The sequence below is a fragment of the Planctomycetaceae bacterium genome (assembly GCA_041398785.1).
Lineage (GTDB): Bacteria > Planctomycetota > Planctomycetia > Planctomycetales > Planctomycetaceae > JAWKUA01.
This window is the reverse complement of the sequence record JAWKUA010000010.1, coordinates 173,015-230,685: the sequence shown is the minus strand read 5'-3', so window position 1 is coordinate 230,685 and position 57,671 is coordinate 173,015. Positions and strand designations below refer to the sequence as shown.

The 57,671-nt window shown below is 60.3% G+C and carries 49 protein-coding genes (1 of these 49 cut by a window edge); 21 read left to right on the top strand and 28 right to left on the bottom strand.

Annotation, left to right across the window (positions count from 1 at the left end; translation table 11 throughout):
* Positions 1-379: 379 nt before the first annotated feature.
* The 3 genes from R3C19_13980 to R3C19_13970 all read left to right on the top strand — a co-directional run bounded on the left by R3C19_13980 (position 380) and on the right by R3C19_13970 (position 4,426).
* Entirely contained in the window at positions 380-1,552 is a 1,173-nt protein-coding gene (locus R3C19_13980) for a methyltransferase domain-containing protein (GenBank protein MEZ6061449.1), read from the top strand.
* Between the two features lie 43 nt (positions 1,553-1,595).
* A complete protein-coding gene (gene arsS, locus R3C19_13975; protein MEZ6061448.1) occupies positions 1,596-2,627 on the top strand; it encodes an arsenosugar biosynthesis radical SAM protein ArsS in 1,032 nt (343 codons plus the stop codon).
* A gap of 203 nt (positions 2,628-2,830) precedes the next feature.
* Positions 2,831-4,426, top strand: a complete 1,596-nt coding sequence (locus tag R3C19_13970) for an amidohydrolase family protein (protein MEZ6061447.1) — start codon at positions 2,831-2,833, stop codon at positions 4,424-4,426.
* Positions 4,427-4,728: 302 nt separating this feature from the next.
* Here the strand turns inward: R3C19_13970 and R3C19_13965 are convergent, their stop codons facing one another.
* The 4 genes from R3C19_13965 to modA form a co-directional block, all read right to left on the bottom strand.
* On the bottom strand, positions 4,729-5,358 hold the full coding sequence (locus R3C19_13965; GenBank protein MEZ6061446.1) for a carboxymuconolactone decarboxylase family protein: 630 nt from the start codon (positions 5,356-5,358) through the stop codon (positions 4,729-4,731).
* Between the two features lie 44 nt (positions 5,359-5,402).
* Positions 5,403-6,314, bottom strand: a complete 912-nt coding sequence (locus R3C19_13960) for an SDR family NAD(P)-dependent oxidoreductase (GenBank protein ID MEZ6061445.1) — start codon at positions 6,312-6,314, stop codon at positions 5,403-5,405.
* A gap of 779 nt (positions 6,315-7,093) precedes the next feature.
* Positions 7,094-8,044, bottom strand: coding sequence for an ABC transporter permease (locus R3C19_13955; GenBank protein ID MEZ6061444.1), 951 nt, complete (start codon positions 8,042-8,044; stop codon positions 7,094-7,096).
* A complete protein-coding gene (modA, locus tag R3C19_13950) occupies positions 8,041-8,922 on the bottom strand; it encodes a molybdate ABC transporter substrate-binding protein (protein MEZ6061443.1) in 882 nt (293 codons plus the stop codon). The genes R3C19_13955 and modA overlap by 4 nt, the downstream gene beginning before the upstream one ends.
* Before the next feature lie 412 nt (positions 8,923-9,334).
* Between modA and R3C19_13945 the strand changes: the two genes are divergently transcribed.
* Together R3C19_13945 and R3C19_13940 are read left to right on the top strand one after the other, a co-directional pair.
* Entirely contained in the window at positions 9,335-10,975 is a 1,641-nt protein-coding gene (locus R3C19_13945) for a pyridoxal-dependent decarboxylase (protein MEZ6061442.1), read from the top strand.
* 135 nt (positions 10,976-11,110) lie between these two features.
* Positions 11,111-11,569, top strand: a complete 459-nt coding sequence (locus R3C19_13940; protein ID MEZ6061441.1) for a ferritin-like domain-containing protein — start codon at positions 11,111-11,113, stop codon at positions 11,567-11,569.
* Positions 11,570-11,619: 50 nt separating this feature from the next.
* Here the strand turns inward: R3C19_13940 and dusB are convergent, their stop codons facing one another.
* The 4 genes from dusB to xylB form a co-directional block, all read right to left on the bottom strand.
* Positions 11,620-12,822 carry a tRNA dihydrouridine synthase DusB gene (gene dusB / locus R3C19_13935; protein ID MEZ6061440.1) on the bottom strand — a complete coding sequence of 401 codons (1,203 nt, stop codon included), beginning with the start codon at positions 12,820-12,822 and terminating at the stop codon, positions 11,620-11,622.
* A gap of 125 nt (positions 12,823-12,947) precedes the next feature.
* Positions 12,948-13,841 (bottom strand): phosphatidate cytidylyltransferase, encoded by an 894-nt coding sequence (locus R3C19_13930; GenBank protein ID MEZ6061439.1) that lies wholly within the window; start codon positions 13,839-13,841, stop codon positions 12,948-12,950.
* A 15-nt stretch (positions 13,842-13,856) separates the two neighbouring features.
* Positions 13,857-14,642: an isoprenyl transferase gene (locus tag R3C19_13925; protein MEZ6061438.1), complete on the bottom strand. Its 786-nt coding sequence runs from the start codon at positions 14,640-14,642 to the stop codon at positions 13,857-13,859.
* A 526-nt stretch (positions 14,643-15,168) separates the two neighbouring features.
* Positions 15,169-16,698 carry a xylulokinase gene (gene xylB, locus R3C19_13920; GenBank protein MEZ6061437.1) on the bottom strand — a complete coding sequence of 510 codons (1,530 nt, stop codon included), beginning with the start codon at positions 16,696-16,698 and terminating at the stop codon, positions 15,169-15,171.
* 415 nt (positions 16,699-17,113) lie between these two features.
* Between xylB and R3C19_13915 the strand changes: the two genes are divergently transcribed.
* The 7 genes from R3C19_13915 to R3C19_13885 all read left to right on the top strand — a co-directional run bounded on the left by R3C19_13915 (position 17,114) and on the right by R3C19_13885 (position 24,626).
* Positions 17,114-17,458 carry a hypothetical protein gene (locus tag R3C19_13915; GenBank protein ID MEZ6061436.1) on the top strand — a complete coding sequence of 115 codons (345 nt, stop codon included), beginning with the start codon at positions 17,114-17,116 and terminating at the stop codon, positions 17,456-17,458.
* A gap of 131 nt (positions 17,459-17,589) precedes the next feature.
* Entirely contained in the window at positions 17,590-19,188 is a 1,599-nt protein-coding gene (locus tag R3C19_13910) for a hypothetical protein (GenBank protein ID MEZ6061435.1), read from the top strand.
* Positions 19,182-20,660 carry a DUF4350 domain-containing protein gene (locus R3C19_13905; protein MEZ6061434.1) on the top strand — a complete coding sequence of 493 codons (1,479 nt, stop codon included), beginning with the start codon at positions 19,182-19,184 and terminating at the stop codon, positions 20,658-20,660. The genes R3C19_13910 and R3C19_13905 overlap by 7 nt, the downstream gene beginning before the upstream one ends.
* A gap of 214 nt (positions 20,661-20,874) precedes the next feature.
* On the top strand, positions 20,875-21,867 hold the full coding sequence (locus R3C19_13900; GenBank protein ID MEZ6061433.1) for a MoxR family ATPase: 993 nt from the start codon (positions 20,875-20,877) through the stop codon (positions 21,865-21,867).
* The gene (locus R3C19_13895) at positions 21,864-23,570 is read left to right on the top strand and encodes a DUF58 domain-containing protein (protein MEZ6061432.1); all 1,707 of its coding nucleotides are present in this window, start codon (positions 21,864-21,866) and stop codon (positions 23,568-23,570) included. Before R3C19_13900 ends, R3C19_13895 begins: the two co-directional genes overlap by 4 nt.
* Positions 23,570-24,400 (top strand): hypothetical protein, encoded by an 831-nt coding sequence (locus R3C19_13890; GenBank protein MEZ6061431.1) that lies wholly within the window; start codon positions 23,570-23,572, stop codon positions 24,398-24,400. Before R3C19_13895 ends, R3C19_13890 begins: the two co-directional genes overlap by 1 nt.
* Positions 24,381-24,626 carry a hypothetical protein gene (locus R3C19_13885; protein ID MEZ6061430.1) on the top strand — a complete coding sequence of 82 codons (246 nt, stop codon included), beginning with the start codon at positions 24,381-24,383 and terminating at the stop codon, positions 24,624-24,626. The genes R3C19_13890 and R3C19_13885 overlap by 20 nt, the downstream gene beginning before the upstream one ends.
* A 283-nt stretch (positions 24,627-24,909) precedes the next feature.
* Here the strand turns inward: R3C19_13885 and R3C19_13880 are convergent, their stop codons facing one another.
* On the bottom strand, positions 24,910-26,538 hold the full coding sequence (locus tag R3C19_13880; GenBank protein MEZ6061429.1) for a glycerol-3-phosphate dehydrogenase/oxidase: 1,629 nt from the start codon (positions 26,536-26,538) through the stop codon (positions 24,910-24,912).
* The gene (locus R3C19_13875) at positions 26,528-27,271 is read right to left on the bottom strand and encodes a glycerophosphodiester phosphodiesterase family protein (protein ID MEZ6061428.1); all 744 of its coding nucleotides are present in this window, start codon (positions 27,269-27,271) and stop codon (positions 26,528-26,530) included. The genes R3C19_13880 and R3C19_13875 overlap by 11 nt, the downstream gene beginning before the upstream one ends.
* Before the next feature lie 316 nt (positions 27,272-27,587).
* On the opposite strand from R3C19_13875, the gene R3C19_13870 reads away from it, so the two are divergent.
* Both R3C19_13870 and trpA read left to right on the top strand, forming a co-directional pair.
* Entirely contained in the window at positions 27,588-29,780 is a 2,193-nt protein-coding gene (locus R3C19_13870; GenBank protein ID MEZ6061427.1) for a hypothetical protein, read from the top strand.
* 290 nt (positions 29,781-30,070) lie between these two features.
* Positions 30,071-30,883, top strand: coding sequence for a tryptophan synthase subunit alpha (gene trpA / locus R3C19_13865; GenBank protein MEZ6061426.1), 813 nt, complete (start codon positions 30,071-30,073; stop codon positions 30,881-30,883).
* Between the two features lie 20 nt (positions 30,884-30,903).
* Here trpA and R3C19_13860 read toward each other — a convergent pair whose 3' ends face one another.
* The 5 genes from R3C19_13860 to R3C19_13840 all read right to left on the bottom strand — a co-directional run bounded on the left by R3C19_13860 (position 30,904) and on the right by R3C19_13840 (position 34,991).
* Positions 30,904-32,061: a hypothetical protein gene (locus tag R3C19_13860; GenBank protein ID MEZ6061425.1), complete on the bottom strand. Its 1,158-nt coding sequence runs from the start codon at positions 32,059-32,061 to the stop codon at positions 30,904-30,906.
* A 362-nt stretch (positions 32,062-32,423) separates the two neighbouring features.
* Positions 32,424-32,903, bottom strand: coding sequence for a hypothetical protein (locus tag R3C19_13855; GenBank protein ID MEZ6061424.1), 480 nt, complete (start codon positions 32,901-32,903; stop codon positions 32,424-32,426).
* A gap of 113 nt (positions 32,904-33,016) precedes the next feature.
* Positions 33,017-33,772, bottom strand: a complete 756-nt coding sequence (gene ubiE, locus R3C19_13850) for a bifunctional demethylmenaquinone methyltransferase/2-methoxy-6-polyprenyl-1,4-benzoquinol methylase UbiE (protein MEZ6061423.1) — start codon at positions 33,770-33,772, stop codon at positions 33,017-33,019.
* A gap of 113 nt (positions 33,773-33,885) precedes the next feature.
* Complete coding sequence (locus R3C19_13845; GenBank protein MEZ6061422.1) at positions 33,886-34,506, bottom strand: hypothetical protein; 621 nt, start codon at positions 34,504-34,506, stop codon at positions 33,886-33,888.
* Positions 34,473-34,991 (bottom strand): hypothetical protein, encoded by a 519-nt coding sequence (locus R3C19_13840; protein ID MEZ6061421.1) that lies wholly within the window; start codon positions 34,989-34,991, stop codon positions 34,473-34,475. The genes R3C19_13845 and R3C19_13840 overlap by 34 nt, the downstream gene beginning before the upstream one ends.
* A gap of 255 nt (positions 34,992-35,246) precedes the next feature.
* On the opposite strand from R3C19_13840, the gene R3C19_13835 reads away from it, so the two are divergent.
* The 3 genes from R3C19_13835 (at position 35,247) to R3C19_13825 (ending at position 38,244) form a co-directional block, all read left to right on the top strand.
* Positions 35,247-35,552 (top strand): hypothetical protein, encoded by a 306-nt coding sequence (locus tag R3C19_13835; protein MEZ6061420.1) that lies wholly within the window; start codon positions 35,247-35,249, stop codon positions 35,550-35,552.
* Positions 35,553-35,596: 44 nt separating this feature from the next.
* Positions 35,597-37,069: a pyruvate kinase gene (gene pyk / locus R3C19_13830; protein MEZ6061419.1), complete on the top strand. Its 1,473-nt coding sequence runs from the start codon at positions 35,597-35,599 to the stop codon at positions 37,067-37,069.
* A gap of 737 nt (positions 37,070-37,806) precedes the next feature.
* Complete coding sequence (locus R3C19_13825) at positions 37,807-38,244, top strand: response regulator (protein MEZ6061418.1); 438 nt, start codon at positions 37,807-37,809, stop codon at positions 38,242-38,244.
* A 75-nt stretch (positions 38,245-38,319) separates the two neighbouring features.
* Here the strand turns inward: R3C19_13825 and R3C19_13820 are convergent, their stop codons facing one another.
* From R3C19_13820 to R3C19_13810, 3 genes are all read right to left on the bottom strand, one after another.
* On the bottom strand, positions 38,320-38,739 hold the full coding sequence (locus R3C19_13820) for a universal stress protein (GenBank protein MEZ6061417.1): 420 nt from the start codon (positions 38,737-38,739) through the stop codon (positions 38,320-38,322).
* Positions 38,740-38,821: 82 nt separating this feature from the next.
* Positions 38,822-39,274, bottom strand: a complete 453-nt coding sequence (locus tag R3C19_13815) for a hypothetical protein (GenBank protein ID MEZ6061416.1) — start codon at positions 39,272-39,274, stop codon at positions 38,822-38,824.
* A 42-nt stretch (positions 39,275-39,316) separates the two neighbouring features.
* Complete coding sequence (locus tag R3C19_13810) at positions 39,317-40,075, bottom strand: host attachment protein (GenBank protein ID MEZ6061415.1); 759 nt, start codon at positions 40,073-40,075, stop codon at positions 39,317-39,319.
* Between the two features lie 460 nt (positions 40,076-40,535).
* On the opposite strand from R3C19_13810, the gene R3C19_13805 reads away from it, so the two are divergent.
* Positions 40,536-41,084 carry a hypothetical protein gene (locus tag R3C19_13805; GenBank protein ID MEZ6061414.1) on the top strand — a complete coding sequence of 183 codons (549 nt, stop codon included), beginning with the start codon at positions 40,536-40,538 and terminating at the stop codon, positions 41,082-41,084.
* A 135-nt stretch (positions 41,085-41,219) separates the two neighbouring features.
* Positions 41,220-42,029 carry a hypothetical protein gene (locus R3C19_13800; protein ID MEZ6061413.1) on the top strand — a complete coding sequence of 270 codons (810 nt, stop codon included), beginning with the start codon at positions 41,220-41,222 and terminating at the stop codon, positions 42,027-42,029.
* Between the two features lie 260 nt (positions 42,030-42,289).
* Here R3C19_13800 and R3C19_13795 read toward each other — a convergent pair whose 3' ends face one another.
* Genes R3C19_13795 through R3C19_13780 form a run of 4 tightly spaced genes read right to left on the bottom strand, consistent with a single transcriptional unit; the run spans position 42,290 to position 44,414 of the window.
* Positions 42,290-42,547 (bottom strand): hypothetical protein, encoded by a 258-nt coding sequence (locus tag R3C19_13795; GenBank protein ID MEZ6061412.1) that lies wholly within the window; start codon positions 42,545-42,547, stop codon positions 42,290-42,292.
* A 32-nt stretch (positions 42,548-42,579) separates the two neighbouring features.
* Positions 42,580-42,816 carry a hypothetical protein gene (locus tag R3C19_13790; GenBank protein MEZ6061411.1) on the bottom strand — a complete coding sequence of 79 codons (237 nt, stop codon included), beginning with the start codon at positions 42,814-42,816 and terminating at the stop codon, positions 42,580-42,582.
* A gap of 3 nt (positions 42,817-42,819) precedes the next feature.
* Positions 42,820-43,644, bottom strand: coding sequence for a hypothetical protein (locus R3C19_13785; protein MEZ6061410.1), 825 nt, complete (start codon positions 43,642-43,644; stop codon positions 42,820-42,822).
* A complete protein-coding gene (locus R3C19_13780) occupies positions 43,644-44,414 on the bottom strand; it encodes a MotA/TolQ/ExbB proton channel family protein (protein MEZ6061409.1) in 771 nt (256 codons plus the stop codon). The genes R3C19_13785 and R3C19_13780 overlap by 1 nt, the downstream gene beginning before the upstream one ends.
* A gap of 155 nt (positions 44,415-44,569) precedes the next feature.
* Here R3C19_13780 and aroC point away from each other — a divergent pair, with 155 nt between their 5' ends.
* On the top strand, positions 44,570-45,697 hold the full coding sequence (gene aroC / locus R3C19_13775) for a chorismate synthase (protein MEZ6061408.1): 1,128 nt from the start codon (positions 44,570-44,572) through the stop codon (positions 45,695-45,697).
* Between the two features lie 69 nt (positions 45,698-45,766).
* On the opposite strand, the gene R3C19_13770 is transcribed toward aroC, so the two are convergent.
* The 6 genes from R3C19_13770 to R3C19_13745 all read right to left on the bottom strand — a co-directional run bounded on the left by R3C19_13770 (position 45,767) and on the right by R3C19_13745 (position 56,154).
* Entirely contained in the window at positions 45,767-47,140 is a 1,374-nt protein-coding gene (locus tag R3C19_13770) for a serine/threonine-protein kinase (protein ID MEZ6061407.1), read from the bottom strand.
* A 9-nt stretch (positions 47,141-47,149) separates the two neighbouring features.
* A complete protein-coding gene (locus R3C19_13765; GenBank protein ID MEZ6061406.1) occupies positions 47,150-49,507 on the bottom strand; it encodes a c-type cytochrome domain-containing protein in 2,358 nt (785 codons plus the stop codon).
* A 176-nt stretch (positions 49,508-49,683) separates the two neighbouring features.
* On the bottom strand, positions 49,684-52,803 hold the full coding sequence (locus R3C19_13760) for a hypothetical protein (protein ID MEZ6061405.1): 3,120 nt from the start codon (positions 52,801-52,803) through the stop codon (positions 49,684-49,686).
* 174 nt (positions 52,804-52,977) lie between these two features.
* On the bottom strand, positions 52,978-53,307 hold the full coding sequence (locus R3C19_13755) for a helix-turn-helix transcriptional regulator (protein ID MEZ6061404.1): 330 nt from the start codon (positions 53,305-53,307) through the stop codon (positions 52,978-52,980).
* A gap of 12 nt (positions 53,308-53,319) precedes the next feature.
* The gene (locus R3C19_13750; GenBank protein MEZ6061403.1) at positions 53,320-53,565 is read right to left on the bottom strand and encodes a hypothetical protein; all 246 of its coding nucleotides are present in this window, start codon (positions 53,563-53,565) and stop codon (positions 53,320-53,322) included.
* Between the two features lie 132 nt (positions 53,566-53,697).
* Complete coding sequence (locus tag R3C19_13745; protein MEZ6061402.1) at positions 53,698-56,154, bottom strand: DUF1553 domain-containing protein; 2,457 nt, start codon at positions 56,152-56,154, stop codon at positions 53,698-53,700.
* Between the two features lie 353 nt (positions 56,155-56,507).
* Here R3C19_13745 and ribA point away from each other — a divergent pair, with 353 nt between their 5' ends.
* Positions 56,508-57,671, top strand: the 5' portion of a protein-coding gene (ribA, locus tag R3C19_13740; protein MEZ6061401.1) for a GTP cyclohydrolase II. It continues 84 nt past the right edge of the window; the window shows 1,164 of its 1,248 coding nt (coding positions 1-1,164); it begins with the start codon at positions 56,508-56,510; its stop codon lies off the right edge, out of view.

Sequence of the window (57,671 nt, the reverse complement as noted above, 5' to 3'; positions counted from 1 at the left end):
CGCTGAAGAAACAACTTCGCGCGGTGGAGCGATCGCCAGCCGTCGTGCTGCTGCCGGCTCAGTTCAAACGACTCAGGGAGATTTCTCAGGCATCGCCGCAGGAACAACACACGTCCGTCGCAACATTCGTGACCTCGTGCAGGACCCGGACTTGCCTGATATTCTGCCGACGTCATTTCATCCCGCGAGTCTAAGAACGAAGCCGGTCACCGCGAACGAAGCCGGTCACCGCGAACGAAACACGCTTCGAACGATGCGGCGAATCAATCGAATCGGTACTGTGCGTTGTCCCTGCACCGAACGAACCCACCGGTCGGTTGAACCGGGGCGGCGTGTTCGCTCACTTCCTTCTGTCAGTTTTCGAAAGCAACCAGCGCTCATGACGTCAGCTCCTCAGACCATGGACCCGGAAGTCTCGGTCCGTCTTCGATATTCCGCGGGAGCCCAGGCGGTGCAGCCCGCGTTGTGCTGTCCGGTGCGTTACAACGCGGAATATCTGGAAGTGATTCCGTCGGAGATTCTGGAACGCGACTACGGCTGCGGCGACCCGACTCAATGGGTGCGTCCCGGCGACACGGTTCTGGATCTCGGCTCCGGCGGCGGCAAGGTCTGCTACATCGCGGCGCAGGTCGTCGGCGCGCAGGGAAAGGTCATCGGCGTCGACTGCAATTCGGAAATGCTGGCTCTGGCGCGACGTTATCAGGACGAGGTCGCGTCGAAGCTGGGTTATTCCAACGTGGAGTTCCGCTGCGGTTTGATTCAGGACCTTCGCCTGGATCTCGACCTGCTGACTCGCGAACTTCAGGGAACCTCCATTCGCGACCGGGATGACTGGCTGCGGCAGCGAGCTCTGGAAGACCAGCTGCGCCGCGATCAGCCGCTGGTTTCCGATGATTCGATTGACTGTGTGGTTTCCAACTGCGTGCTGAATCTTGTCCGCACCGAAGATCGTCGTCAGTTGTTTGCGGAAATCTTCCGCGTGCTGAAACGCGGCGGACGTGCCGTTATCAGCGATATCGTCAGCGATGAAGATGTGCCGGTTCATCTGCAGCAGCAGCCGGAACTGTGGTCGGGATGCATATCAGGGGCGTTTCGGGAAGACCGGTTTCTGCAGGCTTTCGAAGAAGCGGGCTTTCACGGCATCAGCATCGTCAGCCGGACTTCGGAACCGTGGCAGACCGTGGAAGGGATCGAGTTTCGTTCCGTCACGGTGCAGGCCTTCAAGGGCAAACAGGGGCCGTGCATGGAACACAATCAGGCCGTGATCTACCGCGGCCCGTTTCGGAAAGTCGAGGATGACGACGGACACGTCTATCCTCGCGGAGAACGGATGGCGGTCTGCGAGAAAACGTTTCGCCTGCTGCAGTCAGAACCGTACACCGGCATGTTCGACGCGATCGAACCGCTGGAACGTGTGCCCGCAGAACAGGCCGAAGCCTTCGATTGCCGCCGCTCCAAACGGCGCGATCCGAAAGAAACAAAAGGTGCCGGTTATCGAGTGACATCGGAAGCGGCAGGCGACTGCTGTGGCTCCGACACGCCCTGCTGCTGATCCGGTCCCAGCCTACACCGCCATCCGATCCCGGAACCCATCGATGCTGACGCTGCTCCGTCAAGACAATCCACTGGCCGACACCGCTCGGCAGCGTGAGATCCTGCAATCCGGCGATCAAAAGCCGTTCGAACACAGCGTGCTCGAATCCGGTCACGGTCCGCTGCGAGCGTCCGGGATTGAGGTTCTGCAGATCGACGTCGGCAAGCTGTGCAACCAGACGTGCCGCCACTGTCATGTCGACGCCGGGCCGGATCGCCGCGAAATCATGAATCGCGAAACCGCCGAACTATGCCTGCGCGTGCTTGAAGAACACGACATTCCCACGCTGGACATCACCGGCGGCGCTCCCGAAATGAACCCGCACTTCCGCTGGATCGTCGCCGAAGCGTCGCGCCTGAAGCGACGCATCATTGACCGGTGCAACCTGACCATACTGCTCGCTCCGGGCTTTGACGATCTGCCGGAATTCCTGGCCGAACATCGCGTTGACATCGTTGCATCGCTGCCCTGCTATCTGGCGGAAAACACCAACGCTCAGCGCGGCGACGGCGTCTTCGAAAAATCGATCGATGCTCTGCGGCGGCTGAATGAACTTGGCTACGGCCGACCGGACAGCGGACTGGACCTGACGCTGGTCTACAACCCGCAGGGGCCCGCACTTCCTCCGCCGCAGGCAACTCTCGAAGAAGCATACCGCCGCGAACTGCACGAACGATACGGCATCACGTTCAGCCGTCTGTTCACCATCACCAACATGCCCATCAGCCGGTTTCTGGACGACCTGATTTCCCGCGGTCAATACGACAATTATCTGCAGAAACTGATCGGTGCATGGAACCCGCAGACAGTCCCCGGATTGATGTGCCGCACAACGCTGTCCGTTTCGTGGGACGGCTATCTGTTTGACTGTGACTTCAATCAGATGCTGGACATGAAACTGCTTTCCGGTCTGCCGACACACATCCGGGACTTCAACGCGACAGCTCTGCGTTCGCGGCCAATCGCGACCGGCCAGCATTGCTACGGCTGCACCGCCGGAGCGGGTTCGGGTTGCCAGGGAGCAATTTCCTGAACGACGCCTCGTTCCAGGGCTCCTGCCCTGGAACGCCGTGCCTTGCAGGCTCAGCCTGCACTTTCAGGCGGCGAGCCATAGCAGCGATCCGAAAGGCGGAGCCTTCCTGGCAGTGGGTTCCAGGAGCAGGATAGGGTGTCTCCGGGTCGGCAGCGCGGTTCGCAATCTGCTGCGTTGCCAGGATAGCATCCGGCTTTCGTGACATGTCGTTTGTTCTTACCGGGATCGTTATGTTCGACATCATCCTTCGTTCGGGAACGGTCATCGACGGCAGCCGCGCGCCGCGGGTCGTGTCAGACGTTGGCATCGTCGGTGATCGGATTACTGCTGTGGGAAATCTTGCGGACGCTGCGGCCACGATCACGATTGACGCTGCCGGCAAAATTGTCGCGCCGGGGTTTGTCGACGTTCACAACCATTCGGACGGCTGGATGCTGAAGCAGCCGCTGCAGGCCGCGAAGATTCTGCAGGGATTCACTTCGGAAGTGCTGCTGCTGGACGGCATCGGATATGCCCCCGTCGACGAAAACACGTGGCGGGAATGGTTCTTCTATCTGAGAGCACTCGACGGCCTGCGGCTGGACGAATACGAAGGCTGGCGGTCACTGGAAGAATTCATGCAGTGCGTTGAAGGCCGCACGACTCAGAATGCGCTGATGCATGTGCCGTACGCCAACGTTCGTTCGCTGATCTGCGGATTCGGTTCGCAGCCGCCGAGCCGGGAACAGATGGCGTCGATCCGGACGGAGATCCGCCGCGGCATGGAAGCCGGAGCCGTCGGTCTGTCGACGGGGCTGGATTACATCGTGCAGTGTTTTTCGACAACGGACGAACTGATCGAGGCCTGCAGAGTCGTCGCGGAATTCGGAGGACTGTACGCGACTCACATTCGTTACAAGCTGGGAATGGTGCCCGCTCTGGACGAAGCTCTGCGGATCGCTGTCGAATCCGGCGCGAGTCTGCACATTTCGCACCTGAAGGCTCGCGCCGGCCAGCCGACGGATGAGGTGATGGCGTGGCTGGAGAAAGCTCGCCAACAGGTGCCGCTGAGTTTCGACGTTTACCCGTATCTGCCCGGTTCCACGATGCTGAACTATCTGCTGCCGTATGACGTCTGGGAAGACGGGCCTCTGGCCGCGATGGGAAAGCTGAATCATCCTGACACACGCGAACGATTTCGCGACTGCCTGCGAACATACAAGCTGGATCTGGACAACATCCGCATCGCCTGGCTGCCCGGACGCGAAAATTCCTGTCATCAGGGAAAGCTGCTGAGCGACTACGTTGAAGAAACCGGGCTGCCTGCCGAAGAAGCGCTGCTGAACCTGCTGATCGAAGAACGCATGGCTGTGCTGTGCGTTTATCTGGAAGGCGATGACCGGCAGATCGATCCATTTCTGCAGCACGATCTGTACATGATGGGCAGCGACGGAATTCACGCTGACTCAGGCCTGATACATCCCCGGCAGTTCGGTTCCGCGGCCCGGCTGCTGGGTTCGTGTGTTCGTGAGCGAGGCTTGTTTTCACTGGAAGACGCCATCCACAAACTCAGCGGTCACGCCGCCGAAAAGTTCGGACTGAAGGATCGCGGCCGGATTCGCGAAGCAGCGTTCGCAGACGTAGTTGTGTTTGACCCGGCCACGATCCGCGATCAGGCAACCTACGACAATCCGCAGACTCCGGCCGGCGGCGTCAGTGATGTGCTGGTCAACGGAATCCCGGTCGTTTGCGACGGACATCCGGTGGACCTTCCCGACTCGGCACCGCGTCCTGGACGCTTTGTGAAATTCCACCGGTAGTGTCGAGACGCTGTTGCGGAACGAAGCAGTCTGATGTCGAGAGCAATCGGCTCGCCCAACCCCACCGGCGTTCAATTTCTCCGCGAGCCCCGTCCATTCTCCTCGCCCGCAAAGTGGAGGAAATTCTTCGGCGTTTATAGCAGAAAATCGGTGCGGCCACGCGCGCGGACGCGCGATACTTTCAAGCGGTTCTTCGTGGACGCCCTGCCGGCGTCAAGGCGCAGGAACTGCTTCGACGCCGCTTGTTGACGGATCGACGCTGAAATCGAACAACAGGTGGCAAACGCGGAACGGCATTGCTGTCAGGCCACACCGATCGATCGCAGGAACTGACTTCCCGCAACCATCGTGGCGGCGCATTGAATGGCTTCGTAGATCGCTTCGTCAGCGATTTTCAACTGGCTGGCTTTGGCGACGTGAGACGACGTGCAGGGTTTGCAGGAATTGATGTCGCTGAGTGCCAGGTTGATAAGTTCCACTGTTTCCTCCGGCAGGGACGTGCCGTGAAACGTGTGAGCCCGCAGGCCCACGGGCATGCCTTCGAAGACTGCGCTGCCGCTGATGTCGCGGAACTTGAACAGCACGTTGTACATCGAATTCGTGGCCCCGACGGCAAGCGCGTCGGTGATTTGCTGAACGCTGATGTCTCGGGCTTCGGCCAGTTCGCGGATATATTGCAGCAGCGTCTGGCAGCCGCATTGTCCCGCGACGGCGACCGCGATCAGCAGCCTGGATTTTTCGTCAAGCTTGCCGTCCGACAGCACGAACTTGCGGAAGTTCATGAAGAAGTCATGGACGAAAGTCGGCACGCTGGCCATGTAACGGAAGATCTCGGGAATCTCTTCGACTCCCAGGACTTCTCGGATGCGGGTAAACGCCTGAGCGGCTTTGTCGACAGCGTCAGCGTCGGCTACGGGATTAACCAGGGGCATCGATTCAAGTGGCTTTCCGGATTCAGGGAGAACAGGGGTATCATCTATCGCGAACGAGCGTGACGATTCGTCAGATCGGTGACTGTCGAATTCGGGACGGCGACGGCGAGAGGACCAGTGGGGCACGCGTCAGGCGGTCGAGTGTCGGGTGCGGGTGACTGGACCGTCAATCCAGCGGAATCGGCCAGCTCCAGCCGCTGCTGAATCCGCCGTCGACGTACAGCGTCTGACCGGTCATGAACGCCGACGCCTTTGAAGCCAGAAAGATGGCAGTACCGACCATGTCGTCGGGAACTCCCAGACGTCCCAGCGGAGCATTGCGCTCGATTCCAATCCTGCATTGTCGGGTCTGACCACAGCTTTTCGGTCAGGTCCGTCAGGATAAAGCCGGGAGCCAGGCTGTTGACCCGAATGCCGTGCTGCCCCCATTCCAGAGCCAGTCCGCGAGTCATTCCCAGCATTCCGAACTTGCTGATGGCGTACGGCAACACGCCCTTCAGCGGCATGTACGTGTTTAGCGACTCAACGTTGATCTGCACGCCCGACTTTCGTTCGATCATGTGACGCCCGACTTCCTGGCACATTTCGAACGCGCCTTTCAGGTTGGTGTCCATGATGAACCGGTAGTCATCGGCGGTCACCTGTTCGGCTCGCTTGCGGCGGTTGACTCCGGCGACGTTGAGCAGAGTGTCAATGCGGCCGTGCTGCTGAAGCGTTTTCTGAACGGTGGACGTGACGTCTTCCGAGTTCGCGACGTCGCAGGCCAGTCCGGAGATGCTGCCGCCGTCGCGACTGAGTTCGCGGACAGTTGCGTCAACGGATTCCAGGTTGCGGCTGCAGATCACGACCGTTGCGCCGCGACTGACGAAGCCGCCGGCGATCGCTTTTCCGATGCCCCGGCTGCCTCCCGTGACCAGCACGATCTGACCGGCGACTGAGAACAGTTCATCGCTCATGGAAATCGTTCCATCCTGTCGTGCTTTGTCAGCACTGAATTGATCATCAGTTGTGTGGCAATGGCTGTGCCAGTGGTTTTCGCGACGCCAGCGCACCGGCGCAGTCAGTGCCACACATCAAGACACGTTGGCCAGGGCAAATGTCAGGTGCCGTCAGCTGTGGAAGCACAGTCACCGGCACTCCACTGCGGCGCGCCGGCGAGCGACCATGGAACCCTGCGGCTGCAGCATCCGGCACGCGGTACGGCTGTCCCGACCGCAGTCGCAGAATCTGATTCGCACAGTGTGCATTTTTCAAAGTTTGTCCCGAAATTGTCTCGAATCTGCCTCGGCAGAAGTTGCCGGAAATCGGCAGCACTGCTTGTAAGACGTTATCTGACAATGCGTTAGAAGACTGGTCGCGGGAGCATGCGGCAGCGGTGACAGCCTGAACACGTATTGACCCGTTTTTCGAATCGTCGTACCGTTCGGCCAGACACAGCACGACGTCAAACGACGAAATGAATTGTGTCAAACTGGCAACAACTTGCCAATCGCCCCCGGAAGCAGCTTGAGTCCTCCGCCCCCCTGGGATTCGCTGCTTCCGGGATTTTTTTTGCGCGACCGAAGGTTCACGGCGGACGGTTCCCCGGTGGCCAAAAAGCACCAGTCGTGCGGCAGATGAATTGACACCCGCTCGCGAGCCGCACGGCGCTAGCCGCGGTTGCGTATGCGGGGAACCGGGCCTTGCGCCCTGCGGCTGGCAAGGCTGGCAAGTCGACTCTCATCTTCTTCACGCCTTACGACCGGTGTCGCGCGTCGGCGGTTGTTTCCGCTTCTTCCAGATGCGCTCCGAATCGTCGAGCGACGATCAGCACGGTGACGGCCGCGACCACCATAATCAGAGACACCGCCACCGCGGCTTCGATGTTGCCGACGGAAAGTTCCAGGTAAACGGTCATTGACAGCACTTCCGTCTTCATGCGTGTCATGCCGGCGAAGACCAGCAGCGGACCGAATTCACCCAGCGACCGCGCCCAGGCCAGCGTCAGCGCGGTCAGCATGCCTCGGGACGCGTCCGGCAACACCACCATTCCGAACGCCTGAGCCCGTGTGCATCCCAGTGAGATCGCGACGTGTTCGCAGCGGGGAGTAATGTGGTCGAAGGTGGATTTCATCGTCCTGACCGCAAACGCACAGGCCACCGAAAACTGAGCCAGCACGACCGCGGGAATTTGATGCACGACGCGGCCGGCAACGAATGCAAGCGGCGCGAACTGAAACAGGATCAGCAGACTCAGGCCAACCACGAGCGGCGGCAGGACGATGGGAATGTCCAGCACCGCATCCAGCAGTCTCTTTCCAAAAAAGTTGTGCCGCGAAAGCAGGTATCCCATCGGAACTGCCACAACCAGCGACAGCACCGCCGACAGACTGCAGGAAATCAGACTCAGCCAGATCGAATAGCGAATCCGGCGATCCGCCAGTGCTTCCGCAATCGGATTTTCCAGAAACAGAGCTGACAGCGAGTGACCTTTGCCGGCAGCGGCATCGATCGTTTTTTCCGCGACGTACCAGGCGTCGGCGGCCAGCATCGCCACAATCAGCAGAACGTAGGTTCCGCTGATGATCGACAGGCAGACAAAGAACGCTCGGTCCGACAGCGACACGCGTCGAGAACTGCGGTCGGTGGAACGGTGTGTCTGCGAATTTGGATCGGCCGACGCTTCCGGCTGGACTGGCGGGCTCATTGCGATGAGCTTTCCGGGACCTTGTCGGCGGCAACATAAGGCCGAACGCCATAGTCTTCAAAGACTTTCCGACCATGGTTCGGATCGGCCAGGAACCGTGCAAAATCGACAGCGGCACCGGGATCCGCTGACGTATTCAAAACGGCGACACTGATCAGGCTCTGCCCGGCAGCCAGTTCGGGAACATCCACCGCCTGCAGTTCGTCGCGATAGTCGGGCATGGCGACCGTCGAATCCCAGACAATGGCGGCGTCCACGGCTCCCAGCTTCACGTCGTTGGCGACATCGCTGACCGTGGGTTTGAACGCTCCGGTCCGCGTCACGTGAGCTTCCAGTTGCTGCCACAGTGTGCCGTCGGCCGTGGTGATGCCCTGCAGTTGTTTCCGCGTGACTCGGCCAATCGCCGCCTGATTGGCGTAGGCGAGCGACACGCGCACATCATCACGCAGCAAGTCTGCCATCGCGCGAATCTGCCGGCGAGAATCCTTCCTGACGGCAATCACAGGTCGCTGAACGGCAATCGGCAGAGTTTCCGACGCCAGTCCCAGCTCAATGGCCCGGTCGATGTAGAACTCATCCGCCGCCAGAAACAAGTCCGGTGACGAACCGCCGGCGACCTGAAGCTGATTCAACAGCGTGTTCGAACCGCCGAAGTGCAGTTGGATGGGAACTCCGAATTCGTCCTCATAGCGATCAGCGATTTCCTCCACGGGAGCCCGCATTCCGGCCGCGACAAAAACCAGCAGCGGCGGACGAAGTTTCGCCGAATCCGGCGGCCCCAGCCGAAGCAGCGAAACCAGCACCAGTATCGCCGATCCCGCCGCCAGGGGCATTGTCCAGACAGCGTTGACGCTGCCCGATCTTGGTTCGTTCTTCATCAATTGCAGGGTTGGTCAGAATGGAAGCCCGGCGGGATGCGAGTTGGTGGCAGTGGCGAAACGTGACAAAGTTCGGACTGCGCGTCTTCTGTCGTCACGTGTTGCGCGCCGCCAGTTGCAGACTATAAAGCCGAAAGCGACAGCGTTCACGTGAGCGTGCGGCAAATGTCCAAAACTCGCCTTCCACTCGTTCCTTTGACTTGTTCCAGGGCTGGAGCCCTGGAACGCTCTGCCTTGCAGGCTCTGCCTGCGGCTGGCGGGTAGATTCTCATCTGCCCCACGCATTACCGTTCGCGAAGGCGGAGCCTTCCTGGCAGCGCGTTCCGAGGCTGGAGCCTCGGAACGAGAGGAACGGCGGACCCTCGAAACGAGATGTGACTCACGACACTCAACAACAGGACCGGAAACACACGTGGGAACTCCCGCTTATCACAGCATTCTGAATCAGCTTCGTTCTGCATTTCCGGCTCCCGTTTCGGACAGAATGCACGATTCATATTTCGTCTTTTCGATTCTGCGAGCTCTGGATCACGTTGACGGGATGAAGTCGGAAATCCCGCTGCTGGGCAAAGCGATGCCGCTGGATTATGAACAGGCGGAACAGGCTCGCATCGCCGACGAATCGTCGACGGTTGAACGTGTCAGCGAACAACTGGTCGCGACGCTGAACGGTATGCCGATCTGGGGGCACCCGCGGACTCAGATCAACGTCACACCGCCGTCGACGATTCCCGCCATCATCGGATCGCTGCTACCGGCGATCTACAACCCGAATCTGGTGTCCGACGACAGCGCGTACGGCGTCGAAGTTGCGGAAGCTCGCGTCACGTCGATGACGGCGGACCTTGTCGGCTACGATCCGAAGCGCGCCGCCGGAGTGTTTACGTTTGGCGGTACAGGAACGGTTCTGTACGGCGTGAAGATCGGGCTGGAAAAAGCGATGCCCGACGCGATGGACCAGGGAGTCGCCGCCAACGGCGTTCTGCTGACGTCGCGACAGGGACATTACTGCCGGCTGAATGTCGCCGGATGGCTGGGGATCGGAGAAAAGAATGTCGTCACGATTCCCACATCGACGTCGAATGACATCCGCATTGACGCGTTTGAAGCCGCCGCGAGGGAAGCGATCCGCAGCGGTCGGCGAATCGTCGCGATGATTGCCACGATGGGTACGACGGATGCGATGGGAATCGATGACATCGCGGCGATGGCCGACATTCGCGACCGTCTGGTCGAAGAATTCGCTCTGGACTATCGCCCGCACATTCACGCGGACGCCGTCATCGGCTGGGCGTGGTCCGTGTTCAGCGACTACGACTTCGAGGCCAATCCTCTGAACTTCCGGCCTCGCACCGTGCGAGCTCTCGCGGCGGCATGTCGTCGGATTTCCGCACTGCACCGCGCGGATTCGATCGGCATCGACTTTCACAAGACCGGTTTCGCGCCGTACGTGTCCAGTCTGGTGCTGGTGAAGGAACGTCAGGATCTGCAGTCACTGGTGCGAGGTCGGGAAGACATGCCGTATCTGTTTCAGACCGGCGAACGTCATCCGGGAGTCTACACACTGGAAACATCGCGTCCCGGCGGCGGAGTGTTGTCGGCGCTGGCGAATCTGCTGCTGTTCGGCCGGACGGGTCTGCGAGTTATCCTGGGGCACCTGGTGGAGATGGCCGAATTGTTGCGCGAACACCTGGAAGGTCATCGGAATACAACCGTGCTCAACAGCGACAACGTCGGCACGGTGACGCTGTTCCGCGTCTATCCGGACGGAGTCGACACGTGGACGATCAAAGACCGGGAACGCACCGATCCCGCGGCGCTCGACGAGCTTCGTTCGTTTAACGACTACAACCGGCGTGTGTTCCGGGTTCTTCACCGGCAGGCGATGCTCGGTGAAGGCGTCCGTATTTCCATGACGGAATGCTATCGACATACGGATTACGGTGAACCGATTGTGGCGCTGAAATCGTACATGCTGTCGCCGTTCATCGACGAATCGCATGTGGAACTGCTGGTGCGAAACGTCCTGAAGGCTCGCGATCAGGTTGAATGATGCGGCTGCAGCTGCCGGTGCGCTGCAGCCGCAGGGCACACGTGGTAAGCTTCGTGTCGCGAACGACCGGCCCGCGAATTTGTCGGGGCCGATGTTTGCCGATCCATCGAAATCACTTTGAAAACGAGGAATGTCATGTCAGACGACAAGCGTCAGGAAATCATCACGGAACTCTGCGTCGCGTACTGGATGGAGATCGAAACCGTGATGAACTACATCGCGAATTCGACGAATCTGGACGGCGTGCGCGCTGAGGAAATCAAGAAGGCTCTGGCGGCTGATGTCGCAGCGGAACTCGGCCACGCTCAGACTCTGGCGCGGCGAGTCAAGACGATCGGCGGACACGTCCCCGGCAGTGTGGCGTTCAAAGCGTCCCAGCAGGCTCTGCAGCCGCCGTCAAAGTCGACCGACGTCGTCGCGGTCATCAAGGGAGTCATTGCCGCCGAAGAAGGAGCGATCGCTCAGTACAACAAGATCATCAAGCTGTGCGACGGCGTCGACTACGTCACGCAGGATCTGTGCATCACGGCTCTGGCTGACGAAGAGGAACACCGTCGTGAATTCATGGGATTTCTGACCGAATACGAAGGCTGAGACGACAGGTGGTCAGCGTCCGAACGGTGTCGTCGCCGTAGTTCGCATGGTCACCATTTGTCGACCGGACCGCCGGGGACGGGAATCGGGCAGTCCAGCAAAACGCCCGTCCGATTGCCGTCAACGGGGCCTTCGTCGCGAATTCTCTGCAAAGCGTCGTCGAATTCTGTTCGCGTCGTCACCAGTTGAAAATCACCGCGAAGCCGCTTGCGGATTCTCATGCCCTTCAGATACCAGTGAGCCATCTTGCGGAACAGCACAATCGCGCGCTGACTGCCGTGGCGTTCCTCCAGATACTCGTACTGCCCGATCATCAGGTTCAGCCGTTCGTCGAATGTGCCGGCTGGTGAAAACGTGCCGGTGCGTTCCCATTCGTCAAGCTGACGGAAGATCCACGGATTCGCCAGTGCCGCACGGCCGATGGAAATTCCGTGGCAGCCGGTTTCTCTTAACATGATCGCGGCATCCGCGACGGAACGCACATCGCCGTTGCCGATCACGGGAATGCGTTCGACGGCTTCGACAACCTGGCGAATTCCGTCCAGCGAAACGCGCCCGCTGAAACCCTGTTCGCGAGTCCGGCCGTGAATCGCCACGGCGCAGATACCGGCCTGTTCGAATTCCTTTGCAAAAAACGGGGCCGACAGATTGCGATCGTCCCAGCCCAGCCGCATCTTCACGCTGACGGGAACCGGCACGGCTTCCACAACTTTTCGCACCAGCGAGATCGTGCCGTTAGCGTTGCACATCATGCCGGCCCCCGATCCCGATCCGGCGATGCGATTGACCGGGCAGCCCATGTTGATGTCGATCGTGTCGACGCCGTGGTCCACCAAAAACTGAGCCGCCGCAGCCATGAAGTCCGGATCGCTGCCGAAAATCTGAACCGCGAACGGCCGGTCCTGGGGATGCGTTTCAATCATTTGCATCGTGCGCTCGTTTCGTTCCAGCAGCGCTCGAGCATTCACCAGATCCGTGGTCGTCAGGCCGACGCCACCGATGTTGCGAACGATGCGCCTAAACGGCAGCGTCGTGAATCCCGCCAGCGGAGACAGCAGGTATCGCGACGTCAGCGTCAGGTTTCCGTACCGCACCGCTGGGCGAAAACACGGACGTTCGACGTCGGCCGTCACGTCGTTGCCGCGCGACTGCCCGGACGTTTCCGCGCAGGCTGTATCAGCGGCCGTAATCGCAGTGCGCGGCGGCCGGCGGTCGGTGGTTCGAAAGACATCCGTTATGGCACGTTTGACCACACTGTGTTCCGTTGCATCAGATTGCCGGTACGAAGATTCGACACCGGCCAGAGATTCGCGACGACGAATGACTTGCGTCGCACTTATCCCGGTTCGAGTCCGGATGATGGCAGGCTGCCGTTCGCTCAGCCGGCCGGAGGCAGCCGAGCCCACCATGCCAGGGCGAACGGGCTGGCGAACAGCACGCTGTCCAGCAGATCCAACAGACCGCCGAACCCAGGCATCAGAGCCGCGGAATCCTTCTGCCCGACATCGCGTTTGATGAGCGATTCGCAAAGATCACCAATCAGCCCGACAAGGCCCATTGTTGCGCCGTAGCCCAGCACGACCAGCAGACTTCCGGCGGATGGTTTCTCGTCGAACAGCGCGCCGCCGAATGTCAGCCACAGCCAGCCGCCCAGCGAACTTCCGACGATTGCTCCCACGGCACCCATCCACGTCTTGCCGGGACTCAGCCGCGGAATCAGCTTCCGTTTTCCCCACAATCGGCCGAATGAGTACGCCCCGATGTCACCGGATTTCACGGCAATGATCATCGAACCAATCGCGAAGTAACCAATCTGCGGCGTCGGAAACCAGCGGAACTGAGCCGTCAGCGCCACCAGGCCGCCGCAAAACAGAATCGTGACGGCATTCGCACCGAGCGATTCCATCGCGTGTCCCGGCTGAACGAACCGGACGGCTTCGTAAATCATCAGCACCAGGAATCCGGCAGTCAGCGCGGCACCAATCCAGCCGACGGAAATCAGCAGTCCATTGATTCCGGCGACCGGCGGCATTCGAACATGATTCCACGCGGCCAGAATCGTCAGCACGCAAATCGCTGACGTCAGGCCGAACGAAGGCTGCATCGCGCGAGTCCGCAGCAGTTGCGTCAGCTCAAAGCAGCAGCGAATGCTAAGCCCGATACAGATCAGCAACAGCACCGGAGCACGGTCGCCGATCGATGCGTCCCAGCGGAACAGCACCAGCAGCAGCGGAATCAGGACTGCGGAAATCAGAAGTCGCCAGCCAAGCATGATTCGTCGTGCCCCTTACGCCGACGCGGCTTCTTCCGGCGGAACCTTCAATCCCCCGAACCGGCGGTCTCTCGCGGCGAAATCCTTCAGTGCCTGATGAAGATTCGCTTCGCGGAAATCCGGCCAGAATGTTTCCGTTACCCACAGTTCCGAATAGCTGATCTGCCACAACAGAAAATTGCTGATCCGCATTTCGCTGGCCGTGCGAATTACCAGATCCGGATCCGGCATTCCCGCCGTCATCAGATGTGCGGCGACAGTGTCTTCGCTGATCTGTTCCGGACGGAGTTCGCCCTGCTGAACAGTGGCGCAGATTCTTCGAACCGCTTCGGTGATTTCCAGCCGGGCACCGTAGTTCACGGCCAGACACAACGTCATCCCGTCGTTGTTTGCGGACACTTGAACTGTTTTCGCGATTTCCTTCTGAATAGCCGGGGCCAGTTCTTCCAGCTTGCCGATCACGCGAAACCGCAGTCCCTGTTCCTGAATTTCGCGGCGTTCCTCAATGACGTACTGCTTCAGAAGCCGCATCAGCAGGCTGAGTTCCCGCTGAGGGCGCTTCCAGTTTTCGCTGGAAAAGCAGTACAGCGTCAGTTGCTTCAGTCCCAGGCGGGAACATTCCTCGACGACACTTCGGACAGAATGCACGCCCCGGCGATGGCCTTCCACTCGGGGAAATCCGCGTTTCTGAGCCCAGCGGCCATTGCCATCCATGATGATCGCGATATGGCGCGGAAGGCGTTCGCGCAGCAGGCCGAGTTCCTCGATCTGCTGGTCCGAATATTCCGGTTCGCGAGACAACGCCGTCGTTCTCCTGCTCAAAAACGTCCGCGTTTCACACGGAGTCGCGCGCCGCTGTCAGTCTGACGCGCCGCAGCGGTGGCGTTGTACCGAATCAGCCGATTTCTGACCACCATTCCGAATTCCGTCACATGCTGACGAAAGTGGACCCTGGCTCGCGCATCGCCCGCCCACCCACCTCTCCCCGGACAGCGGCAGGGAGAGGTCGGGCGAGCGGAGCGATGCCCGGGAGAGGGCCGAACGCGCGATCAGCGTCCCCGCAACGCAGCGAGGTTTGCGCGCGGACCGCCCTCCTCCCGAATTTGCTTTGCTCGTTCGAAACCTCCGTGTTGACCTTCGGTCGGGACGAGTGCTTGTTCTGCGCATCGGCCATTATGGCGTGTGGCAGATGAATTCTTACCAGTCTGCAGGCTGCAGGGCGCTTGCCCAGGTTTCTCTGTGAACGGAACCGGCGCTTGCGCCGTGCGGCTTGCAGGTAAATCTCCACCTGCCGATCGCCTAAAGCCGGGTCGTCAACGCTCGGTCTTCAAAGCAGCGACTGGATGCTGCGGAAGTCGTTCTTCAGCGACTGATAGAGTTTCCCGTAGACGGGGTAGGCCGCGTTGTAGGTCTTCTTTGCGGCCGCGCCGGCTGTCGTTTTTGACACGACAGAAATGGTCGCCTTGCAGGCTTCGGCGACATTCCGGTAAGCGCCGGTCCCCGCCGCGGCCAGCAGTGCCACGCCGTACGCCGGACCTTCTTCCGCGTTGATCGTGATCACCGGCTGGCCGTAGATATCGGCCTGCATCTGTCGCCAGAACTCACTTCGGGCACCGCCACCGGACAACCGGATTTCGTTTACCGGGATATTCATCTGTCTGATGATTTCCAAAGTATCCCGCATGGCGAAGGTCGCACCTTCCATGACCGAGCGAGCCATGTGGGCTCTTCCGTGTCGCAGGCTGAGTCCGATCCAGCACGCGCGGGCGTACGGATCGGCGTGTGGAGTCCGTTCTCCCGTCAGATACGGCAGAAAGAACAGTCCTTCGGAACCGGCCGGAGCACTGGCGGCCAGTTGAGTAATCAGTTCGTACGGGTCGATCTTCTGTTTTTTTGCCGCTGCACTTTCCTCCTGGCAAAGCTGGTTGCGAAACCACTGCAGGCTGCCTCCGGCGGACAGGACGCAGCCCATGACGTGCCACTTGCCGCGCACCGCGTGACAAAACGTGTGCAGCCGTCCGTCGGGATCGACCTGCACTTCGTCGCTGTGAGCAAACACGACGCCGCTGGTGCCCATCGTGGCGGACACGACTCCCTTGCGAACGATGCCGTTACCGATCGCGCCGGCTGCCTGGTCGCCGCCTCCGCCGACCACCGGCGTGCCGGACTGCAGTCCCAGTTCGCCGGCCGCCGATGATGTAAGTTCGCCGGTGATGTCTTCGGATTCGTACACGCGAGGCAGCAGTGACGCGTCCAGATCCAGCCTGCCCAGCAGTTCATTCGACCAGCGGCGATTCACCACGTCCAGCAGCAGTGTCCCCGACGCATCACTGACTTCGGTCGCGAATTCCCCTGTGAGCAGAAACCGAACGTAGTCCTTCGGCAGCAGCACCTGAACGGTCCGGTCGAAGTTCTTTGGTTCGTGGTTTCGCAGCCACAGTATCTTGGGAGCCGTAAAGCCGGTCAGTGCGGGATTGGCCACCATGTTAATCAGAGCCCGGCGGCCTCCCGCGCGCTGTTCGATTTCGTCACATTCGGCGGCGGTTCGCTGGTCGTTCCACAACAGCGCAGGCCGGATCACGCTGCGCGACTTGTTCAGGAACACGCTGCCGTGCATCTGGCCGCTGAGTCCGATGCCGCTGACATCACCCGGTTTCAGTTTACCGGCCTTCATCACACGGCGAACGGTCTTCACTGTGGCAGCCCACCAATCGGCGGGGTTCTGTTCTGACCAGCCGGGTTTGGGGTTCGACAGCGGATATTCTTCCGTCGCGGAACTCAGGATCGTCCCGTCTTCGCGGATCGCCAGCGTTTTCGTGCCGCTTGTCCCGATGTCAATCCCCAGAAATGCTGCCATGATCCGTTTTGCTCCCGTCGAATTCTGCTGCGTTGCGTCAGGTTCCGGTTTCGCGCGGCTGAGAAGTCTAATCGCTTGCCCGACAGCGAGCGAACGATCCCGGTGTCTTGTCAGTGTCCTGGACTGCGAAGCCAGCGGCACCCGAACAATGGCGTTTGCAACGCCGATCGCGAGCCGGCACTGCAACTTCGGAAGACGCAATACATGCCCGCAGATTGCTCTGTTTTCCTATTTTGTAATTGTGGTTTCACAGCTTGAGTCCGCAGCCACTGCTGCATACAGTTCTGTTCGCCGAGTCAACCGGTCGGATGCGTCCGGAATCAGCAGTGAAGTGACCCTGGGCAATGGATTGTCCGGGCGACGCATCAGCGCCTGCGGGCGCACCATCGATAGCGTGAATCAAGGAGGAATCACCGTGAACATGAATCGTCTGCGCCTGTTTAATCCGTCGGCACGCGAACCGGATGTTGAGAATGCTTCCGACGAGCCGTCGGATATTCTGCCGTTCCGGCCGCGATCGCGAACGACCGTTGTCAGCGGACGAATGTTTGCTCCCGTTGACCGCGCACGCATCATTCACGACAACGGCCAGTGCCCGGAGTGTTCGCACACCGACGTTGAGCCATTGGAGCTGGAAGACGCTTTGATCAGCCCGAAGAGCCGCCTGCCGATACCGGGGACCGCAACGATTGTCGGCTTTCACTGCCACCATTGCGGCACGGAATGGCCGGTCTACGAAATCTCCACGCGGCGCGTCTGAATCGAACTCAGCTGCCCAAATCCGGATTCAGGCTTTTCATCGTTCGGTGGTCTGCGAGAATAATCGGCGCGGATCGGATTCGCTTCTGATCCGCGCGGCGATGTCTTTCGCAGTGCACGAGTCACCGTCCGATGAGCCGTTTTCTGACAGCCATAATCAGCGCAGCCGGCGTACTGACGTGCGCCGTGGTGTTGTCGGCAACAACAGCCCGGGCTCAGACGGATGACCCTTCGCATCGGTGGCTGCGGCCGCCTTCTGCTGACGGTGCGAATGTCTGGCAGCAACTTCAATTGCTGACGCAGTTGCAGCGAATGGCCATGCAGCGGGAGCTGGATCGCGGTGAAGTCGAAGCACCGCAGAACTTCGCTCACGACTCGGACGCCGGTCAGTACGAACAGTTGCGTCAATTCGCCGACCAGTTCCGTCAGCGCTCTGATGACGGTCGCGGAACAACTGGGTCGCAGGAAGCGCCGGTCACCGGCGCGGATCCGAATTCTCTGATGCCGCTGCTGAGATCTGCGCTGGATGACCCAGCCGTCAGCCAGCAGGCTCGGCAGATGCTTCAGCAGATGGCAAGTGACGCGAATTCGGCGCGGCCATCGTCAGACGCCGGCGGTCGGCCGATCGGCACACGGAATCGTGACGGCGGAGAATTTCCCGGTCAGGCACAACAGTTGTGGCCGGAAGGTGCTGTACCGCCGCCGGGTTCCACGGGGGAAATTCCCGGCGAACTTCTGCAGCGCCTGATTGGTTCTTCCAGCGATTCCCGTCAGGGTGACTCACGGCAGAACGCATTCCCGCTGAACAACGATCCGCCGTTACCCGCCGCGCCGGAGACGCTTCCTGCCGCTGGCTCGCCTGCGGAACCGATATCACGCAATGGCGCTATTACCGAACGACGCACGCAATCCGGCCCGCCCGCGGCGACAGATTCCAGTCAGGCTGCGCCGGAGGCGGACGCGTCGTCCCTTCGCAAACAGTTTCTTGATCCGCTGAGTGAGTCAGAACTGGCGGACGCGTTCCGGAACATTCTGAAGGAAGCTCGTGCGGAAGGAATTCAGCCGTCGAGCGGAACCGGGCTGCAGTCCGCGGCCGATCAGGCGTCGCTGATGAAATTACTCGAAGGACTGCGCGGAGACCTCGTTGACGTTCTGAAGGACGTCATTCTGAAGCAGATGCAGAACCAGGGAAATTCCAACGACGTGCCGGCGGACCAATCAGGCTCCGCCGGCGGATCGTCGGCACCGGCGAAGAACACGGCCACCGATTGGCTCCGGCAGATCTCGGAGGCGCCGTCGCCGGCGGCAGGCGCTGGCGTGTGGGATCGCCTTTCGTTTCCCAACCTGGACGTCTCGTCGATTCTCAACCTGCTGGTGATGCTGGCCGCCGCCGCCTTCGTCGTGCCGTTCGTGCTCCGAAAGCTTTCCGGAAGACGATCCGGCATACGTCGGGCAAAGACGGAACTCAGCCTGATGCCGATTAACAGCGCGGCTGACATTGTGGAAGCGTTCCATCGACTGGTTGCGATCACAAAGAATCAGACAGAACTCTGGTGGCCGCATCGACGTGCTGCGGCGGCCCTGGTCCAGGACGCTCCATTGGCCGCCGGTGCAGCCGCGATTCTGGCGGACTTGTACGAACAGGTCCGCTATTCGCCACCAGGCACGACGCTGACGCCGGAACAACTGGATGAAGCTCGCGCGGCACTGCGGCGGTGTGTGTCATGCTGATTGCCAGGTCAGTGACGCCGGCAGCGCCGCTGGCGGAAGGTTCCCGTCGCCGCACGGACGGCACGGGTACACATGGCAGGGGACACTGGCTGCCTGCAGGCCGGGCACAACTGCGGGTCGCTGCGCTGCTGATCGTGATCTGCGTTCGTGCGGCCGCCTTTCCGGTACCGCTGGCTGCGCAGCAAGCTCCCAGTCCTGTGGTCCCAGGCGACTGGCATTTCGGTTTTGAAATGTTCGAAATGCTGCTGGAACAGCGCGGACTGCAGCACGTCCAGACGGCGGCCGACGCGTTTTCCAGTCCGAGCCAGACGGTGATTGTCATCATTGGCGAACTGCCGAACGAGCAATTCTGGTCCGAGGCGTGGGGCTTCCTGCAGGGCGGCGGACGAATTCTGGTCGCGTCGGATCAGGACGGTATCGCCCGTCGGTGGTTTCGGATGAACGCAGGGCCGGTCACCACGAATCGACGGGCGTACCAGTATCAGCGGCATGGCGACTGTCTGCAGATTGTCGATCTGGATGAGTCACATCCGCTGACATCGGGTGTGAAAACAGTGATTGTGAATCGCTCCGGCTGGCTGTCGGACCTGTCCGACACGGGAACCAATTGGCAGATTGTTGCTCAGCTTCCGCCGCTGACGTTTCCGTCGGAGTCCGCCGGTATGCCGCTGATCGCGGTTTCCGAATGGAGATCGTCGGGCCGTTTGATTTTGGTCGCGGATCACAGTCTGCTGACAAACGGAATGCTGTGGCACGGGGACAACGCGATGCTGGCGATCAATCTCTGCCATTCGCTGTGTCACCCGGACCGGCAGAAGCTGATGTTCATTGTTGACGGGCAGTTACAGGGAACCTATGCGCTGCGGCTGCCGCCGAACGTGCCGCCTCCCGCGATCAGTCTGCCACCAAAGCCGAAGCCACCGGAATCCATTCCGGAACTGCCTGTGGATCAGATGGTGCGGATCGCGAATCTGGTGGTGACCAAAGTGGAAGACTCTAACCTGCTGAACAGCGCGGTGATGCAGCGGCCGCGTGACGTTCCGGCTGCGTATTTTCATCGGGGACTGCTGCTGGCGGCGGTGCTCGCGGCACTGGTTGTGATGGCTCGCGCGCTGACCAACAGCAGCCCGAGTCTCGCCGTACCGACGCAGACTCGGGACATGCTGTCGGCGGCGGACCTGAACGCTGTGCGGCAGGATACGGCCGAAGGTCGCGGCTTGGCGGCTCGGCTGCTGGTGTTCGAACTCTGCCGGCAACTGACGTCGTCGCGTGATCCGGCCGACTGGCGAAAGCTGGTCACCGAACAGTCGCTCGCCGGAGACTCACGGGCGCTGCCGAAGTCGGTCCGGGAAACCATCCCGCTGCTGTTGTCACTTGCCTTTGGCAGTCGGACGCCTCATCTTTCACGCACTCGGTTTCTGGATGTCGGCCGGGCGGTCGAGCACATTCGCAGTCGGAATGCCGCGACATGACTCAACGGGGTGGGCCGCCGGCAGATTGAGCGGTTATTGATATGACTTGGCTCGGTCTTGGCCCACACCAGCCGCGGGGGTTGGATTCTGTCGCTGCCATTATTATCCCATTTGCCTCGGGTTGCTCCGCAATCCAGCGCCGGATCACGGAACGATCGACGCCACTGATTTGCCAGGAGGATTCTCAGCCTCGTAGCCGGACTTTCAGCGCACCGTGAACGATTCCGCCATCAGAGACCTTCCGAACCGTGTCAGTCAGCTTCGAACTCAGACGCTGGCGGCGATCGGCCAGGTGGTTGTGGGCCTGGACGCCGTGACCGAACAACTGCTGATGGCACTGCTGGCCGGCGGACACGTGCTGCTGGAAGGCGTGCCGGGCACCGCCAAGACGACCCTGTGCCGCACGTTTTCCACAGTGCTGGGGATCGATTACGAGCGTGTGCAGTTTACGCCGGACCTGCTTCCCTCCGACGTCACCGGCACGCAGGTGCTGGACCGCGCCACCAGCGATTTTATCCTTCGCAGGGGACCAATATTCTGTCAACTGCTGCTGGCCGACGAATTGAACCGAGCTCCCGCCAGAACGCAGTCGGCGCTGCTGGAAGCGATGCAGGAAAATCAGGTGACGATCGAAGGCACGACACTGCCGCTGCCCGCTCCGTTTATGGTCCTGGCGACTCAGAATCCGATTGAACAGGAGGGAGTCTATCGGCTTCCGGAAGCTCAGCTTGACCGGTTCCTGTTTCGTGTGGAAGTCGGCTACCCGCTGCGCGAAGCGGAAGTTGCGATGCTGGAACTTCACAGCCGCGACATTGTGACTCCCGAACCCGTGGCCAGCGCGGATGAAGTGCTGTTGATTCAGAAGCAGATCGATTCCGTGTTCTGCACGCAGGAACTTCGCGAGTACATCATCGATCTGGTCCGCAGCAGCCGCCAACACGCGGACCTGGCACTCGGCGGCAGCCCGCGAGCCGCCATCAATCTGATGAAGGCCGCGCGAGTTCGTGCGCTGCTTTACCGCCGCGACTACCTGACTCACGAAGACGTGCAGGCCGTCGCGCTGCCGGTTCTCGGGCACCGCATTATTCTTCGTCCCGAAGCCGAAATGGACGGCCGCACTCCCCGGCAGATCGTCGAGGAAGTCATCGCATCCGTCCCGGTTCTGGGTGTGACACCGGCGCCTTCCGAAAGCACTCCGAAGCGATGACAAATCGCGCTCGCATCCTGATTGTTTCGGCGATGGGCGGTCTGCTGCTGGGGATCCTGCGTTACCAGCCGACGCTGTCCCTGGTATCGCTGGCTGTGCTGATCTGGGTATTCTCTGCCTGGTGTTCTCTGATGGTGAAGGCCCGCGTGATGTGGCCGATTGTTTCCTGCGACCGCACTTTGAACGGGCGCACGCTGCATCAACCGGTGCTGTGGGCAGACCGGCCGCTTCGCGTTGAAGTTATGATTTCGTCCACAGGTCGCCGCATTCCGCCGCTGACGACATTTCGTGATGTTCTGCCGGACACGTTTCAACCGCTGTCCGGCAATTCTTCCGTGTCCGTCTGCAGCGGAGCGGATTCGGTGCTGCTGAAGTATGAGTGCTGCATTCGTGCCGCCGGGCGAGTCGCCTTTCCGGGAATTCATGTGCGGCTGTCCGACCCGGCGGGACTGTTTGTTGTGGAGCGGCTGATTCGTGAAGACCGGTCGTATCGCGTGTATCCGACGTTCGTTTCCGTCGGCGACATGCGTCCGGGAGTCAAACGCATCAACTCACTTCCGCAGCACGGCGTCCATCGACTGCAGCGATCCGGGTTTGGCTCGGAACTGCTGGAACTGCGGGAATATCAGCCGGGTGATCCGCCGAAGGCAATCGCGTGGAAAGTATCGGCTCGCCGCGATCGGCTGATGACGCGACAGTACGAATCCGAAGTTCCCGTTCGCGTGAACCTGCTGATCGACGGTTTCGCGTCTTCGCGAGCCGGCGGCTTCGGGAAGCGACTGCTGGACCAGTCGCTGTTCACCGGGGCCAGCATCGCTCGCGCATGCGTGTCCATCGGCGATCCGATCGCCGCCGTGCTGATGGATGAAAGCGGTTCGAAGCGGCTTCCCGCCGGCACGGGAGAACGCGCGTTCTATCGACTGCTGGAAGCGATGAGTGACTTCGCGGAACACAATACGCTGCCGCAAATTTCACTGACGCCGGGTCTGATGGCCAGCGCTTTAGCGGTATGCCGCGAACGGTATCCGGAACTGCTGGACGACCGAATCAATCAGCCTCCGTTTACCTGGCTGCCGCTGCGGCCGAAGAAACGCCGCGATCGGTATCAGCGAAGTCTGCTGGCGAACGTCCTGGCGGAACTGTTCGGTCTGTCTTTGTTCGACATCATTCGAATGGTTCACGACGACCGGATGATGGGAACCGTGTCGTGCCGGTTTCTGCAGAATTCGGGACTGGCCTGGGTGACGATGCCGTCCGGTCGCAACACGGGCACCGGAGACAGATCGAATTCGCGGCTGCGTGCCGTCAGTCAGCAACTGACCAAATCGGTCGCCCGCGCGCGGGACAACGAGGTGTTTGTGATTCTGGCGGATCTGATCAGCAGTGCCGACAGCCTGGAGGAAATGATGCCGGCGGTGAAGATGGCGATGGGCCGTCACCATCGCGTGGTCTTCATTTCGCCGACACCAACCGGTCTGCGGCCGGGCGACGAATTTCCCTCGGCACCGATCGAAAATGCAGCAGACGTGTTTCGTCGAGCGGAACATCTGCGGACGGTGGAGTTCGCATCGCGCGTCCGACGGCAACTGCGCAGGACGGGAGCGTCCGTGGCATTCGCCGGCCCGCCTCGCGCGACCGCGATCGTGCTGGCGGAAGCCGAACTGGCCGGCCGGGGGCGATCCGTCGCCGGAAGGAGCCGCTGATGCGTCCAGTCTCACCTGATTCCGAACTTCGGAGTTCTCTGCATATAGCGATGGCCAATCTGCTGATAGCGCTTGCAGTGGGACTGCTGTATTCGCTTTCCGCGTTTTCCGGGCCTCCGCTGGGCGGCTCCATACTGGAAATTCCGCTGAAGCTTCTGTTTCTGGCGATGGTTGTGCTGACACTGAAAAACGGCATCAGCGGAGTCCTGCTGTTTCTGATGCTGGTGGACCTGTTCTTCCGCGAACCGCAGCGGCTGCGCGGCGCCGATCTCGGAGCGGTGTATGACGCATCACTGGCAATGCTGCTGCTTCTTTCAACGGCACGGTTTCGAACAGTTGCCCGGTCGACGGGACTGCCGGGCCTTCGAAGTCTGCTGAAGGCGTACTTCGCCGGCCGTCACTCTCCGGGGCGATCGACGAGCACCGTGTCGCTTGACGCCGCGTTCGCATGCGGAACAAAAGCTGTGGTGTGCGTGTTGTCGGCGTGGATGTTTCTGTCCCTGATTCCGTCCGATACCGACGCCATGGCGACGTTTCGCCTGCGGCCGAACCTGCTGAGAGCAATCATCGTGGCATTGATCCTGACGGCCGTCTGGCTGATCGGCTCCATCACGCTGAATCACCTGGCATGGCGAACGCTGTCGCCCGCGCAGGCTCGCATCTATCTTCGCGGCGTGTTTCTGCACTGGAATCATCGAGACCTCCGAATGATCGTGCTTCGCAAACTGAAACATCGTCGACGTTCGGCGGCCAGGTCCGTCAAAGCTGATTCCTCGAAATCTGTTCCTTCCCCGACACAGGAGTCCGGTGGTGTTTCTGTACATTCGTGAAACGGTGGGCTGGCTGCTGGTGGGGTCGGGTCTGCTGCTGATGGTCATCGCCGTCTTTGTCGCGCTGAACCGGCAGGTTGTTGAAGCCGGTGTGGTGGTTTTCGCCGCGATGTCGGTGCTGAAGGCCGGAACGCTGCTGGTGCGAGTCTCAACTGCCGCCAGAATCGCGCTGGGCAGCAATGAATCCGACGACGCCGGCCGTCACCCGCTTCGCGGTCGCGAATAGGACCGGTGTGTGGTCTGAGCCGCGTCATTGCTCGGGTGCGCGAGACTCCCGCCGAGTCGCTGCGGACGTCCTGTGGCACACGCGGCTCGGCAGGAGCCTCGCCCTCCCGAATCGCACCCGAATACCGCGACCGGCCAATCAATCAATACTCGGCTGATGCAACGCCTGTGTCCCGGCGGAAATGTCTTGTTGTGTGGCACAGCCAGTGCCAGTGCGCCTGCGCTGCGGAAACCACTGGCAAAGCCAGTGCCACACAACTCATCAATTTCGTGCTGACAAAGCATCAGGCACGGTTGGCTGTCGTCAGGCTGTTCACGGTGGCCACTTCCTGCGCGCAGCGAGCGGCATCCCAGCCAAGTTCGGGAGCGGCCAGATCGCAGACGTCGGTGATTGTCTCCTGAGTCAGCCGTGTCAGGATAAGCAGTGGAATTCGACGGCGAAGAAGATCGACCAGTGTCCGCACCATTTCACTTCGCGCGGCGTGAACGACTTCGGCTCGGCAGAACGGCAGGTCCCTGACAATTCGTGCCGCCAGGTCCGGTGACGTTTTCACGAGAGCGATGATGTCGGCCATGCGGGCACCGTGGCGGCGAGCACATTCCGTGGCAGTTTCCGCGTCGAGTCCCGCGGCTTCCGCTTCCGAACACGTCTGACGCAGCCAGTCGAAAAACCGACCGTCAGGACACCACGCCATCTCTTGTTCCGGAAACGCGTGATGTCGCGGACGTTTCAGCGATGCCAGAATGCGATCGACGGCTTCAATCGCGTCCACTCGCGCCGACGTCAGCTTCCCGCCGATCGACGTCCACAGGCCCGGTACCGTTTCTTCGAACAACCATTCGCGCGACACACCCGATGCCTTTCGGCCCGCTTCCTCCTGCAGCGTGCGAAGTCCCGCGAACGAACCGTGGATATCGTCGTGTGTCCAGGGAATCTGCAGATAGCTGTTGGCCGCCGAAAGCAGATAATCAATGTCGGACATTTCCACGGATACCGATTCAGGGTCGCCGTGAAAGTCAGTGTCCGTTGTTCCCAGCAGCGTGCGTCCGTACCAGGGAATCAAAAAGAAGACGCGACCGTCGCTCTTCGAAGTCAGCAGCACGGCATGCGGCGATTCCAGCGCCGGCATCACCAGGTGAACGCCTTTTGTCAGCCGAACCGCGCTTTCCGGAATGTGCGATCCGGCCGGGTTCGGTGACGCATTGTCGTTGGTTCGTCCGAATTGGCGGTTGACCCACGGGCCGGCGGCATTGATGACGATTGATCCGGTCACGTCGAACCGGCTTCCCGATTCCAGATCGGTCACGCGGACTCCGGTTGCGCGGCCGTTCGCCGTCAGCAGTTCGTCCGCCTTCACATAGTGACAGGCAACCGCCCCCGCTCGGATCGCGGACGCCACGATTTCCAGCACAAGGCGAGCGTCGTCGGTCCCGCAGTCTCCGTAGCTGTAGCCGCCGAGTAACGCATCATTCTTCAGAGACGGCAGCAGCTTCAGAAAGTCCGGCGCGGAGAACCACTCGTGGGCACCCACGGGCTGACGTCGTCCGGCGAGTCTGTCGTACAGCCACAGGCCAGCGTTCATTCGCCACCGGCCGACTCGCGTATCGCGGTACACCGGCACCAGAAATCGCAGCGGCCGAACCTGATGAGGAAGCCGCTGACTGAGTTCACGGCGTTCCCGAAGCGATTTGCGAACGAGGCCGAATTCGTAACGTTCCAGGTACCGCAGTCCGCCGTGCAGCAGTTTCGATGACGCGGACGACGTCGCGCTGCCCCAGTCGGATTTTTCGATCAGAGCAACCTTCAATCCGGCGACCGCAGCATGAAACGCCATCCAACTGCCGTAGATGCCGCCTCCCACAACGACGACGTCAAACGCCTGATTCGTCAGCAGACGGGGGTCACGATGCACGGCCGGAGCGTCCATGTTCGCTAAGTATCTCGCGAGTTCGTTCGGGATCGTTTGTGATGATTGCGTCGACGCCACATTCCCGTGCCGCCAGCACATCCGTTTCGCTGTTGCACGTGTAGCTCAAAGCGACCAGGTTTCGATCGTGAAGCCACTGCACTGTTTCCCGTGACATTCGATCGATGTTGCCGTCGACTCCGAACAGCAAGTCCAGCGAAATCGGTTCGTTAACGGAAACGTCCTGCGGATCTTCCGTGTTCAGCACCAAATTCGCCTGCGGAGCCAGAGTGTGAAGCCGCGCAAGTACTGCCGGATCGAACGCAAGAAACGCGACATCATTCTGTTTCGGAAACTGACAGGCCTGTTCCACCACTTCGCGGACGAATTGATCGCATTGCGCTGAGGAAAGTTGTTCGGCCTTCAGTTCCAGAAACAGCGGAATCCGGCTTCCAAAGTCGGCCAGCAGCTCGTTGAGCGTCATCAGCCGCTGATCGGCAAACTGCTTTCCGAACCAACTGCCGACATCCAGCGTCTGCAGCTCGGCAAGCGTCGACTGGCTGATCTGCACGCCGGCGTGACCGTAGCGATCCAGCGTCGGATCATGGCAGACGATGACATGACCGTCGGCCGTCAGTTGCAGGTCGCATTCAATCGCATCGGCTTGTTGTGCGACGGCCATTTCGAAGGCAGCGCGAGTGTTTTCGGGACACCGCTCGGAAACACCCCGGTGCGCCACAATCCACGGATGAATTTGTTCAGGTCTGAGTTGCAATGGCGAAGCGTTTGAATCGGTACGGACAACGGGTGATCAGCAACGACGGATGTTACCTGTCTGCTTCAACCGGGATTCTATAGACTTTTCAAATGTCACCGCTAATCAGCAGTGTGACAGATCGGAATGCAGAGGCAGCGTCGTAGTGACAGTTGTCGAGATGGACGTTTCTGGTCCGCTGGCTCCGGGCGATCGGCACAGAATCCAGTCGTGGCTGATGAAGACAAAGGCTCATCTCGTTCCGTACCTGTGATTCTCGCGACGATGGAAGGTGCGTTTCGTGCAGGCGGACTCGGATATTCCCTGGCGGATGAGGCCGGATCTGGTGGTTGTCCAGACCGATGCCGGGGCGTCGGAAAGCTGGACCGTCAAGGATCCGCTGCGGCTGAAGTATTTTCATCTGCTGCCGGAAGAAATGACCCTGTTGCAATTACTGACCGGCAGCACGTCGTGGCGGCAGATTCTGACCGCGATGCAGTCGGCGTTTCCGGACGTGCGGTTTTCTCTGGAGAATCTGCATGCCTTCCTGATGTCGCTGGTCCGCAGTGGGTTGCTGGTCAGCACGGTTCCGGGGCACGCGGAACTGCTGCTGGAACAGGATCGACGCGGTCGGGCTGCGCGCAGGTGGCAGAGGATGTCGTCGCTTCTGAGTCACCGGTTTCGCGGATTCGACCCCAACGCTCTGCTGCAGCGACTGGATGCGGTCCTTGGCTGGATCTATCGGCCCTCGGCGCTGGCCGTCATGCTGCTGATCATTCTGTCGGCTGCCTTCGTGGCGGTGACTCAGGCGGATAAGATTGCCGTTCAGCTTCCGGAACTTCGCCGGCTGATCACGCTGGACAATTTGAAGTATCTGTTTGCGGCTGTGGTTGTCATCAAGATCATTCATGAACTGGGACACGGCCTGACATGCTGCCACCACGGTGGCGAATGTCACGAACTGGGAGTCCTCCTGGTCGGTTTTGTGCCAATGCTGTACTGCGACGTCAGCGACACGTGGCTGCAGAGAAATCGGTGGAAGCGGATTCAGGTGTCCGCCGCCGGGATCGTGGTCGAACTGCTGATCGCTTCCGTCTGCTTCCTGCTGTGGCGGTTCAGCATCCCCGGTTCGCTGAATCTGTTCCTGCTGAATGTCACACTTGTGGCATCCGTCAATACTGTTCTGGTCAACGGAAATCCGCTGCTGAGGTACGACGGGTATCATGTTCTGACCGATCTGCTGCGAATGCCGAATCTGGGGACCGAAGCCAGGCGGCTGTCCGGTTGCTGGTTCGACTTCGTTGTCCTGGGAATCCGGCTGCCTCCTGACGCCGCGGAGCTGACTTTGCCGAAGCTGGGCCTGATCGCCTACGGAATCGCGTCGATGATCTATCGGTTCTTTGTGCTGAGCGTCATCTTCTGGGCGATGCACCAGTTTCTGAAACCACACGGGCTGGAGGCGATCGTGATCGTGCTGATGGTGCCCGTCGTGGCGGGACTTGTGGTCGGCGCGGTTCATGCCAACTACGTTCGAATGCGCAGAATTCAGCTTTCCCGCGACCAGCGCGCGTCTCGACGGGCGGCGTTCGGACTAACCTGGTTCGGCGTAATTGTGCTGGTGGTGCTGTTCATTCCGCTGCCCCATTCTGTGAACGCTCCGTTCACGCTGAATTCCGGAGGCGTGCCGGTTTTCGTCGCTGTTGATGGCCGGCTGGCGTCGGCGGTTGCTGCCGGGACGGAAGTCAGAGCGGGAGACACCATTGCCACGCTGACGAATCCCGACCTTCAGCGGCGGCTGGTCGAACAGGAATCCGAACTGCAGATGCACGAACTTCGCCACACGGCATTGCTGGGCCTGAGATCAACCATTCCCACCGCGAGCGCCGCGTTGCCGGCTGCCGAAGACGCCATCGCGTCGGCGCGGGAACGGCTGCAGACGCTGCGACTGGCCATTGACCAGCTTCGGATCGTCAGCCCGTCCGGTGGTCGTGTCGTCAACCAGCGAAACACCACGCGCCAACGGACAACCGAAGCGACGCAGCAGTTCTGGTTCGGCAATCCGCTGGACGCCGCCAATCGCGGAACGTGGCTGCACCGCGAAACGCTCTTGTGCTGGGTGGCCAAAGATTCGGTTCGACAGGCGGATGCTCTTGTCCGGCAGGAAGACGTGGTGCTGATCCCTCCCGAAGCAACCGCAGAACTGAGATTTCTGTCAAGCGTCGGCGATACCGTCTCCGCTCAAGTGACCATCATCGGAACTAATCCCGGAACAGAAGTCGCCCGCGAACTGGCCGTCAACCAGTTGGTTTCTGCAAGACAGCGGGACGATCGGTTTGTTCCCGCGGAGATTCGCTACCCCGTGCGGATGACGCTATCGGCGGGAGCGACCGCTCCGCTGTATTCGTCCGGCGTGGCCAGGATATCCTGCCGGCCGATGTCGCTGGCGTCGCGAGCCTGGCGGGCCATCAGTCATGCCTTCGCCTTTCGACTGTAAGGCGATCGGCAGGTGTCGATTTACCTGCAACGTGGATCCGTCCCGCACCGGCGCGAGACACGTCGGTGGTCGATTGGCCGACGACTGCTGACCCGTTAGTCTTCCGCCACAACTGCAGCACCACTTCTTAAGGCGTGCGGCAGATGAGAATCTACCCGCCAGCCGCAGGGCGATAGCCCCGGTTCTCAGCGAACACAGCCGCGGCTAGCGCCGTGCGGCTCGCGGGCAGATAACAGCTCATCTGCCGCGCGCCTGACGAGCATCCTCACGGGAATCCCTGGACGCGTTCCATGTCACCAATTTCACAGGCTTTCGATCGCGCACAACAGGAAGGCCGGATGGCGTTCATGCCGTTTGTTACGGCGGGCGATCCGGATCTGAAAACCACCGCGGCCGTGCTGACGGCCTTGTCCCGGGCGGGAGTTGATCTGATTGAACTGGGTTTTCCGTACAGCGATCCGATCGCGGACGGGCCGGTGATTCAGGCTTCCTACACGCGAGCTCTGGAGCGGGGAATCACGGTGGAAGGGATCTTTCAGGCGATGGAATCGCTGAAGAATTCCGGACTTCCGCCGGTGCTGGCGATGGTTTCCTATGCCATCATCTTCCGATACGGACCGGAGCACTTTGTTCAGCGAGCCGCCGCTGTCGGATTCCGCGGACTCATTGTTCCCGACCTTCCCGCCGACGAAGCAACGGACGTTCACAACCTGGCGGCGGCCGCCGGCATGGACCTGGTGCAGTTGATTGCTCCGACGACATCTGCCGCAAGAACGCAGCAGATCCTTGATGCTTCGAGCGGCTTCGTGTACTGCATTTCCGTCGCGGGAACCACGGGAGTCCGCAACGAACTGCCTGCCGAACTTTCGCAGCAACTGGTCGAACTTCGCGGAAAGACTCAGCTTCCGCTGGCCGTAGGCTTCGGCATCAGTGGAGCGGATCAGGTGGCAAGCCTGGCGGGAGTCGCCGACGGCGTGATCGTCGGGTCGGCGGTTGTTCGTCGCATCGCCGAAACGAATTCCGCCGAAGCTGCCGCGCAGACAGTCCAGGCGTTCGCCGAAGAAATGTGTCGCGCGGTGAAGCTTGTGAAACCGTCTCACTGAGGTTTCCGGACTGTTGGCAGCTATCCGTTTGCGGGCGGCTGATCGCTGTTACGGCTTCGAGCAACCGGAAGCAGCAACTGCAGCAGCAGAAAGATCACCACCGGAGCAATCCAGATGATTCTGGCTGTCTGCAGAGCCCATGTCGGCAGGTCGGCCACCTGAGCAATCAGCAGGTAGACAACCATTCCCAGCGTCACGTAAGTCAGAACGCCGCAGCCAATGGCCGTCATCTGACTCTTGAAAACGCCACGCTCTGACGCTGCATCCGAATGCACATCCACCGTTCTGCGGCGACGCAGCGATTTTTCGATTCCTGCCAGCAGCTCAAGAGAATGCGAAAACTGCCGCATCGCCGTCTGGCACTGTTCCGGCGATGTCAGAGCACTTGTCAATCGATCAGGCAGCGTCGGTGAGAATCCGTTCGCTCCGGTGGCGGAATCGCAGGAGTTCCCCGGTGCGAGGAATCGGAGAGTGCCTTGTTTCCCATCAAACAATGCGACGTGGATTTCACCGGCCGGAGCTTCGGCGGTCTGTCCGGCGGTCAAAGTCAGCGTTGCCGGCGGCAGCTTTGCCTCCGCCACCTCGGATGCACCCAGTGTGATTGTCCGCGACAGCAGTACGTCATCGGCCGCTCGAACGTCGATCGCTGTCACCTGACTGTAAGAAAAACCGCAGCCGCACAGGGCATCGATTGCCGCCAACTGTACGTGGTCCAGCGACGCGTCGTGAGATCCCGGAATCGGCAGCGACAAGGCCAACTGCCGAACGGAAGCACGCCGGTTCGTAACTTCGTTGTCGGGTTCGACGTACCACCGACCGGACAGAACAATGATTCCGCGACGACTTTCATCCAGCAGCAGGTGCAGCTCGTAACTGAACGCGGTCGACACATCCTTCGGAGGCAGTACGACAACATGGCAATCAACCTGCGAAGCCTGCCGTGCCAGATAGACGGACTCCTGCGCGTCGGAAGCCGCGACCAGGATCACATCTGTCTGCGCATCGACCAGCACATCTTCCGCCGACGATGCCAGCCGCAAAGGAAGACCGGATTCTGCCACTCGGTCCTTCAACTTACCCGTGACATACCCGACAGTCAGTTCATGGATTGCTGACTCATGCGCCGCCTGCAGCAGCACAATTGCCTGAGCCAGATTTCCAACAACAGAAAAACGCATCCTGGTCCTGAAGTCCGCAAGCGTGCCCGGAACGCACTGGTGAATGACAGTTCGATTTGCAGGCGGATTCTAACGACTTCGCCTGACAAAACTCCCGTCGCCAGGCCTGATCTTCACATCCCCGATTTCGATCAAACGCTGTCGAAGGCCGGAGGGATCGAACAAGCGCAGCAAGTCCGGCGGGGCAGGGCGTACGCGGGATCAGCGGACTGCGCAGCCAGGATGCCGCTTGCGAAGTCCGGCCTCTCCCGCGCGTCGCGGTGCTGGTGCGACCTATTCCGGAGGCTGCGCTGGGAGAGACGGAATCGCGGGCGATGCGGCGCAGGGAGAAGTGCGTTCCGGGTGAACGAACCTCGGGCGGATCAATAGATGCCGCGGGCGTTCCAGTACGGGAAGTAGAAGTAGTAGTTCAGGCCGTAGTTCGGATTGTTGTAGCGATACGGAATCGCGTTGATCGGCCCGGTCCGGCGAACCGGAAGTCGCGGTGTGATGTGCTGCACGGTGGTCTGATGGCGGGCATTCCCGGTCAGCAGTTCCATCGTGGTGTCGTGACGATAGGACGGGTTGACGTTGTACTCCGCTCGATTGAACGGGATGGCGTCGTAGATCTTTTTGTAGGCCTGAGCTTTGGCGGCGACCTGATGGCCGCACTTTTCGGCGTCGACGGCTTCGTCACCGTCCGCTGCTGCTTCTGCGGCTTCGTCAGCCAGCGGCAGTTTTTCCGCGGGTGTGATTTCCATCTTGAACCCGGAATCGAACTCAAACACTTCCGCGCCGGCAAGTTTGCTGACGGCGACGACTGCAATCCATGCCAGCAGACACAATCGAAATCGGACAGACATGTTTTTTCCCCCTTGCTAGCCGCGCACACTGCACGTCGCGGTGATCTTCTGAAAACGCAGTGACTGCGATTGAAGATGCCGGGAGCGGTCACCCTGTGTCAATCCTTCAAAAGTCAAACGGCATGTTTTGACTTTGCGGTTTCCGAAACCACGCGGGGTTCCGATTGTGAGGGTTTGTGGCCGATGTACAGCGTGGCAATGCCGCCGGTCAGCGGTTGGAACGCCGTGCGTTCCAGTCCGGCTTCTTCCATGAGCTGCGTGAGCTGTTCTCCGTCGGGAAACTCGGACACCGACTGGGGCAGGTATTCATAGGCGGCGTGGCTGTTGCGCGTCAGCAGGTGACCGAGCTTCGGCAGGATATTGCGGAAGTACCACTGGTAGGCGCTGCTGACGATTCGGTTGTCGGGCAGCGAAAATTCCAGCACAACAACGCGTCCGCCGGGCATGGCGACGCGAGTCATTTCTTCCAGCCCGCCGATGGTGCTGCTGACGTTTCTGAGACCGAACGCCACCGAAACGATCTGAAACGTATCGTCGGGAAACGGCAGTCCCTGAGTATCCGCTTCCATGAAGATGATGTCGCGCGAGCCGCGTTTTCGTTCGGCTCGTTCCAGCATTCCGTGAGTAAAGTCGGTCGCGAGAATCTGTGCATCCGATCGCGCGGCTTTGCGCCAGGCGAACGCCAGATCTCCTGTACCGGTGCAGACGTCCAGAATGGGAGCGTCGCCGGAGGGCCGAACGGACCGAACGGTTTTCCGCCGCCAGTACATATCGGTTCCGGCGGACAGAAAGTGATTCATGAAATCATAGCGCCCGGCGATTTCGCCAAACATCTGGCGAACGCGTGTACCGGACTTGTCGACGGGCATGGGAATCACTCGAACAGAACAACCGGCCGGCGAACCTCGGCCAGGACAAAACGGACGGACGGTGGACCGCCAAACAACCGCAATTCAGAATCACGCGTAACAGCCGACGGCGGCTAATTCTCTTCGCCGGGTGACTTCAGTTCGCATTGGCTGAGTGCCAGCAGGCAGTAGGCGGTTACCAGGTTCGGATCCCCTTCCTGCCACCGATCGGCCGGATTCGACCAGCTTCCATTGGCCTGCTGCAGTGTGGCCAGGCGTTCGATCAGTTCATGTCGCCAGTTGTGACGAGTCCCGGACGCGTCGGCGAACTCATCTTCACCCAGCGTGTTCATCGTTTTGGCGAACGTGTGAAAGTAGTAGAACAGTCCCTGCTGTCCCATCCCCGGATTTTCCGCCAGCGAATAGTGACGACGAATCCACTCCGTCGCGGCTATGACTCGCTGGTCATCACGATCCAGTCCGGCGTAGATCAGACTCTTCAGCCCCGCGTACGTCATGCTGGCGTAGGATCGCAGGCCGCCATTGTCGGTGGTGCCGGCCTTCGAATCGCCACCGGCTGCCGGTGTGTAGTAGAAGCCACCGTCGTTGATTTTTCCGGCAAACTGTGTGGTGTTGAATTCTGATTCCAGGTTCTGCGACCGTGACAGAAACACCAGCACGTTCTTCATGGCGGGGTCGTCTTCTTTGACGCCGGCTTCCTTCAGTGCTTCAACCAGATACTGCGTGTTGGACATGTCGGGACGCTGGTGAGAACCGTAACCGCCGCCTCCCAGGCCGGATCGGAGGATTCGATGCCTTCTCCCTGGTCCCACTGCAGTCCCTTCAGAAACTCTTCGGCATGACTGATGGCGTCCGCATAGCGACCGTCTTTATTGGCTGCCGAAAACGCCAGCACCGTGATGCATGTTTCATAGTTTCGGTGCAGACTCCCGACGGCGTAGATGCCTCCATCGGGCTTAATGTGGCTTTCCAGATGTTTCAGCCCCGCGGCGACCTGAGGGTCATCGACGGGTCGGCCGGAATTCAGCAGAGCTGCGGTGACCAGGCCGGTGATTCCCACCATCTTGTCACTGGTCCAGGACCCGTCAGCGTTTTGAGTCAGTTTCAGAAACTGAAATGCCTTGTTTCGCATGTCGACGATGGATGAGTCGTCGGCAAACGTCGGTGAACCTGCCAGCAGCAGGCCGCTGAGAACCAGCGTGTAGGAAAGTCGCAGCATTGTTATTCTCCGTGAAACGTTGGCACAGCCGTCGCTGATACCGTTGTCACTGACGCAGCTAAAGCGTGCAGCCGATGAGTTGTTACCAGTTATTGCAGAGGACGGGGCGACGCGTCTCCGAAAATCACCGACGGATGGGACTCGTCACTTTGTCCACAATGGAAGACTTCCACCGGTTTCTCGCCTGAACCGGTACCCTGGTCACGAACATCCTACCGGTCGCCGCGCCGCCCTTCTACTCATGCAGTCCGCACGATGAACGACAGTCATTCTCCGCTGCCGCAGCTTCCCGTCAACTCGCCGGACCCGGTTCCGGTGTTTAACTGCCATGTGATTCTGAGTGTTGCCGACGAAAACGGACGGCGTTGCGGTCGTGTGGCGAATCTTGAAGGAATCGAAGTCGCCGGCACCGGCGAGCGAGAGATTCTGATGGCGATCACAAGGCAATTCAAAGCCTTCGTAAAGAAATACCATGACGCAGGCCGAGACATTCCCTGGATCGAACCGCCCGCGACGGCCCGGCCGGGAGAACTGGAACGGTTTGTTCCCGTACATCTTTAGTCGCGCCGGATCCCGATAATTCCCGGAGTTTTCGAAAGTCCGCCATGTCGCCTCCTCCGAATGTTCCTCTGCAGATTCGCAAGCTCGCAAAAACGCGGATCATCGCGACCGTCGGTCCCGCCAGTGAGAATGAGGACACTTTGCGGCGACTGGTCCTGGCGGGAGTCGACATTTTCCGGCTGAACTTTGCTCACGGCAGCCACGAGCAGCTTTTCGAAATTCTGCAGCGCATCCGTCGAGTGTCTTCGGCGCTGGCGATTCCCGCGGGAGTTCTGGGCGATCTTTCCGGGCCGAAGATTCGTCTGGGCGAAATTCCCGGCGGCGAAGTCATGTGTCAGAACGACAGCATCTTTCGCTTCGTTCGCGGCGTGGAATCGTCCGTGCCGACCGATCTGACGTGTACCTACGATCGCCTGATCGACGATGTCGATCAGGGCGACAGAATTCTGCTGGCGGACGGCACCGTGTCGATGCTGGTGACTCAAAAGGCCGAAGACGGAAGTTCGGTCTCGTGCCTGGTGGCAGAACCGGGCGTGATTCGCAGTCGCCAGGGAGTCAACCTGCCCGGCGTCGCGCTAAGCACTCCGGGGATCACGGAAAAGGATCAGGACGATCTGAAGTGGGCGATCGACAACCGGCTGGATTTCATCGGCCTGAGTTTCGTGCGACGGGCTTCCGACATCGATCAACTGCGGAAACTGATCGAATCTCATCAGCCGGCGTTTCCGCCGGTGGTGGTCGCCAAGATCGAAAAACGCGAAGCGATCACTGATCTGGATAACATTCTGGGCGCGGCCGACGCCGTCATGGTGGCTCGCGGCGATCTGGGTGTCGAAGCGGAAATCAGCCGGGTTCCGATCCTGCAGAAGGAAATCATCCGACGCTGCAACCACGCTCGAATACCCGTCATCACGGCGACCCAGATGCTGGACAGCATGCAGAACAACGACCTGCCCACTCGCGCCGAAGTCAGCGACGTCGCCAACGCGGTCATCGACGGTACGGATGCCGTCATGCTGTCGGGAGAAACCGCGATCGGCGTCAATCCGGTCGCCTGTGTTCGCATGATGGAAAAGATCGCCGAACAGGCCGAACCGTTTGTTGTCCCGCCCGATCACGAAGGAATCACCCACGAATCGCGGCGAGCCAACCCGATCACCGAAGCCGTGACCCTGGGAGCCACCGCCGTCGCGAATCAACTGAACGCCGATCTGATCGTGATCGCCACCAGTTCCGGCCGCACGGCTCTGGCGCTGTCGCGCCAGCGAGGAAAGGTGCCTGTCCTGGCGGTAACTCACCGCGAAGACACCGTTCGACGAATGTGCCTGTACTGGGGAGTCACTTCGATTCAGAGCAAGCTTGTGCGACAGTCGGCCGACGCGCTGCTACAGTTCGTGGTTCAGTGGGGGCTCGATCAGGGAATTCTGAAATCCGGCAACAAGATCGTCGTCGTCGGCCACACGAACTGGCTGGGAGGCGAAGGGCACGACCTGATGATGGTCCACGTCGTCCCGTAGCGACATTCGGGTCGCACGTCTGCGTTCCTCCAACGACGCCAGACAAACCACGAGCGATGCTTTGGACTGCGATGATCCAGCATCGCTTTGGATTTCGGATTGGACTGCGGTGATCCAGCATCGCTTTGGATTTCGATGTGGAGTGAAAAAGCAAAACGACGACCAGTCGTCGCACTCCAAACGCGTCGCACGATGACAGCGCTGTCCCGCGCCGTGGAGGTTCCGGCGGCAGAACTGGGCAGCTCCGATATCACCCAGCCGATGAGCCGATCGAGTTGTCGCAACATGTGCGGTCTGATGACTCATACTGTGACATCGACGCCCCGCGAATTGGCCAGGAGTTTCGAGAATCTTGGAGAACGCGGTTTTGGCGCGTCCGAATCCGGGACGCATCGACGTGGAAGGCAGAGACGTTCCGATTGGTTCACAGCCAGCCGTTCAGATTTCGATACGCGACAGCGGTCCCGGGCCGAATCTTCAGCAGACGGACAGCATTTTCGGACCATTCTTCACAACGAAACGGCTTGGAACGTGTCCTGGCATGGCAATTGCCGAGCAGATTGTCGATGCCCACGGAGGACGGTTTTCCGCCGGGAATTCGCCGACCTCGGGCGTGGAAATTGTTTTGTCACAGGCGAAGACGTTCCGAAGCCGCCAACCGATTGCACGCTGACCACTGCTGTCCGCCGCAACACGATTGTCCCTCGGGCCGGCTTCCGGCGACGGTGGGGATGGCGATGTCAGACGTGCTGGACAGCGCATCGGATGGCAGACGGCTGCGGATCGCTGTGGCGGACGACGAGTACGAACTTCGGCAGTATTTCGCCCGAGTTCTGCCACACCTTGGCTACGAAGTCGTCATCCTGGTGGCGGACGGCGAGGAACTTGTTCGCCTGTCGCAGAAGTCACGGCCGGATCTGGTGATCACAGACGTCATTCTGCCGGGAATGTCCGGAACCGTGGCGGTTTCGGTAATTCGCCGCTGGCATCCCGTGGCCGCCGTCTTTGTGACGGAAAACGCGTTTGAAGATTCCGCGGCCTCCTCTGCCGAACGCTGTGTCGCTCTTGCCAAGCCATTCGCGATGAGCGAACTGCCGCACGCGATCGACCGGGCGATGCTGCTGCGGTCAGAACTGGAACGCCACGTGCGGTTCCTGCGCGACTGGGATATCTGACGGAAGTCGGGCCTCCGCCGCTTCCCAAAGCTGGCCGAAAGACGGGTGGTGGAGCGACGATCCGCACGGCACGGTTCAAGCCGGCGTCTCACCTTTCACCAGAATCACGCGGCAGGTCGCTCGCAGCAGGACCGCTTCCGCGATTGATCCGATTGCCTTCTCCGGTGCCATTGTCTGTCCGTGCGTTCCCATGACGATCTGCCGCACGCCGGTTTCTTTGGCAAGTTTCAGAAGTTCGTCGACCGGATTGCCGCGCAGAAACCGCCGGGACACCGCTACGCCGACCGAATTCCTGGCGACGGCGGAAAGCTTCGTATGAAGTTCCGGTTCCAGCGGATCCGCAACGTCCTCTTCCGAGTGTGGCAGCACGGCCGATGGCTTGACATGAGCAATCAGCAGTTCCGCATTGGAATGCGCCGCAAGACTGACGGCGTAGTCGGCCGCGGCAGCCGCGTAGGGAGAGAAGTCGGTGGGAACAAGAATTCTGGTTGTCATGTCCTTTTCACGCCTGGAAAAAATCAGTTGGTCCGCAAACGCCTGTTCCGGCCGCGGTACCGGCGTCCCGGACGCCTGTTGGTCAAAGGTACATCGGGTAGTTGGTCGGTTCGTACGGCCGAAGCCTGTAGTGCGCCTGAAGAAAGGCTACCAGGTTGATGAGCTGTTCGACAGTCATCACTCCGTTGTAGTTCGTCATCTTCGACACACCCTGTTCCGAAACATCTTCAGGTTTGTATCCCGGAGCCAGCTTGTGCGACGGGTTGATGATGGAAGTCACCAGTTCGCCGTAGGTTCTGATGCGCGTGACTTCTCCGCCAAGGTGGACGACGGTTCTTGCCGGTTCGGTCAGCTCCGGCAGCTCCACACCCGAAACCGTGTGACAGTGATGGCAGTTGAGTGCGACGAAGGTTTCCTGTCCCTGAGCCGCATCGCCGTCGGGAAGCGTGAAGCCCTTTTCCGATTTTGGGCCGGCCTCACACCCGGTCAGCACGACGCACAACACAGCGGGAAGGAAGAGCGACAGAATCTTCATGGCGGTAACTCCTGAAATCGAAATGATCGCCGGCGATTCGATTCACTCGCCGGATTCAAACACTCGGCGTGCGATTTCCGGAAGCGACAGGCTGGTCCATTCCTTGTCGACTTCCCGTTCGATCAGTTTTGAGATTGGTGGCGTCAGCTTCTTTCTGAGTTCTCCCAGAAACAGCGGCGGAGCGGCGATCATCAGCCGTCGAACGCTGCTGGTGGTTCGCAGATGGTCAAGGTAATCGACAACGTGGACAGCGAAGTCTTCCGCGGTCTTGTGCCGAAAGTCGGTGCGCGGCTCCAGCACTTCCCGCTGACCGCCGCCTGAAGAAAAACGGCCCGGACGATCCGACTGCGCCTCCGACGGCTTCATCTGCGACTTGGGGGACACCAGATCGCAGACTTCCACAAGCTGATCGCCGCCGCACGCTTCCTGCTTCAGAACTCGCGCACGCGCGCGATCCGCGACGACGATCCACAGCGGTGCATGAATTTGTCGGGCAACTTCCTGGGGACTATTGTTGGTCAGGTCTTCGGCAACTGCCCGAAAAATCGTGTTGCTCAGGTCATCCCCGGCATTCGACCGCAGGAGATCCAAAAATCCGGACGGTGCCGCGAGTGCAAGCTGACGAAATCGGCCCTCCTTCTGAGCCAGCGTCAGATACTCAAGCAGCTCATCCGCAAAGCGACCTTCCGGTCCGGCACCATTGGCGGAAAAATCGCGCACTGGAGTCAGATCATCAGGTGACAAGTCAGAGGCAAACAGGCGAGCCCGCGTTTCATTGGCGACAAGAGTCCACGTTGTCATTCAAGTCTCCTCACCATTCAACACAACTGCTGAAAACAACACTGCCGAAGAAAACACCGCCGCAGACGACCCGCACACTGTGATTCGGCATGAATCACACGAACACGCGTCCGGCAGCATTCAACTTACATCGGGCAATGACGTTCCCGTCACCTCGAAAACAACACACAGAATGAGTCCAAGCAATTGCCGTGCCCGCGCACGAAGCAAGCCGCCGCAGCGGGTGGCACGGACAATTTGTGACAGCGGCGACCATTCCGCAATTCGAATTGGCCGAATCCGCCCACGTTGCCGTTCATCATCCGCACACTGTGCTCCGTGAGAACGTCGCAGCGAAACAAATGATCCCGGACATCCGGAGAGTGAAATCAAAACAGGCACGTAAGTTGCCCGAAGGAAGCTGCCTCGCGCAAGCGCATTTGGGTCGCGATTTGACTGGCATCAGGAGAGGAGAGCCGAAGTGAATTCGCACCGACTGATGGTGATCGGCCGTGTTCATCGCAGTGGAATTCCCCGCGCAGGCGCGATCGTCCATTTGACATCGTTTACGGCGGCCGGAACCGCCATGAACCTGCGCCAGGGTGTCGGCACGCGAGTCAACACGAACACCGATGACGACGGGTATTTTTCGATCTATGTCGGAGTCGCCGATATCTCGTCGGGAAGACGGGGAGTCCACGGCGGGACGTCGTCGATGTGGGAACACGCCGACATGCTGCGAGCCCACCTGCACGTTGTGGAAAGTACCGGCGACGATCAATTTGCCGGCTTCGGAACCAACGTGGAAGTCGTCGTCGTTCGCGTTGTCAGCCTGCGAAACATTTCTCGCGGCACGGTGCCGGAACTTTCTGATCCGACTTCGTTTGCTCGCGACGTCGGCGAAAACTATTTGCGGCTGCGAGGCTACCTGAGCCGAATTCCCTACGTCGGACTGACCGTTGTGCCGCCGAGTCCGGAATGGCTGGAACTGCTGGGGTTTCAGGACATCGACCTGGATTCGCATCGATAAGCACAGTTCGCGCCGCGGGGCGCCGTCGTTCCGTCAGGTTCTGCCTCGTGAATCTGCAGCTACAATGATCGTCTGCTTTGCCTTGTGGCGCCGCTGCGCCGTGAATGGAAATCTCCCGCGCGGAAGCTGTCGACGATGAGAATTCTCAGACCGATCATCACACTGCTGTCAGCGGCAGTCACCCTGTCGACTGCGTCGATTCAAGTGTCGGCGGAGCAACAGACCGTACTGAAGATCGACGGGGCTCGATTTACGCTCAACGGTCAGCCGACCTTTCTGCTGGGAATCAGCTACTACGGCGGACTGGGCGCATCGCAGCAGATGATTTCCCGGGACCTTGATGATCTGCAGCACCACGGTTTCAACTGGCTGCGGTTGTGGGCCACCTGGGATAGCTTTGGCAATGACGTCTCCGCGGTTGACGCTCAGGGCTCACCGCGTTTGCCGTACCTTGAGAAGCTGCAGTGGCTGGTGGCGGAATGCGACCGTCGCGGCATCGTGGTGGATGTGACGCTGACACGGGGCCGCGTCTCCGGTGAATCCGGCGGCAGCCTTCCCGACATGGCCGCTCATCAGCGCGCGGCGGAGTCGATCATCCGAGCACTGAAATCCCATCGAAACTGGTATCTTGACCTGGCGAACGAGCGTGACGTGCGCGACGCCCGATTTGTCAGCACCGATGAACTGAAGGTGCTGCGGGAACAATGCCGCCGACTTGATCCGGAACTGCCGGTGACCGCTTCGTTTGGGGGACACGATCTTTCCCGCGACGATGTCCGCGCGGCATTGAACGATTCGGGACTCGATTTTCTGGCACCGCACCGGCCGCGGCATCCGAAGTCTCCCGGACAAACGGCGGCTCGCACGCGGGAAGTGCTGACCATGCTGCAGGAACTGGGTCGTACCGTTCCCGTGCATCATCAGGAAACTTTTTGCCGAGGCTAGAGGCTATCTGAGAATCGGCAGATTTTGTTAAGGTGTTTTCAGGAAAGGGTTTCCATCACTCACAACTGACAGGGAAGTCACGATGTCTCGTGCCGCTTATCCGACCGATGTTTCTGACGCTCAGTGGGAACTCATTAAGCCGTTCATGCCGCAGTCGAAACCGCTGCAGGTTGTGCGCGACGGTTCTGCCAGTCCCTGACGCCGTCGATCTGTCGTCGTGGCACTGGATCCGGCGAATATCGCTTTGCGGCGCTGAAGGTTCAGGGAACGAATTCGGAGGCCATATAGATCGCGTCGTTGCCAATTCCGGCACGCTGCAGTTCGTTCGTGAGCTGATGTTCGGCCGACGCCCGCGAATTGTCGCGCCGCTGAATTCGGACACGGATGCCGTTGCTGTCGCCCTTTGTCTGTTTGGCGAGCTGCAGGATTCGCGACAGCTCCGCTTTCCGGTAGACGGGTTCCGATTCAGAAGGAATCAGTATCAGGTAATCGTATTCGTCGATCAGAACCGTGAGCACATTGTCGGAAAGGGCCTTCTTTTCATCGGTCGTCAGGCCGCCGGACGCGAGTCATCCGTTGTGGAAGTCATCGGACGATCGGACGGAGCTTCGGTGGAAGTCAGCAATGGCCGATCCGGTGAACCGCCTTCGGGAGCCTTCGCGTCGCCCTGTCCTGTCCCGCCGCTTCGCAGGAAGAGCAGAGCCAGCAGGGCTCCGATAATCAGAACGCCGCCGGTGGCAGCGCGCGTGGTGGACCGGACGACACCGGGACCGCGTTTGGTATTCATGATTCAGCGTCCGTTGTTCCGGCCACCCTGGTCGAACAGCGGGCCGGCCGGTCGAAATCCCATCAGTGAAAAGTCAAACCAGCGAGTGTTGCCGGAGTCGCGACGCAGTTGTTCGACCAGCAGCGGCATGCCTTCGGTCGCCTGTTGCCGAAATCGTCCCTGAGCATCGCCGTACGTCAACAGGATGATGACAAGTGGCTTCGGTTCCGTAAATGCCTTACTGGCTTCGAACGCGCGGGCCGCGAATTCGTCGGTGGATTCGAATGCCACGTCCTGCGCCTGTTCGCCGTCGGAAAAGCGAGCCTGGCCGTTGTCCTGAATATGGATTTCCCACAGCGTCACGTGCTTCTGCATTTCATCGAAGCGAATCACGAACCGCATCAGATCGCTGCCGCGAGATTCCAGCACCGTGCTGAGCCGTCTGACGGCGGATTCCATGCGATCGGCATCGTCATCGCTGCCGTCGGTTCGAAGTTTCAAAATCTGTTCCATCACGCTGCCAGGCAGATTCAGCGCCTTGGCCAGAGCGTTTCCGACCTGCTGATGCTGATCCAGAATGTTCTGAAACTGTTCACTGTAGTGTTGTCGCGTTTCCCGCAGTGCCGTGGATTCACTGGTAAAGGCGGCTTCCAGAGCGGTCTGCCGCGACTCAAAGTCCCGTTGCAGCGCCGCGCGACGGTCATTCAGATCCGCCTCCTGCTGCTGCAGCCGGTTCTGAGCCGATTCGGCTCGATCCTGAACCTCCATGTACTGCGCGAAGATCACAATCAGCAGCAGGTCCAGCAGCGGCGTCAGTTGAAATGTCAGGCGTCGACGAACAACAGCCATCAGCGGGGCTCCCCGCCGGATTTCCCCGCCGCAGCGCTGCCGGAAGTCACAGCACCGGAAGACGCAGCGCCATCCTTCGACGACACGGTGGCCGTCATCGCCAGTTCCCGCTTGGCCCCCGCCACCATGTCTCGCACGTGTGATCGGCTTTGAGTCAGGCGATCAAACCGGGTCTCCAGCAGGCTGTTGATGAACATCAGGATGATGGCGGCCAGCAATCCGCAGAACGTCGACCAGATGGCGTCTCCGAAGCGGGCGACAATTCCGGACATCGTCGCCGCCACATCCGACACGCCAGCTCCGTCGGCTGACGCACCGGGGCGCTGAATGCCGGCACCGATTGCCAGAATCGTCCCCAGGACTCCCGCCAGCGGATAGGCTTCGATCATCGTGCGAGCCATGTTGCCGGCGGTTTCAAACGACAGCGAATCCAGGTAGCTGCGGCGTTCATCCAGAATGTGCATGCGTCGCAAGCATTCGACGCGGTCCGCCTGGCGGCTGGGATCGTTGACGACGTCGTTGATGTCGGCGACGAACGCGTCGATCTGATTGGTCAGCGGAGCCGATCGGCCCAGCACGCTGCGATGCTTCAGTCCGCGGGTAAAATCATCCAGTGCTCCGGCGATGACCGACAGATCGCGGCGATACCAGACCCACAACACAAAGAAACAGAACACGTGAAACGCTGCGGCCGCGACGATGATGATCGACGTCAGGCCGGACAGATAAGTGAGCCACGGACCAAGTTCACTGAGTTGAGGAACCGGCATGGAGTGCGTCTATTCCGTTGAAAAATCCCGCGTTGTCACTTCTGCGCGTTGCGTCTGACACTTATCGTAGCCGCCGCCGAAGAATACGGCGATTCGCCCGGTTGAGTCCAGCCGCATCCGGCAATTCACAGCATCCGCTTGTCCTGAGAGAGTCCATGCCCGGCAATTCCTTCGGTCAGTGCTTCCGCATCACCACCGCCGGTGAAAGCCACGGCCCCGGCAACGTTGTCATCGTCGACGGAGTGCCTCCCGGGTTGCCCCTCAGCGTGGACGATCTGATGACCGACCTGGAACGTCGCCGGCCGGGGCAGAGTCATCTGGTCACGCAGCGGCAGGAAGCCGACGTGCCGGAAATCCTGGCCGGAGTCTTCGAAGGCCGCACGACCGGAACCAGCATCGCCATCCTGATTCGCAACACCGATCAGCGCAGCCGCGACTATTCAGATATCCGCGACAAGTACCGGCCGGGTCATGCCGACTTCACGTTCGACGCCCGTTACGGTTTTCGGGACTACCGGGGCGGAGGACGCAGCAGTGCTCGCGAAACGACCGCTCGCGTGGCCGCCGGTGTCATCGCGAAGAAGCTGATCGAACGGGACTTCGGCGGAAAGGTCACCGGCTATGTGACTCAGATCGGACATGTCAAAGCCAGCATCGAAGCGCCGGAGAACGTGACCCTGCAGCAGGTGGAGACTCTGCCGGATGGCAGCCCCAATTTCGTCCGCTGCCCGGATCCCGACGCCGCGGCAAAGATGGTGGCTCTGATTGAAGAAGTTCGCCGGGACACGGATTCGATCGGCGGCGTGTCGGAAATCGTCGCCACCGGAATCCCCGCCGGACTGGGGGAGCCAGTCTTCGACAAACTGAAAGCCGATCTGGGAAAAGCACTCTTCAGCCTGCCGGCGGTCCTGGGTGTCGAATACGGCATCGGATTCGGCTGCGCGGAACTTCGCGGCAGCCAGAACAACGATCTGTTTGTATCCGGCGATTCCGCTGAAGGCTCACCGGCGCGCATTACGACGTCGTCCAACCGTCACGGCGGAATGCTGGGCGGCATCAGTTCCGGATTGCCGATCGTGCTGCGAGCCGCCATCAAACCCACCAGCAGCCTGGCTCGGGAGCAGTCCACCGTGACTCGCGACGGCCGGCCCACAACGATTTCCACCAAAGGCCGCCACGATCCCTGCCTGCTTCCCAGATTTGTTCCGATGGGCGAAGCCATGGTGGCGATCGTAATTGCCGATCACTGGCTGCGCTGGAAGGCAATCGGCGGGACCGCGTGAAGTCCGGATAGTGTCCGCGAGTTTTGCGTCTGGGCATCATCCGGGCAACATCCCCGAACACCGCCATCGTCAGGATTCTGTTCGCTTGCGGATGCTGTTGAAGAATCCGGAAAACGACGATCGTTTGGTCGAGCTGACTTTCTGGCCGTGGCTGAACTTCAGCAGATCGTTCAGCAGGTCGTCGGCGCAGGAGTAGCGATCGGTGGGATGCCGGGCGATGCAGTTCAGAATGATCGTCTCCAGGCCTTTCGGAATGTCGCTCTGAATCTGCCTCGGCGCGGGAGGCGACTGTTCCAGAATCATCGACACCATTTTGTCTTCGGAGGTCGATTCCCAGGCGTTGACCAGTGTCGCCAGTTCGTAAAGCGTGATTCCCAGCGAATACAGATCACTGGTGGCATCGTGTGTTCCCAGAAAGCGTTCCGGGGCCATGTATCGCAGAGTTCCCATCAGCCGCTGAGCCACCGTGGTGTCTCGCTGGTCAATCGGCTGGGACAGGCCGAAGTCACTGATCCAGACGCGACCGCTGGCGTCGAGCAGAATGTTGGCGGGCTTGATGTCGTTGTGCAAAATTCCCGCCGAATGGGCGTGGCGCAGTGCCTGAGCTGTCTGGATGGCGATCTGCGTAAAGCTTTTCCACGACGTGCGAGTCAGGCGTTTGCGTTTGCTGTCGTCAGCCTGTTCGACGTCAGCCGCTGTGGTAAGCGCCCGCAGTTCCGTGCTGGAAATAAAACCGCTGGGCTGATCGGCTTCCTTGCGCCGGATTTCGTCCTGATAAACAACACCTTCGGTTTCACGCAGTCGTTCGATGATGCTGTCCAGACCGACTCCGTTGACGAACTGCATCACGTAATAGCAATAGCCGTGTTCCTGCCCGAAGCGATACACGGGAACGATGTTGCGATGCCTGAGGCCGGCCGCGATCCTGGCTTCCGCCTCAAACCGCCGCTGCCATTCGGGAACAACGGCAACACGCCACGGCAGCACTTTCACCGCGACAATGTGACCACCCGATTCGCGTCCCTGAAAGACAACACCCATCCCGCCGCGGCCGATTTCGCACAGCAGTTCGCAGCGTCCCAGCCGGTGAAACGGAAATCGTTCCGGCATGTTGCGGCGGATGGCCGCCGCTTCGTTCTGCGATCGAGCCTGTTCGAGCAGTGCCAGCATCGGGAACGAATCTCGGATCGTGTGAGCATGCCGCGGATATCGCCTGGCGTAGATTTCAATGGACGGCTTCCTGCCCTGCCGCAGTTCCTCCACAAACTGCGAGGCCAGAATTTCCACCGGTTCGCGCGAACGCAGGTCGGATTCGCCCCGGTGAACGGGAAAACCCTGCAGTTCGAAACCGGTTTCTTCGTCGGGAGAAGTCACGTCGGACGATCGCTGTGAATGCTGCGAAGGAACATCGCCGACATTGTAGCTGGTCGCCCGACCAGGCACCCGCTGACGTTATTTCGCCGGTTCGAACTTTGCGACCTCCGCACCGTCAGCACCGTTCCACACGCGCAGGATGCCGTCTTCGCAGCCGGCCGCCACGATGCTGCCGTCGAATGTGACGGCTGTGCAATAGACGTAGTCAGGGCATCCGGAGAATTCCCGCACGCCGGCACCATCGCCCGCGCGGTGACGAAAGATTCGCCGGTCACCGCTGCTGCTGATGAATTCGTCCTGCATGCCGACGAACTCCAGTGACGTGACCTGCTTGCTGTACGTGGTGATCGTGCGAGCCTGTTCACCGGTTTCGGCGTTCCAGACCTTGATGGCGTTGTCAGCGCCGGCGCTGGCCAGAGTCGCTCCGTCACCCTTCCAACTGACGTCCATCACGTGGTGAGTGTGACCTTCGTAACTGCGGACGTGCTCGCCGGTGGCCACGTCGAACACCTTGACGAACTTGTCGGCCGACGCGGTCGCCAGGCGTTTACCGTCGGGGCTGAATTCCAGGCCATAGACGGTGTCGCTGTGGGCGTCCGGGATTTCACGGACCAGCGTGCGATCGGTCACGTTCCAGATTGTCACCTGACCACTGCGCGACGCTTCTCCGCCACCTGCCGCCAGCAGCGTGCCGTCCGGCGAAAATGCCAGCGACAGCACGCGATCGCTAAACACGGAACTGCCGTCGTCCTGCGTTCCCAGCCGAGCGGAAAGCTGCCACTGCGGAAAGACGCTGACGTCCGAAACCGAACCGTCCTGATGGCGCACCAGCAGCGAATCTCCCTGCGACGTTACATCGGCGACCGGAGGTGAATTGCCGAGCAGCGGCAACACATCGACAGCGGAACCGTCGGCCGTTTTCCACAGACGAACAGTGCCGGACGTGTCCAGAGTTGCCAGCAGGCTGCCGTCACCGACGAACGCGACAAAGGCGGCCGAAACCGGAGCGGCGGCTGGAACCTTCGCCTGTTCCAGAGTTTCGACCGACTGTTTGAGTTCTGCTTCGACGGTTGCCAGCAGTTGCTTCTTTTCGTCGACGTGAGCCTGCGCGCGAGTGATAGCCGCTTCCGTCAGTTGTTTGCTTTTTTCGGCCGACTTCAATTCGTTGTCGGCTGTGGTGACGGCATCTGTGGCGGCCTGTTCGGCCTTGGTGGCTTCTTCGACCTGTTTCTTCACAGCTTCATCGTCCGGCTTTTCCTCGGCCGCTTTCTTGGCTTCGGCGGTCTTTGCTTCGGCTTCTGTCAGCTTTGTCGCAGCTTCGTCGCGTGACGTCTTTGCCTTGGCCAGAGCCTCGTCGGCTTTCTTTAGTGCTTCCTGCTGTTCCGTGACCTGCTTTTCGGCTTCGGTGATCTGACCATTGACCACGCCGACTCGCGCTTCACGAACGGCCTTGTCGGTTTCGCGTCGGGCAAGTTGCCGCGCTGCCGGAAGATCCTTTGTCAGGTCCGCGATCAGTGCGCCGTCAGCGGCGTTCCACAGCCGAGCGACATTGTCGGACGAGACCGTCGCCAGCCGCTGTGCATCGGAGGAAAGTGCGAAGTCGGAGATGTCGGCCGGAGTCGTAATTGTGGCCACCCTTTCTTCGGGAGAATCCGTCTTCACCAGGTTTGCCGAGGCTCCTTCGATTTTCACTGTCACGCCTGCGGCGCTATCCGGTGTTGTGACCGCTTCGGCGGCCACTTCGGAAGGTCGCACCGCTTCCTGAAAATTGCGAGTCCAGAACTTCACGATTTGATAACCGGCGGTCGCCAGAAGTTCGCCGTCCGGATGAAAGGCAACGGCATGCACGTAGTCGCGGTGAGCCAGCGGATGGGCCGACGGCAGTTGGATGTCCGGATCGGCCAGCGACTTCTGATTCTGCCGGGCGATCAGGTCGTAGATCGTCACGGAACCCGCTCGACCAGCCGCGACAAACCGTCCCGTACCGTCAACGCTGACCGCGTAGATGGCATGAAGCTGATCGTTGATGGCCTGCCAGTTCATGTTCGCGGCTGACGCGGCGGCTCCCGCTTTGGCTCCTTCCAGAATCCACTGCTTCAGCAGACCCAACTGTTCGGGAGTCAGTTTCTTCGCCTGGACATCGTTTGGCCAGGGCGGCATGGCCGGTTCTTCGTGCCGAGCCGCCAGCCGATACAGGTAGCTGTCCTCCGGCTTTTCGGGAACGATCGCCGGACCGTAGTTGCCGCCCTTCAGCATCGCTTCGGCGGATTCGACCACCAGATCGCTTTCGGCGGTCGCCAGGTTGTGGCAGGCCAGACAGTTGGCTTCCAGAATCGGGTAGATGTCCCGTTCGAATTCAACCGGACGATCCAGCTTCACGTCGGCGGGCGTGATGGGAGCCTCTTCGTCGTCGTCGGCGACAGCGACGGCGGGCATCAGCGCAAGCGTGAGGCTGCAAAGGACGACTCCGGCATGCCGCCAGGCGGACGCTGAGGATGCGCGCGGCTGAGGCGCCGTGGAAACGTGTTTCGGTTGACGCTGCCGTTGTGAGCGCACGTTGGTCTTAGCGGACTCGTGGTCGCAGCGTTCGTCTGAAGTCGCTGTTAAACATGTCATTCGGACACCTTCAATGCAATGGGAGTTTCAAACTGAACGGTGCGGCCGCCGAATTCGGACGTGCCCCGGATCACCGCGTTGGCGATCGCGGCCGGAGCGGCATCCGCGGCGGCGGTCAGCGTCAGCACGGCTTCGGTCTTTTCGGCGGGGATGACCACGGAATCAGAACTGATCACAGTGCTTCCTTCGGGCAGAACCAGAGTCACTGTGACCGGTCCCGTGAAGTTCGGCCGGCGGGCGATCGTAATCGTCGCGCTGATCGATTCGCCCTTCCGGACGGCTCCTTCGTTGGGCACCGCGGCGGAAATCGTCGACGGCGTTTCGCGGACGGAAAGCAGCACCGGAGTACCAAGTGTGCGGATGTTGAGATTGTTGGCCTTGGTGGCTTCGTTTGCCTGTTTCAGCGCTTCATCGGCCTGGTTCTTTTCGGCATCGAGTTTTGCGACGATTTCTTCGGCGGCAGTCACCGCTGCCTGAGCCGTCTGCATGGCCTGTTCCGCTGCGGGAAGCTTGCCGCGAGCCTCAGCCAGTTGAGCGGTGTTCTGTTCGATCGCAGCCGACGTGGATTTCAGCTTCTGTGCGGCCTCAGCAGTTTTCTGAGTGAGCTCGGTGACCGGTTTCGCGGCGGCCGCAACGTCCGCAGACGCCTGCCGGATCGCCTGCAGCGCGGCGTCGAAATCGCCTGCCGGTGCGGAGGAATCCCGGCCTTCCGGATTGCTGATTGCCGAAAGCTGTTCCTTCATCTTGTCGAGTTGTTGCAAAGCGGCGGCCTGCTGCACGGTGGCCTCTGCCAGTTGCGCCGTCAGAGAATCACGGGTCGACTGATCAGTCTGCAACTGCTGCTCCAGCGATTTCATCTGCTCCGTCAGCGTCGTGATCTGCTGCTGAGCGGCCGTGACCTGCGCCTTTGATTCCTCCAGCTTCTTCTGTTCTTCCGTCAGTTTTGCCTGAGCGGCATCCAGTTTCTGCTGTGCTCGTTCCGCGAGCCACGGATTGCGGCGATACGGCACCTGCGCGGTCCCGTAGGCTCGCAGTGTGGCGTATCCGATCGCCGCGTTTTCCTTGAAGTACAGCCGAGCGGTGGCGGAATCCGCTTCCTTCGCGATCGTGACTTTTTCAGGAACGTCGACGTTGGCGGGTTGGCCTGTGAACGTGATATCGACATTGCCGTCGAAGCCGTTTCGCCGCACGATTTTGATCGGAAGCAGCAGTTGCTGAGTCTGTGTCAGGTCGACGACAGCCGGTCCGGCCGAAATCGAAAACGGTTCCGCATCCTTCATGACGGCAACCAGCAGCGAGCCGGCAGTGCGACCTTCTCGCGGCAATCCGTTGGCACCGGCATGAACCAGCGTGGCAATCTGAGCGATTCGCGGAGCCGGATTTTCCGCCGCGGTCGATGACGATGCCGTGATCCGAACAGGAGCCGCCGACTCCGGAGCGTCTTCCGCAGCATTAAAGACCAGAAACGTAGACGCCTGACCCGCGGGGATCACTGCCGGGCTGCACGTGACGCCTTTCGGCAGACCTTCCACCGACAACCGAATGTCTGCGTTGTGACCTCCCGACCGGTACGCGTAGACCGGGACTTCGTAAGTGCCGCCTTTGCGAACGCTGACGGCTCCGGACGTTGCCGGCTGATTGCCGTCCGTTGATGGCTGCGAATCAAACACGACAACACGGAAGTCAGGCTTTTCCTGCTGTATGGACAGGTGCCAGATCAGATCCGCGGAACCTCGCGACGCAGCGTATCGGTCATAAAGGCGAACGCGGTAGGAGCCGTCTTCCGGAACGGTTAGTGTGAACGACGGGTCCGTCGTCAGCGTTGGCAGATGGTTGCCGCCGGGATTCTGTTTGCTGTCGTCTTCCAGAGCCAGCCGCTGAAACGACTCGCTGCCGTCTTCCGCCCGGTTGATCTTTTCGACAACCATGACCGGATTGGAGGGCGCTCCCAGCCGCTGCGACAGCACGTTCATCTGCCAGATCTGTCCCTTCTTCGCATCGAAGCGGACAACGTCTTCGTCGTTCAGCGCTTCGAACTGACCGCTGACTTCGGCGGGCAGCGAAACACTGAGTGCCGCGGAAGTTTCCGTTCCCGCAGCGTCCGCGGATAGTGGCGGCGACGGAACGGGACCGCCGTCGTACCGTGCCAGACAGATCAGGTTGCCGTCGATGCCGCTGTACAGCAGGGTATCGAGCGACGTGGCGACCGAATCGGCTCCAACGGCCGCCGACTGGTATTCATCCGCACTGATCGTGGCCGCTTTGCGAAACACGGGAACTCCGTCCAGAGTTTCGCCGGTCGGTTCACCATCGGGAATGTGTCGGCCGAACAGAGTCACCTCTGTGGGACGCTGCGTCGAAATCAGCGGCGGCATCACGTAGTCGACAAGAGGCCGGTTGTCGGCACACAGTCGATACACGAATTCGTTGCCGCCTCCGAAGACGATGTCGTGAACCTTCAGCAGCAGTGTCTGGTCGGCCTGGCAGTGGTAAACGATCGCCGCGTCACGATTCAACACGCGGCGGGATTCCCCAACGCGGCGGCCGTTCTGATCGAACAGCTGCAGCAGCGGCTGCATCAGAGAATCCAGCCGGGCGGCTTCCGTTCGAAAGACAATCGTTTCACCGGCTTTGGCATCGATCTGATACATGTCGACGTCCGCTCCGCCGTTGGAACGGGCGTTGATAATTGTGTTTCGGACCAGTGGCTTCGCTGCATCGCGGGTATTGTTGGCATCGTCTTCGGCGACCTCCGGCAGCGAATCGACGCGGAAGATTCGCGGATTGCTGATGCCAAACAGGCCTCTCACGCGAAGGTCGTACAACCCCGGCCGGACTGCGGCATCGACGCTGACGGTGAAAGTGTTGCCAACGGGATTGCCGGCGCCGTCCAGCTTCTGCGCCGCCTTCAGTCCGGGATGGCTGAACAGCAGCTCGCTGACTTCGTCCAGATCGGAACCTCCGGTCACGGTGACGTCAACGGTCGTTCCCTGCTGAGCTCCCGGCGGAAACACGGCGGTGATCCGAGTCTGTGGCAGGTTCACCGGCTGAGCAGCAGCGACGGCAGGAATCAACAGCGCAAGGCCGACGCAGGCGAAACGATTGAAAGCAGACATAGGCGGGATTCGGGAGGAAGGCGCGATTCGGGTAGGTGGAATGACCAGCGAGTAACCGGCCTGTGAGTTCCGGTGGCTAGTCGCGCGATATTGTGAAAATCGCGGGATGAAGTTCAGCGGTTATTGAAGGTACAGCCTGCAGGCATCAACGTCCTGCCGCGAGTCTGATGTTTCTTACGGATTATCCACGACAACGACTCGGATCGTCTTTCCGAGTGCGGCTGCGTAGCTGCTGAGTGTGGCAAGACCAGGTGCATGCTGATGGTTTTCGATTTTTGACAGGCTCCCGCGAGGAATGCCGCTGCTTTCTTCCAGCGCGCGCAGTGACACACCACGGGATTCCCGCAACGCTTTGAGACGGTCAATCACATCATCAACTCCGGTGTCGCCGAGTTTCGAGAGCAATTCACGAACCTGGGTCTGATCGACTTCCACGTCGACCTCCGCGACTGACTGTTTCCACTGAGACTGCTGAGCCTGTGTCGGCTTCACCTTCTGAGCCATAATCGACTTCCATCAGATCCGGAACGCCGTGACGGGATAAACCAGATCGACATCGCACCAGTCAAAGACCACACACGCTCGTTCGCCAGACAATGTCCGACCAATCCACAACGGGCGACCGCTGCTGCGACTGATCAGTTTTTCAAACGGAAACTCCAGGATTGATTCGACGTCGTCGAAGCTCAGTCCGTTGTCAGCTATGTGTTCTGCGTTTCCGCCGGCATCTTCGTCCCAGATAATTCGAAGCGTTCCCGCCATCGATTGCCGCTTCCCGAATCATAGCTGCAACCAAACATGGTTGCAAACTGGCAACCATTGTCCCGCGAAGATCGCTGTCTGCGAAACACTGAACCGCGGCGGCCGGCGATGTCAGTCCGACTTCTCTGACTCCTAATGATTAAACAAGAACTCCTTTGTGTTGATCAGAGCCCAGGTGATGTCTTCATAGGCGACGCGCGGTTCGTCCTTGTGACCTTCGATGTATTTCAGAGCGATCTCCTGTTCGTCAGGTCGAGGATCGCGGGCAAACACGGCACGGTAAAGTTCACGGATGCGGTCTTCGTGGGACCGGGCATCGTCGGCCGCCAGAATGGCTGCTCGCGCGCCATCGCGAGCAATCTTGTCCTGGATTTCCTTGCTGTTCAGCAAATGGAGGCTTTGGGCGAGATTAGCGTCCTGGCTGCGTTCGCACTCGCAGGCGGTGTCACCCTGCGGCTGGCCGAAGACCTTCAGAAAATACGGACCGCTGGACGTATCCACCAGTTGAATGGCTCTGGTTCCGCCGGGCATTCCGCTGAAGCCTTCCGACGTTTTCGTGACCATGTGGAATCCGTCGTAGAGCGCTTCGGCGCTGAGTCGCCGCGGGTAGTAACGGGAGAAGTTCTGTTTGTCCGTCGCATTGTATTCGTTCGGAAGCGAACTGAGCTGATAGGTCTTTGACCGGCAGATCGTGCGAATCAGTTCCTTCATGTCGAAACCGGATTCAACAAAGTGCTGAGCCAGCCCGTCGAGCAGTTCGGGATTCGTGGGCGGATTCGTTGCTCGCATGTCGTCTTCCGGTTCGACAATTCCGCGGCTGAAGAAGTGCTTCCAGTAGCGGTTGACCAGAGATCGGGCGAAGAACGGGTTCTGCGGATCGGACATCCAGTCTGCCAGCCGGATTCGCGGATCTTCGTCGGCCGGAATTTCATACGCCGCTTCCGCGCCAAGGCCGGTTGGCTTCAGATCAGCGCCGGATCGCGGATTGCGTGACGTGGCAACGCCTTCGTTGTGGACCACGCGGCGATCGCGGGTGTTGCCCTGTGCTCCCGGAATGTTGGCCCGCCCGATTCGCGTAAAGAACGCTGCCAGACCGTAGTAATCGTTCTGGCTCCACTTTTCGAACGGATGGTGGTGACAGCGGGCGCATTGAATTCGCAGCCCCAGGAACAGTTGAGCGGTGTCTTCGACCTGTTCTTCGGTCTGGTCGACTTCGCGGTACCAGGTCACCGCCGGATTGATCAGCGGTTCTCCGGATGCAGTGATGATTTCGCGAACGAACCGATCGTAAGGTTTGTTTTCGTAGATGCTGTCCCACACCCACTGATGAAACAGAAATGTCCCGGGTGTGTCTTCGCCGCGTTCCTTTTTGTTTCGCAGGACGAAGTTCCACTTGTTGGCGAAGTGATCGGCGTAGGCCGTGCTGTTCAGCAGTTCGTCAATCAGCCGATCACGTTTGTCGGCGCTGGTGTCGGCCAGGAACTTTGCCACCTGTTCTTCGGTCGGCAGGGAACCGGTGATGTCCAGCGTGACGCGTCGCAGGAACGTCGCGTCGTCGCAGACCGGAGACGGCGGAATCCCCAGCAGCCGGAGTTTGTCGAACACGGCGTTGTCGACAAGATTCGCGGGTTCCGGCATTTCGGACGTGTCGGCTCCCAGCGGAATCGTGGCCCGGAACGTGGCGACCTGGCCCTGATAACGAGCCATGATGGCCACTTCGCCGGTCAGTTCGAGAGTCTCGACGAGCCCGGTTCCGGAACATTCCGCCATTTCCGTATCGTTGGCTTCATACAGTGCCATGCGAGTGACGTCTTCGGTGGAACCGTCGCTGTAGGTGGCAATGACGGCGATCTGCTGTTCGCCATTTGTCGGCATGACTCGCGCGTCGGGGAAGCAGCGAATGCCGACCACTTCCGGATCGCTGTCGCTGCCGTATGGCATGCCCTGTTCAATCCAGCGAACCAGCATGCGGTATTCGTAGCTGTCGCGTTCCATCCGCTTGCCGCCGCCGTGAGGACTGCGGCCGATGGCTTTTTTCAGCAGCAGGCTTTCACTCGGAGCACCCGGAAAAATTCGCCGTCCGCGAGATTCCTTTCGCAGGAATTCGTAATCGTCCTGCGGATAGAAGCCCAGCAGAGAAAGCTTGAAGCCGTTCTGCCCGCTGGCTTTCCCGTGACAGCCGCCTCCGTTGCAACTGAGTTTTGTGAAGATCGGAGTGATCTGGTTGCGGAAACTGATCGGCAGCGGCGATTCGAAGCCGGTGACCGACACGGGAATGCTGGTCTGCTGATCGTCGCGAGTCGCGGTGATGACCGTTTCGCCGTCATGCAGCGGTGTCACCAGCCCGGTGCCGTCGATCGTGACAACGCCTTCCGGTTCACTGGTAAACGTCACCTGTCGCGTCACGTCGAGTTCTCCGCCGGCGGACACTGCCGAGACGACCAATTGCTGGCGAATATCGGCGCTGCGAATGTGAATCTGACCGGAGTCCGCGGCCGGACCGATGGACAGCGAAAACTCCGCAGCGACGGTCAAGCCGTTCGGTGTCAGCAGCGCAACAAACAAGGGCAACGCGGCAGCGAATCTCATGGACTTCATCTCCAGTGTCAGGCGGGCGGCGGCATCGTGCCGCGGTTAAGCAACAGGCGTTGTGGTGGGATGCCGAGGGTAAAAACCGGACATCGGCAGACTGAAGCGTACGATCTCGCCGGGCCGAGTCAAGATTCGGAGCCTGCGAAGTCCGTCCGACGGCAAATCGCAGATGAATCCGTCCGTCCGACGTTGACATTCGGCACAACTTCGATTGGAACTCCGGTATCGAATGCCGCCGCCGGCCGCAGCGTTTCCCTGACCCGACCCGTCCCGCGGCGTTGTTACGGAAGCCGCGACACGTAGAATAGCGCTCACTGCAACTTTTCGACCCGCCTGAAAGCAGAACTTCGGTGCCACTGGAATCCATTGAACACGCGATCGACGCACTTCGGCACGGCCGCATGGTGATTGTCGTCGATGACGAAGACCGCGAAAACGAAGGCGACTTCATCTGCGCGGCGGAATCGATTACGGCCGATCAGGTCGAATTCATGCTGAAGATCGGACGCGGCACGCTGTGCGTTCCGATGGCCGGCGAAGAAGCGGAGCGACTGAAGCTGGGACCGGTCGTCGACGACTCGCGCAATACCGCTCCCAACAAGACCGCGTTTCTGATGGCTGTGGACCACATCGACGCCGGTACAGGAGTCAGCGCGGACAATCGCGCCAGGACGATTCGGCAACTGGCAAATCCGGAGTCGCGTCCGGAACAGTTCGTTCAGCCCGGCCATGTGTCTCCGCTGAAAGCCATGGACGGGGGCGTCCTGCGGCGAGCGGGCCATACCGAAGCAACCGTCGACCTGATGCGGCTGGCCGGGCGGCGCCCCGTGGGGGTTCTGATCGAAATCTGCAGCCAGCGCACTCACGGCATGGCCGATCTGGATGAACTCCGGCAACTCAGCGCGGAGCACCGCATTCCGATCATCACGATCGAAGAACTGATTCGCTACCGTCGCGTGCGCGAACGCCTGGTGACTCGCGCGGTGGAAGTCAAAATCCCGACGGCTCAGTTCGGCACGCCGACGGTTGTCGCCTACCAGGTGGCTCATGAAGATCAGGAGCCCCTGGCGCTGGTGTGGGGCGACGTGTCCGCCGTGGACGCTCCGCTGGTGCGGATGCATTCGTCATGCTTTACCGGAGACGTCCTGGATTCACTGCGCTGCGACTGCGGTGATCAGTTGCGACTGGCCATGCAGATGATTCACAGCGAAGGAGCGGGAGCCGTTGTGTATCTGCCGCAGGAAGGCCGCGGCATCGGACTGCTGGCCAAGCTGCGAGCCTACAAGCTGCAGGACGAAGGTCTGGACACCGTCGAAGCGAATACGCGGCTGGGCTTCAAGGCCGACATGCGCGACTACATGGTCGGACTGCAGATTCTGAAGGATCTGGGACTGACCCGAGTGCGGCTGCTGACCAACAACCCCAAAAAAACCGACGCGTTCGTGTACACGGCATCCGACCTGCAGATCGTGGAACAGGTTCCCATTGTCGCTCCTCCCAACGAATTTCGAAGT

Coding starts and splice junctions, on each gene's coding strand:
- R3C19_13980 (MEZ6061449.1), top strand. CDS start 380: ATGACGTCAGCTCCTCAGACCATGGACCCGGAAGTCTCGGTCCGTCTT.
- arsS (MEZ6061448.1), top strand. CDS start 1,596: ATGCTGACGCTGCTCCGTCAAGACAATCCACTGGCCGACACCGCTCGG.
- R3C19_13970 (MEZ6061447.1), top strand. CDS start 2,831: ATGTCGTTTGTTCTTACCGGGATCGTTATGTTCGACATCATCCTTCGT.
- R3C19_13965 (MEZ6061446.1), bottom strand. CDS start 5,358: ATGCCCCTGGTTAATCCCGTAGCCGACGCTGACGCTGTCGACAAAGCC.
- R3C19_13960 (MEZ6061445.1), bottom strand. CDS start 6,314: ATGAGCGATGAACTGTTCTCAGTCGCCGGTCAGATCGTGCTGGTCACG.
- R3C19_13955 (MEZ6061444.1), bottom strand. CDS start 8,044: ATGAGCCCGCCAGTCCAGCCGGAAGCGTCGGCCGATCCAAATTCGCAG.
- modA (MEZ6061443.1), bottom strand. CDS start 8,922: ATGAAGAACGAACCAAGATCGGGCAGCGTCAACGCTGTCTGGACAATG.
- R3C19_13940 (MEZ6061441.1), top strand. CDS start 11,111: ATGTCAGACGACAAGCGTCAGGAAATCATCACGGAACTCTGCGTCGCG.
- R3C19_13930 (MEZ6061439.1), bottom strand. CDS start 13,841: ATGCTTGGCTGGCGACTTCTGATTTCCGCAGTCCTGATTCCGCTGCTG.
- xylB (MEZ6061437.1), bottom strand. CDS start 16,698: ATGGCAGCATTTCTGGGGATTGACATCGGGACAAGCGGCACGAAAACG.
- R3C19_13910 (MEZ6061435.1), top strand. CDS start 17,590: ATGAGCCGTTTTCTGACAGCCATAATCAGCGCAGCCGGCGTACTGACG.
- R3C19_13905 (MEZ6061434.1), top strand. CDS start 19,182: ATGCTGATTGCCAGGTCAGTGACGCCGGCAGCGCCGCTGGCGGAAGGT.
- R3C19_13895 (MEZ6061432.1), top strand. CDS start 21,864: ATGACAAATCGCGCTCGCATCCTGATTGTTTCGGCGATGGGCGGTCTG.
- R3C19_13890 (MEZ6061431.1), top strand. CDS start 23,570: ATGCGTCCAGTCTCACCTGATTCCGAACTTCGGAGTTCTCTGCATATA.
- trpA (MEZ6061426.1), top strand. CDS start 30,071: ATGTCACCAATTTCACAGGCTTTCGATCGCGCACAACAGGAAGGCCGG.
- R3C19_13860 (MEZ6061425.1), bottom strand. CDS start 32,061: ATGCGTTTTTCTGTTGTTGGAAATCTGGCTCAGGCAATTGTGCTGCTG.
- R3C19_13855 (MEZ6061424.1), bottom strand. CDS start 32,903: ATGTCTGTCCGATTTCGATTGTGTCTGCTGGCATGGATTGCAGTCGTC.
- ubiE (MEZ6061423.1), bottom strand. CDS start 33,772: ATGCCCGTCGACAAGTCCGGTACACGCGTTCGCCAGATGTTTGGCGAA.
- R3C19_13845 (MEZ6061422.1), bottom strand. CDS start 34,506: ATGTCCAACACGCAGTATCTGGTTGAAGCACTGAAGGAAGCCGGCGTC.
- R3C19_13840 (MEZ6061421.1), bottom strand. CDS start 34,991: ATGCTGCGACTTTCCTACACGCTGGTTCTCAGCGGCCTGCTGCTGGCA.
- R3C19_13835 (MEZ6061420.1), top strand. CDS start 35,247: ATGAACGACAGTCATTCTCCGCTGCCGCAGCTTCCCGTCAACTCGCCG.
- pyk (MEZ6061419.1), top strand. CDS start 35,597: ATGTCGCCTCCTCCGAATGTTCCTCTGCAGATTCGCAAGCTCGCAAAA.
- R3C19_13825 (MEZ6061418.1), top strand. CDS start 37,807: ATGTCAGACGTGCTGGACAGCGCATCGGATGGCAGACGGCTGCGGATC.
- R3C19_13820 (MEZ6061417.1), bottom strand. CDS start 38,739: ATGACAACCAGAATTCTTGTTCCCACCGACTTCTCTCCCTACGCGGCT.
- R3C19_13815 (MEZ6061416.1), bottom strand. CDS start 39,274: ATGAAGATTCTGTCGCTCTTCCTTCCCGCTGTGTTGTGCGTCGTGCTG.
- R3C19_13810 (MEZ6061415.1), bottom strand. CDS start 40,075: ATGACAACGTGGACTCTTGTCGCCAATGAAACGCGGGCTCGCCTGTTT.
- R3C19_13800 (MEZ6061413.1), top strand. CDS start 41,220: ATGAGAATTCTCAGACCGATCATCACACTGCTGTCAGCGGCAGTCACC.
- R3C19_13790 (MEZ6061411.1), bottom strand. CDS start 42,816: ATGAATACCAAACGCGGTCCCGGTGTCGTCCGGTCCACCACGCGCGCT.
- R3C19_13785 (MEZ6061410.1), bottom strand. CDS start 43,644: ATGGCTGTTGTTCGTCGACGCCTGACATTTCAACTGACGCCGCTGCTG.
- R3C19_13780 (MEZ6061409.1), bottom strand. CDS start 44,414: ATGCCGGTTCCTCAACTCAGTGAACTTGGTCCGTGGCTCACTTATCTG.
- aroC (MEZ6061408.1), top strand. CDS start 44,570: ATGCCCGGCAATTCCTTCGGTCAGTGCTTCCGCATCACCACCGCCGGT.
- R3C19_13765 (MEZ6061406.1), bottom strand. CDS start 49,507: ATGCCCGCCGTCGCTGTCGCCGACGACGACGAAGAGGCTCCCATCACG.
- R3C19_13760 (MEZ6061405.1), bottom strand. CDS start 52,803: ATGTCTGCTTTCAATCGTTTCGCCTGCGTCGGCCTTGCGCTGTTGATT.
- R3C19_13755 (MEZ6061404.1), bottom strand. CDS start 53,307: ATGGCTCAGAAGGTGAAGCCGACACAGGCTCAGCAGTCTCAGTGGAAA.
- R3C19_13750 (MEZ6061403.1), bottom strand. CDS start 53,565: ATGGCGGGAACGCTTCGAATTATCTGGGACGAAGATGCCGGCGGAAAC.
- R3C19_13745 (MEZ6061402.1), bottom strand. CDS start 56,154: ATGAGATTCGCTGCCGCGTTGCCCTTGTTTGTTGCGCTGCTGACACCG.